The 42199-nt window shown below is 62.8% G+C and carries 37 protein-coding genes and 1 pseudogene; 15 read left to right on the top strand and 23 right to left on the bottom strand.

Annotated features, from left to right (window positions below; all coding sequences use genetic code 11):
• The 9 genes and pseudogenes from AC1DW9_RS32280 to AC1DW9_RS32240 form a co-directional block, all read right to left on the bottom strand.
• Positions 1-142: pseudogene (locus AC1DW9_RS32280) on the bottom strand (IS630 family transposase); the annotation flags it as partial.
• Positions 143-220: 78 nt separating this feature from the next.
• Positions 221-1261 carry a lactonase family protein gene (locus AC1DW9_RS32275; RefSeq protein WP_441492622.1) on the bottom strand — a complete coding sequence of 347 codons (1041 nt, stop codon included), beginning with the start codon at positions 1259-1261 and terminating at the stop codon, positions 221-223.
• A 224-nt stretch (positions 1262-1485) separates the two neighbouring features.
• Positions 1486-2688: a mandelate racemase/muconate lactonizing enzyme family protein gene (locus AC1DW9_RS32270; RefSeq protein WP_441492623.1), complete on the bottom strand. Its 1203-nt coding sequence runs from the start codon at positions 2686-2688 to the stop codon at positions 1486-1488.
• Between the two features lie 4 nt (positions 2689-2692).
• Entirely contained in the window at positions 2693-3913 is a 1221-nt protein-coding gene (locus AC1DW9_RS32265; RefSeq protein ID WP_476855304.1) for a mandelate racemase/muconate lactonizing enzyme family protein, read from the bottom strand.
• A 20-nt stretch (positions 3914-3933) separates the two neighbouring features.
• On the bottom strand, positions 3934-5661 hold the full coding sequence (locus AC1DW9_RS32260; protein ID WP_441508530.1) for an ABC transporter ATP-binding protein: 1728 nt from the start codon (positions 5659-5661) through the stop codon (positions 3934-3936).
• A complete protein-coding gene (locus tag AC1DW9_RS32255; RefSeq protein WP_441508531.1) occupies positions 5658-6785 on the bottom strand; it encodes an ABC transporter permease in 1128 nt (375 codons plus the stop codon). The genes AC1DW9_RS32260 and AC1DW9_RS32255 overlap by 4 nt, the downstream gene beginning before the upstream one ends.
• 3 nt (positions 6786-6788) lie before the next feature.
• Complete coding sequence (locus tag AC1DW9_RS32250; RefSeq protein ID WP_476777167.1) at positions 6789-7775, bottom strand: ABC transporter permease; 987 nt, start codon at positions 7773-7775, stop codon at positions 6789-6791.
• Positions 7776-7836: 61 nt separating this feature from the next.
• On the bottom strand, positions 7837-9795 hold the full coding sequence (locus AC1DW9_RS32245) for an ABC transporter substrate-binding protein (RefSeq protein WP_441508532.1): 1959 nt from the start codon (positions 9793-9795) through the stop codon (positions 7837-7839).
• A gap of 84 nt (positions 9796-9879) precedes the next feature.
• Complete coding sequence (locus AC1DW9_RS32240; protein WP_476777166.1) at positions 9880-10734, bottom strand: aldose 1-epimerase; 855 nt, start codon at positions 10732-10734, stop codon at positions 9880-9882.
• Between the two features lie 322 nt (positions 10735-11056).
• On the opposite strand from AC1DW9_RS32240, the gene AC1DW9_RS32235 reads away from it, so the two are divergent.
• Genes AC1DW9_RS32235 through AC1DW9_RS32225 form a run of 3 tightly spaced genes read left to right on the top strand, consistent with a single transcriptional unit; the run spans position 11057 to position 14999 of the window.
• Entirely contained in the window at positions 11057-12784 is a 1728-nt protein-coding gene (locus tag AC1DW9_RS32235) for an IclR family transcriptional regulator domain-containing protein (RefSeq protein WP_441492630.1), read from the top strand.
• Positions 12785-12837: 53 nt separating this feature from the next.
• Positions 12838-13683: an NAD-dependent epimerase/dehydratase family protein gene (locus AC1DW9_RS32230; RefSeq protein ID WP_476777165.1), complete on the top strand. Its 846-nt coding sequence runs from the start codon at positions 12838-12840 to the stop codon at positions 13681-13683.
• 59 nt (positions 13684-13742) lie between these two features.
• Positions 13743-14999, top strand: coding sequence for a glucarate dehydratase family protein (locus AC1DW9_RS32225; protein ID WP_476777164.1), 1257 nt, complete (start codon positions 13743-13745; stop codon positions 14997-14999).
• Between the two features lie 88 nt (positions 15000-15087).
• Here the strand turns inward: AC1DW9_RS32225 and AC1DW9_RS32220 are convergent, their stop codons facing one another.
• The 4 genes from AC1DW9_RS32220 to AC1DW9_RS32205 form a co-directional block, all read right to left on the bottom strand.
• Positions 15088-15291, bottom strand: coding sequence for a cold-shock protein (locus AC1DW9_RS32220; RefSeq protein ID WP_476777163.1), 204 nt, complete (start codon positions 15289-15291; stop codon positions 15088-15090).
• Positions 15292-15434: 143 nt separating this feature from the next.
• Complete coding sequence (locus AC1DW9_RS32215; RefSeq protein ID WP_476777162.1) at positions 15435-15683, bottom strand: hypothetical protein; 249 nt, start codon at positions 15681-15683, stop codon at positions 15435-15437.
• Between the two features lie 155 nt (positions 15684-15838).
• A complete protein-coding gene (locus AC1DW9_RS32210) occupies positions 15839-16537 on the bottom strand; it encodes a response regulator transcription factor (protein WP_441480548.1) in 699 nt (232 codons plus the stop codon).
• Between the two features lie 136 nt (positions 16538-16673).
• Positions 16674-17081, bottom strand: a complete 408-nt coding sequence (locus tag AC1DW9_RS32205; protein ID WP_476777161.1) for a hypothetical protein — start codon at positions 17079-17081, stop codon at positions 16674-16676.
• Between the two features lie 377 nt (positions 17082-17458).
• Between AC1DW9_RS32205 and AC1DW9_RS32200 the strand changes: the two genes are divergently transcribed.
• Entirely contained in the window at positions 17459-17665 is a 207-nt protein-coding gene (locus AC1DW9_RS32200) for a cold-shock protein (RefSeq protein ID WP_476777160.1), read from the top strand.
• An 812-nt stretch (positions 17666-18477) separates the two neighbouring features.
• Here AC1DW9_RS32200 and AC1DW9_RS32195 read toward each other — a convergent pair.
• From AC1DW9_RS32195 to AC1DW9_RS32165, 7 genes are all read right to left on the bottom strand, one after another.
• The gene (locus tag AC1DW9_RS32195) at positions 18478-19464 is read right to left on the bottom strand and encodes an ABC transporter ATP-binding protein (protein WP_476777159.1); all 987 of its coding nucleotides are present in this window, start codon (positions 19462-19464) and stop codon (positions 18478-18480) included.
• Positions 19461-20480 (bottom strand): ABC transporter ATP-binding protein, encoded by a 1020-nt coding sequence (locus AC1DW9_RS32190; RefSeq protein WP_476777158.1) that lies wholly within the window; start codon positions 20478-20480, stop codon positions 19461-19463. Before AC1DW9_RS32190 ends, AC1DW9_RS32195 begins: the two co-directional genes overlap by 4 nt.
• Positions 20477-21292 carry an ABC transporter permease gene (locus AC1DW9_RS32185; protein WP_476777157.1) on the bottom strand — a complete coding sequence of 272 codons (816 nt, stop codon included), beginning with the start codon at positions 21290-21292 and terminating at the stop codon, positions 20477-20479. Before AC1DW9_RS32185 ends, AC1DW9_RS32190 begins: the two co-directional genes overlap by 4 nt.
• A gap of 1 nt (position 21293) precedes the next feature.
• A complete protein-coding gene (locus AC1DW9_RS32180; RefSeq protein WP_476777156.1) occupies positions 21294-22226 on the bottom strand; it encodes an ABC transporter permease in 933 nt (310 codons plus the stop codon).
• Positions 22227-22382: 156 nt separating this feature from the next.
• A complete protein-coding gene (locus AC1DW9_RS32175) occupies positions 22383-23996 on the bottom strand; it encodes an ABC transporter substrate-binding protein (protein ID WP_476777155.1) in 1614 nt (537 codons plus the stop codon).
• 40 nt (positions 23997-24036) lie between these two features.
• Complete coding sequence (locus AC1DW9_RS32170) at positions 24037-25248, bottom strand: enolase C-terminal domain-like protein (protein ID WP_476777154.1); 1212 nt, start codon at positions 25246-25248, stop codon at positions 24037-24039.
• Positions 25249-25255: 7 nt separating this feature from the next.
• Complete coding sequence (locus AC1DW9_RS32165) at positions 25256-26353, bottom strand: enolase C-terminal domain-like protein (RefSeq protein ID WP_441480557.1); 1098 nt, start codon at positions 26351-26353, stop codon at positions 25256-25258.
• Positions 26354-26696: 343 nt separating this feature from the next.
• On the opposite strand from AC1DW9_RS32165, the gene AC1DW9_RS32160 reads away from it, so the two are divergent.
• From AC1DW9_RS32160 to AC1DW9_RS32130, 7 genes are all read left to right on the top strand, one after another.
• Positions 26697-27401 carry a GntR family transcriptional regulator gene (locus AC1DW9_RS32160; RefSeq protein ID WP_441492642.1) on the top strand — a complete coding sequence of 235 codons (705 nt, stop codon included), beginning with the start codon at positions 26697-26699 and terminating at the stop codon, positions 27399-27401.
• A gap of 411 nt (positions 27402-27812) precedes the next feature.
• A complete protein-coding gene (locus AC1DW9_RS32155; RefSeq protein ID WP_476777153.1) occupies positions 27813-28928 on the top strand; it encodes a mandelate racemase/muconate lactonizing enzyme family protein in 1116 nt (371 codons plus the stop codon).
• Between the two features lie 33 nt (positions 28929-28961).
• Entirely contained in the window at positions 28962-30560 is a 1599-nt protein-coding gene (locus tag AC1DW9_RS32150; protein ID WP_441480560.1) for an ABC transporter substrate-binding protein, read from the top strand.
• 11 nt (positions 30561-30571) lie between these two features.
• The gene (locus AC1DW9_RS32145; RefSeq protein WP_476777152.1) at positions 30572-31507 is read left to right on the top strand and encodes an ABC transporter permease; all 936 of its coding nucleotides are present in this window, start codon (positions 30572-30574) and stop codon (positions 31505-31507) included.
• Positions 31507-32388 (top strand): ABC transporter permease, encoded by an 882-nt coding sequence (locus AC1DW9_RS32140; protein WP_476770662.1) that lies wholly within the window; start codon positions 31507-31509, stop codon positions 32386-32388. The genes AC1DW9_RS32145 and AC1DW9_RS32140 overlap by 1 nt, the downstream gene beginning before the upstream one ends.
• Entirely contained in the window at positions 32385-33371 is a 987-nt protein-coding gene (locus AC1DW9_RS32135; RefSeq protein ID WP_441492646.1) for an ABC transporter ATP-binding protein, read from the top strand. Before AC1DW9_RS32140 ends, AC1DW9_RS32135 begins: the two co-directional genes overlap by 4 nt.
• The gene (locus AC1DW9_RS32130) at positions 33368-34360 is read left to right on the top strand and encodes an ABC transporter ATP-binding protein (RefSeq protein WP_441508541.1); all 993 of its coding nucleotides are present in this window, start codon (positions 33368-33370) and stop codon (positions 34358-34360) included. The genes AC1DW9_RS32135 and AC1DW9_RS32130 overlap by 4 nt, the downstream gene beginning before the upstream one ends.
• A gap of 379 nt (positions 34361-34739) precedes the next feature.
• On the opposite strand, the gene AC1DW9_RS32125 is transcribed toward AC1DW9_RS32130, so the two are convergent.
• Entirely contained in the window at positions 34740-35951 is a 1212-nt protein-coding gene (locus AC1DW9_RS32125) for a carboxymuconolactone decarboxylase family protein (protein WP_476777470.1), read from the bottom strand.
• A gap of 155 nt (positions 35952-36106) precedes the next feature.
• On the opposite strand from AC1DW9_RS32125, the gene AC1DW9_RS32120 reads away from it, so the two are divergent.
• The 3 genes from AC1DW9_RS32120 (at position 36107) to AC1DW9_RS32110 (ending at position 38594) form a co-directional block, all read left to right on the top strand.
• The gene (locus AC1DW9_RS32120) at positions 36107-37021 is read left to right on the top strand and encodes a LysR family transcriptional regulator (protein ID WP_441480566.1); all 915 of its coding nucleotides are present in this window, start codon (positions 36107-36109) and stop codon (positions 37019-37021) included.
• A 776-nt stretch (positions 37022-37797) separates the two neighbouring features.
• Positions 37798-38148: a calcium-binding protein gene (locus tag AC1DW9_RS32115; protein WP_476777471.1), complete on the top strand. Its 351-nt coding sequence runs from the start codon at positions 37798-37800 to the stop codon at positions 38146-38148.
• Positions 38145-38594 carry a hypothetical protein gene (locus tag AC1DW9_RS32110; protein WP_476777469.1) on the top strand — a complete coding sequence of 150 codons (450 nt, stop codon included), beginning with the start codon at positions 38145-38147 and terminating at the stop codon, positions 38592-38594. Before AC1DW9_RS32115 ends, AC1DW9_RS32110 begins: the two co-directional genes overlap by 4 nt.
• Positions 38595-39174: 580 nt before the next feature.
• Here the strand turns inward: AC1DW9_RS32110 and AC1DW9_RS32105 are convergent.
• Positions 39175-41091: a diguanylate cyclase gene (locus tag AC1DW9_RS32105; protein ID WP_476777468.1), complete on the bottom strand. Its 1917-nt coding sequence runs from the start codon at positions 41089-41091 to the stop codon at positions 39175-39177.
• 366 nt (positions 41092-41457) lie between these two features.
• Positions 41458-41697, bottom strand: a complete 240-nt coding sequence (locus tag AC1DW9_RS32100) for a hypothetical protein (RefSeq protein WP_476777467.1) — start codon at positions 41695-41697, stop codon at positions 41458-41460.
• Between the two features lie 171 nt (positions 41698-41868).
• On the opposite strand from AC1DW9_RS32100, the gene AC1DW9_RS32095 reads away from it, so the two are divergent.
• A complete protein-coding gene (locus AC1DW9_RS32095; RefSeq protein WP_476777466.1) occupies positions 41869-42057 on the top strand; it encodes an SDR family NAD(P)-dependent oxidoreductase in 189 nt (62 codons plus the stop codon).
• Positions 42058-42199: the final 142 nt, after the last annotated feature.

The raw sequence follows: 42199 nt of genomic DNA, 5'->3' as shown, positions 1-42199 counted from the left end.
CGTTGGTGCCGATGCCGTCCGCGCTCAGCAGCACGATCAGCGCCCGCCACGCATGCTTCTGGGCGGCGTTGCGGTCCCTGGCCACCGCCTCAAGGCGGTGGCGATCAGACGGCGTGATGGTGATCGAAACCCCGGTGCGCATGCGCCAGACTCGCATACGCGCCGACCGAGGGGAATCCCAAGCAGGACTCTTCCGTCAGGCAGAGACCACTAGCTGACCTCAAGCCAACTCAACCATCTCCACCCAATCCGGGCTGTTCCCCACGATGGCTCGGTCGGTAACAGTGAGCCCGCCGCTCTCGTCGATCACATAAACTGTAGCGTGGTCGGTCGACTGTCCCAATGCGACCAGGTAGCGCCCGGTGGGGTCGATGCCGAAGCCGCGCGGCTGCGTCTCGGTCGGGATGTGCTGCATCAGTCGCAATTTGCCATCTCCCTCGACTGCGAAGCTCGCCAATATCGAGCTGTTCCGCTCGGATGCGTAGAGAAAGCGGCCGTCCGGCGTAATCTGGATATCAGCGCCCCAGGGCTTTCCTCCGAAGCCGACGGGCAGCATGGTGACGACCTGCTTGGTGTTGAGTGCGCCGTGTTCCGAATCGTAGTCGAAGACCGTGACCGAAGCGTCGAGCTCGCCAAGTAAGTACACACTCTTGCCGGCGGGATCGAAGATGAAATGGCGCGGCCCGGTGCCTTTCGGCAGGGCGGTCGTCCGTGGTGGCGTCAGCGTCCCGGCAACCTGGTCAAAATCGAAGCTGTAGACCACGTCTCCGCCCAGACTTGTCGCCAAAACATGCCGGTTGGATCGGTCGCCCATGATGCCATGGGCGTTCGGTGCAGTTGGAACACGCTGCGCTACTTGCTGCGCAACGCCGTTGGTCCCGATCGGACTCACCGTGACGACATTTCCGTCATAGGAGGCGCCGAACAGGAAGCGTCCGCTGAGATCGGTGCGAATATAGGCGACGCTCTCCGCCATAGCCGCAAAGCCGAGTTCAGACAGCGCACCGGTGGAACGGTCGATTCGGAAGGTTGCGACGCCACGTGGCGCCCCACGCATGGCGGCGTATAGGAACTCTCGTCCCGGTGACAGTGCTAGTGGCAGCGAGCGGCCGGGTTCAGTCACGCCGGGAAAGCGCATGCGCTGGATGGGGCTCAGCGTGCCCCCTTTGCCAGAGAGCCGTAGAACACTGATATCGCCGCCTGATCCATTGCCAATGTAAACGGCGAGATCGGCTTTTCCACTAGCGTGATGAGGCGACATGCACGGCTCCACAAGCTTACTTGATGATTATGTGGCTGATCCGATCCTCAGGGCATCTCAGCCTGAGCAGATCCGACGTTGATCAACGTAAAGTAGCGGCCAGCGCCTGGGCGCGACGGCGAATGGCGCGGTCTCTTCAAATGCGCCGACCATCGCCGAGTTCATTGGGCGCGAAACCAGATGCCGGCCTGAGACGGTCTACTCGCCGAGATTCGCTGTCGGAATCAGGCATAAGCCGTCGAGCCATCAGGGCGGCGTGGGACCTTCCGTTCCCAATGAACGTAGTCCTCCTTGGCCAGGACATCCATGTCCATCTCGACCCCCCAGCCTGGCCGATCGGGCCGCAACAGCAGATAGCCATCTTTTGGCAGATAGGGGTCCTTGACGTACCAGGCCCCCTGCGAGCGATCAGGTTGGACTATGGGGCCGCCGCTGCCGTCGCCAAAGGCGTAATTGGGGCCGTGAGGCAGCCGGTATTCGAGAATCCGGAAATTGGGCTGCGCAGCCGAGAAATGCAGGTTCACGGCGGTGGCCAGCGGCCCCATCGGGTTGTGGGGCGCGATGGTCACGTAGTGTGCCTCGGCTATCGCCGCGATCTTGCGCATCTCCAGCAGACCGCCAACGACGCAAATATCGGGTTGGATTATGTCGCAGCCCTTGACCGAGAGCAGCCGCAGGAACTCGAAACGGCTGTACAAGGACTCCCCCGTCGCCAGCGTGCAGGCGAGGCCGCGCTTCAACTCGCCCCAGGCTTCGAAGTTTTCGGGCCGGAGCGGCTCTTCAAAGAAGAGCGGATCGTAGGGGGCAAGCGCGTTACCGAGCTGCATTGCCTGCCCGACTTCGAAGATCTTGGCGTGAGCGTCAAAGGCGATCTCATAGTCCGAACGCACGGTCTCGCGCAGATTGCGAAAATACTCGGCGCTGGTTCGCACCACCTCGCCCCAGCGATGCGCGTGCATGTCGATCCGATAGGGACTGAGCTTGAACGCCGTCAGCCCCCACTGCTCGTTCAGCGCGTTGAGTTCGTCGCGCGCGATGGCCGGGTCTGGGGCAGTGTAGACACCGGCATAGACTCGCACCTTGTCGCGCACATTGCCGCCAAGCAGCATGTAGACCGGCACGCCGAGAGCCTTGGCCGAGATGTCCCAGAGGCAATGGTCGATGGCCGATATCGCCGCCAGCCCGAGTGCGCCGGGCGGAAAGCGGCTCTGCTGGAGCAGGTAGAGGATCAGGTACTCGATCCGTCGCGGGTCTTGCCCGCGGATAAACTCGAACAGGTAGTCGAGCAGAGGCAATAGCGCCCGGTCAGGCCCGTGATTGTAGCACTCGCCCCAGCCGGTCAATCCGTCATCGGTGTCGATGGCGACAACTACACGGGGACGATCCTTGTCGCGCGACATATAAGCCCGCAAGCGCTCGATCTTCATAGGCTCAGTCCTTGAAATAGACGCCGCGCTTCCAGCGCGACTGCACGTAGACATGCTCGCGGAAAGTTCCCTCGGCATAGGAGCCGGCCCCCTCCGTCACGGGGATCGAGACATTCATCTCGCTGGGCCATTGCGCGACGAAATCCTCGTCGATCTCGACACCGAGACCGGGGCGGTCGGGGACGTCGAGATAGCCGTCGCGCGAGACTGGGTGCGGGATCACCGTCTTGGCGCGGCCGTCCCAGTCATCCTCGATGCGCTCGAGGATGAGGCCATTCGGGCAGCTTGCGAGGAGATGCAGGGCAGCATATTCCGCGACCGGCCCGAGCGAGCCGGAATGTGGCGCAAGCATGATGTGATGCGCCTCTGCCATTGCCGCGATCTTCTTCATCTGGGTTATCCCGCCGGCTCGGCCGGTGTCCGGCTGGACCACGTCGATCAGGTCGCGCTCGATCAGCTCGCGTTCACCGAAGATCGTCGCCATCCGCTCACCGGCCGCCAGCGTCACCGAGGAATGGTTGCGTATGCGGGCGTAGCCGTCGAGATTATCGGGCGCGATCGGGTCCTCGACCCACATCATCTTGTAGGGCTCAAGCGCCCGGCAGACCTGCGTCGCATCGGCCGGTGTCAGCCATGGTGGGCCATGCAGGTCGATGGCGATGTCCATCTCCGCGCCGACCGCCTCACGCAGCGCCGCGACCTTCCTGACGGGATCGGAGACGCCGCCGCATTTCAACGCGGTAACGCCGCGCTGCTTCAGCGACAACGCCGCCTCCGGAGTGTTGGCATGGCCGTAGATACGGATCCTGTCGCGTAGTTTGCCGCCGAGTAGGTTCCAGACCGGCGTATCCAGCGCCTTGCCCTTGATGTCCCACAACGCCATGTCGATACCGGTCATGGCGCCTGCGCCGACCACGCCGGTCATGCCGTGGCCCATGATCGCGATCTGCATCTTCTGCCAAAGCCGCTCGATATGGGTCGGATCCTCGCCGACGAGCAGCGCTTTCAGGTCCTCGACCGCCGTCCTGATGACGCGCGGCCAGCCGGAGCATTCGCCGATGCCGGTGATGCCTTCGTCGGTGACGACCTTGACGAAGAGCCAGTTGCGGCTGCCGGTGAGGTTCTTCGAGAATTGCTGGGATCCGAACGAGCCGTCCGCGGCCCAGTTCCTCAGGCTGGGGGCGCCCGCATGCATCAGGAAGGTCTTGATGTCGACGATCTTCATGGGGCTGATCCGTAGGCTCGTTAACCGGAGTAGCGGTGGCGGCGGTGGATGCTGCGCGCCCGAGGGTCGGGTCGCGGAATGGCGGAGAGCAAGGCCTGGGTATAGGCGTGCGTGGGCGCGTTGCAGACCTGCTCGGCCGCACCGGTCTCGACCACCTTGCCGCGGTACATCACAGCCACCCGGTCGCACATGTAGCGGATGACGCCGATGTCGTGGCTGATGAAGACGTAGGACAAGCCGAGCTTGTCCTGCAGGTTCATCATCAGGTCGAGCATCTGCGAGCGCAGCGAGACGTCGAGCGCCGAGGTCGCCTCATCGGCGACGATGACGCGGGGGTTAAGGGAGATGGCACGGGCGATGCCGATGCGCTGGCGCTGGCCGCCGGAGAAGGCATGCGGATAGCGCTCCCGCCAGGAGGGCTCCAGGCCGACCTGGCGCAACAGTTCAGCGACCCGGTCGTCGAGTTCCTTGCCGGCGGCAATCTTGTTGACGAGCAGGGGCTCGCCGATGATCTGGGCCACCGTCATGCGCGGGTTGAGCGAACCGACCGGATCCTGGAAGATCATGCGGATCTCGCGCCGGCAGGCCTTCAGCGTCTCCTTGTCAGCCTTGAGCAGGTCGACGACCTCGCCGTCGGCGCGTCGATAGTCGATCGCTCCGGCATTGGGCTCGTAGACGCGCAGCAAGCAGCGCCCCATCGTGGTCTTGCCCGAACCGGATTCGCCGACGATGCCGAGCGTCTCCCCAGCTCTGACCTCCAGCGAGACGTCGTCGACGGCCCTGAGCGGGGCCTTAGGCGAGCCGAAATGCATTTCTAGGTTGCGGACCTGCAGGACGGGCGGAGCCTCTTGCGCGATCGGCGCGCGCCTGAGCCTGATCTCGGCCTTCTGCTCGAGCTTTAGCACGGAGCTGATCAGCATTCGGGTGTAGTCGTCCTGCGGCGCGTGGAATATGGCGTCGACCGGGCCGCTCTCCATCACCTTGCCGTGGTGCATCACCAGCACCTCATCGGCAACCTCGGCGACCACGCCCATATCGTGCGTAATGAACATCACGGCCATGCCGTGCTGCCGCTGCAGCCTCCTGATCAGATCAAGGATCTCGGCCTGCGTGGTGACGTCCAGCGCGGTCGTCGGCTCGTCGGCGATGAGCAGGGAGGGATTGCAGGCGAGCGCCATCGCGATCATTACGCGCTGGCGCATGCCGCCTGAAAACTCGAACGTATAGCGGTCGACGGCGGCTTCGGGTTTGGGAATCTCGACCTGCGTCAGGAGCTCGACGCAGCGCGCGCGAGCCTCCTTCTTGCCCATGTTCAGGTGGAGCTGCAGCACCTCCATGATCTGGTCGCCTACGGTATGGACCGGCGACAGCGACGACATCGGCTCCTGGAAGATCATCGCGATCTCGCGGCCGCGGACCGCGCGGATCTCACGCCCGCGCGGGTTGAGCTTCGCGAGATCGACGGAGGTTCCATCGGGCCGGCGCAAGACCATCGCGCCCGAGACGATACGCCCAGGTGCATCGACGATTTGCAGGATCGAGCGCGCGGTCACGCTCTTGCCCGAGCCGCTCTCGCCGACGATGCAGAGCGTCCTGCCACGCTGGAGCGTGAACGAGACACCGTCGACAGCTTTGACGACGCCGTTGCGCACCGGGAAGTGCGTCACGAGATCCCTGACTTCGAGGATCGTCGGCGCCGGCGCGGCGGGGCGCAGCTCCTGGCCGATGGCGAGATCGATGACGCTCATTTGTTGTACGGATCGGCGGCATCGCGCAATCCGTCTCCAAGGAAGTTGAGGGCGATCACGGCGATCACCACGGCGAGGCCGGGCGCGAACAGCCAGGGCGCGGTCGCGATCGAGCGGATGTTCTGTGCCTCGCGCAGCAATACGCCCCAGGAAATGGTAGGCGGCTGCAGGCCCAGGCCGAGAAAGCTGAGCGCGGTCTCTGCGAGGATCATGGCCGGGATCGCCAGCGAGATCGACGCGATGATGTGGCTGGCGAAGCTCGGCAGCATGTGGCGGAAGATGACCCGTCCTTCAGAGGCACCGTCGAGCCGCGCCGCGGTGACGAATTCTTCGGTACGCAGGCTCAGGAAGCGGCCCCGCACGACCCTGGCGAGCTGGGCCCAGCCGGTCAGCGACAGGATCAGCGTGATCATGAAATAGTTGAGGGTCGCGGGCCAATCCTGCGGCAGGGCTGCCGACAGCGCGAGCCAGATCGGGATGCTAGGTAGCGACAGCACGAACTCGATGACGCGCTGTACCGCAAAGTCGATGCGACCGCCGTAATATCCGGAGATGCCGCCGAGCAGGATGCCGATAGTCAGCGAAAGCAGGACGCCGACCAGGCCGACCGACAGGGAAATCTGGGCGCCCTGGATGATACGGCTGTAAACGCAGCGGCCGAGCCGATCCGTCCCGAGCAGAAAGATCGGCTGGGCCTTGTTTTCCGAGGCGATCAGGTGGGTCGTAGTGCTGAACAGCCCGAACAGCCTGTACTCGAAACCTTGGCCGAAGAACGTAACATAGGTTTTGCGGGCCTTGTCTTCGCTATAGACCGCTGAGAGCGTCTGCGGATCGCGCTTAAACACCGAAGGATGGATAAAGGGCCGGAAAGACCAGCTCCCATCCGCCCCCCTGTCGATGAAATGGATAGCCTGCGGTGGATGGAATGCCGCCCGTGCGTTCTGCTGCGACGGATCATTGATGGCGAAGAAACCCGGGGCAATGGCGATGATGTAAAGAAACACCGTGACGATCAGCCCCGCCATGGCAAGATGGTGGCGCTTGAACGCCCACCAGACGAGCTGCCATTGCGAGGCAACGGCCAGCCGGGTGCTGTCGACGGATGAAAGGGCGGTGTCGGTCATTACCTATTCCAGCCTGATGCGGGGGTCGACGAGGGCGAGCAGGATATCGCTGATGAGAGAGCCGATGAGCGTGAGCGTGCAGATCAGCAGCACGAACGCGCCGGCCAGATACATGTCCTGGCTCATCAGCGACTGGAGCAGGAGAGGCCCCGCCGTCGGCAGGCTCAGCACGATGGCGACGATGATCGAACCGGAGACGAGGTTCGGCAACAGCCAGGAAATCGTCGAGATGAACGGATTGAGGGCCAGGCGAACCGGGTACTTCACCAGCAGATGGAATTCCGAGAGGCCCTTGGCGCGCGCCGTCGTGACATAGGGCTTGTGCAGCTCGTCCAGCATGTTGGCGCGCATGACGCGGATCAGGCTGGCGGTGCCGGAGACAGCGAGAATGATGACGGGAATCCAGAGATGGTGCAGCAGGTCGATGACCTTGCCGATGCTCCAGGGGGCCGTGAGATACTGCTCGGAGAAGAGCCCGCCGACCTCCTGCCCGAATTCGACGGCTGCGACATACATCAGCACGAGCGCGAGCAGGAAGCTCGGAATGGCGAGGCCGAGGAAGCTGAAGAAGGTGACGATATAGTCGCCGATCGAATACTTCTTGACGGCCGAGAACACGCCGATCGGCAGTGCGATGCCCCAGGTCGCGAGTAGCGTCGAGAAAGTCAGCACCAGGGTCAGCGCCATCCGCTCCCAGATCAGGTCACTGACCGGCTGTTGCCATTCGAAGCTGAGGCCAAAATCACCTCTGAGCACGATGCCGCTGATCCATTTGAAATATTGGACGATCATCGGCTGATCGAGCCCGAAGCGGATTCTCAGATCGGCCGCCGTGTTCTGATCGACCACTTCGTTCGAGGCTGCGAGCGTCGCGATATAGGTCGTGACGAAGTCGCCCGGAGGAAGCTGGATCAGCACGAAGGACAGAAAAGTGACGACGATCAGCGAGGGCACCATCCAGAGGAGGCGCTTGGCGATGAAGCGGAGCATGGCACTGCCTGTTGGGTGAGACGGCCCGGCCACGCTCGCGGCGCGGCCGGGCTGTCGTCGCTCACGTCGCGAAGAAGAACTGCTGAGGCAGGGCCGGGCCGGGATTGGGCCAGGTCCAGGCGTTGGGATATTTCGCCGGCACGTTCTGTAGGTTGTTCTTGCAGATGCCGAAGGCGTTCACCGCGAGGCAGATGCCGATGGTCTCAAAGGCGTCGGCGGTGATGTCGAAGACCTGCTTCATCAGCGCGGTGCGCTTCTCCAGGTCGGCCGTGGCGCGCGCCTGGTCGAACAGCTTCATGCGCTGCTTCTGGCCCTCCGGCGGTTCCTGGCCGTCCTTGCCGCCCGAGACGTACCATTGCGCCCACGGAATCGCGTAGCGCGAGCCCTGAGTGTGCTGGGCGAAGTAGTCACGCGGGTCGAGCATCGGGTCGAGTCCGCCGGGGCCCGGCCAGACGGCGGCATCATGGTCGTTGTTGTCGCCGCGCGTGTAGTAAAGGGCGCGCTCGATCGTGTTGACCTTGATGTCGACGCCGATTTCGGCCCAGTGGCGCTTCACCAGTTCGAGCGCATCGACCTCATCGGGATACAGCGTTGGAATCACGTCGATGGCGAAGAAGACCCTCTGCCCGTCCGGTCGCAGCCTGATGCCGTTGGCATCCTTCTTGGCGTAGCCGAGCTTGTCGAGAATGGCGTTGGCCTGGGCTGGGTCGTGGCTGGTGAACTGCTCGGACAAGCCGGCGTGATACCAGGGATGGCCGGGGCGGGGCCCAGTCTGATGCGGCTGCGACTGGCCGAGATAGACGAGGTCGATGATCTCCTTGCGGTCCATGCCCAACGAGAGCGCCTTGCGGAACTCCTTGTTGGCGAACATCTCGCGCATCTTGGCGTCCTTGTGCGTCATGTTCAGATAGATCTGAACCTGCTGCGACGAGGAGCTGATCAACTCGATCAGGCGGTAGCCGCCCTTCTGCATGTTCTGCGACAGGGTCGGCTTGTTCTGGAGCGTGTCGAGATGGCGCTCCTGGATGTCGAGGCGCCCGGAAATCGCATCCAGCATCAGCGACTCGACGTCCTGCGAGATGCTGAAGCTGAGCCTGTCGATATAGGGCAGCTGGTTACCGGCAGTGTCGACCTGCCAGAAATAGGGATTGCGTTCCATCACGACGCGCGTGGCGCCGCCGGTATAGGGCTCCTTGATGACCCAGGGGTCGAGCGTCGGCTTGTCGGCATTGCCCCAGCGCGATGGAATCTCGATATCGCCGCACTTGTTGCGGAACAGCGTTCCCCAGTCGGACAGGTTCGCCGCCTTGACCAACTCCGCCACGCCGGAATTGTATTTCGGGTGGAACTGGCTGCAGTAATGCTTGGCGAACAGCGTCGGGTGTTGTCCTAGCGGGGTCGCCATCATCTCGAGAAACAGCGCGTAGGGGCTGGCGAAGGTGAACTTGACCGTCGTCTCGTCGACCTTGGTCGCCGTGCCCGGCTTGTTGTCGATGACGATCGGCGAGGGGGCGGACTTATAGAGTTCGGTGTTCTTGGCGCAGTCCTCGATCGAGAAGACGATGTCATCTGCGGTGAAGGGCTTGCCGTCAGACCATTTCATGCCCTTGCGCAGGTAGAAGGTGAACTCGGTCGAGTCCGCGTTGACCTCCCATTTGTCGGCGACGTTCGGCAGGACCTCGGTGAAAGCAAGGTTCCAGCGCACCAAGCCCTGGTTGCCGACCATGCGCAGAATTCCGTTATGGTCGGAGGAGCCGCGCAGGCCGCGCCGGAGCGAGCCGCCGTAGCGGCCGACCTTGTCGACCTTGATTACCAGCGGGTTGGCAGAGACGCGCTCGGCCAGCGGCGGCAGCTTGCCCTCCGAGGCCAGCTTTGCGAGGGCCGGCGCCTCCTTGGCGGTTTGGGCGAAGGCGGCGTGGGGCAGCGTCGAGAGCGCGGTGGCGCCGGCAAGCCCTTTCAGCATATCGCGGCGGTCCAGTCCGCGGCGCCGGTGTGGTCCTCTTTGCGTATCCCTGCTCATGCCATCCTCCCGGATTGAGATGTTGCCGGCCTGTTGGCCGTGTAGCTGAGGGTCGAGGCGTGGTGGCGCGGCCACCTGTTCACGTCATGCGAGTCCGATCCTCACTTTCGCCGAGATGGTTGCGCCGGGGTCGAGCACGCGCATCCCAGTTCCAGAATGTCCCGCTGCCGCGAGATTGAAGGCATCAGCGACATGGCTGACCGGCTCCAGGCAGAGATAGCTGCCGCCGGCCGGGACATGGAAGACGAGGTGGTCGAGAGGAGCGCTGGCCTGGATGAGGATCCGTGTGCCGTCCCGGCGATGTATTGAGGCGCCCCCGTCCCAGCCAGAATAATAGGCCGTGGTGGCCTCGCCGCCATGAGGCGAATCGTAGTGCCGGTCGCGGCCAGTGAGCGAGTGGAGCTGCTGGCCGCAGCCATCGGCGTCCTGATCCCAAAGGGCTTCGCAGTTGAACGTGATGCGGTCGCCCTGGGACACGGCGAAAAAGGGGTGAATGCCCAAGCCGACCGGCATCGGCGAGACCGCATGGCTCTCGACGTAGATCTCGTGGGTCAGGCCCGAGGGATCGAGCGCCATGCGCTGGACGGCCTCGAACGCCCAGGGCCATCCCGCCAGATCATCTTGAGGCTCGAAGCGATAGTGCAGCTCGATCTCCGCGCTCGCGTGCCGCATCACGGTCCAGGGCCGCGTCTGGCTGAAGCCGTGCAGTGCGTGCGGAGCCGCGGCCGGGTGCGGCACGAGCGCGACCCGGGTTTCGCCGAAGCGGAAGGCGGCATCGCGGACGCGATTGGAAAAGGGTACGAGCGGGTAGCTGCCCGCCTTCGGCCAATATGCGGGATCGAATCCCGCAGCGGGCATTGGCACCAGAACGTCGCTGCGCAGGCCGTTGGGTCCCTCGCGCCAGAGGGACGCTATGCGCCCGCCGTCCAACGGCCGCACCGCCGCTCTCATCGGTCCCGCCGCGAGAGGGCAGACAGACGGCGAGGTCTCCGCAGAACGGAACTGTGCCGCCGTTGCGTCCGCCATTGTCACGTTTCGTCCCCAATACCTGTCGGGATGTCCCCGATCTTGAAGGGAAGGCTAGGATTGGTGCGACGCACTGTCAACGAGCATTCTTACTATGTATAAAAGTATCGGCCATTTCGCAGTTGCAGCATGGAAGTTTCTTACATCGTGATACTGAGCCATTGCAGGCGCTTGTACGTCTGCGTAAGCTGAGCCCCGCCGCATCAGCCCGGTTCGACAGGCCCGCCTCCGTTTCATGCGCAATCATGCCACCAGCCTCGAGCAGGATATCGTGCCGGACGAAGAGGGGCGGCGCGGCGAATCTCTCATCGAGGTGCGAGGCACCAGGCTCGTCGGCAAGGCGCTGAACCTGCTCGACCTGATCGCCTCTGCGCCTGGCGAGCACCGCGCGCAGACTCTGGCCGATGAGTTGGGCCTTCCGCGCAGCACTGTCTATCGCATCATCAATACGCTGCAGCAGCGTGGGCTGGTGCGCATCGACGCCAGCGGGCAGGGATATTTCCCGGGCTTCAAGTTTCTCGAATACGCTCAGGCTGTCTGGCCGATCCCGGATCTGCCGATGCTCGCCATGACGGAACTCCGCTGGCTTCACGAGCTCAGCGGTGAAACCGTTTATTTCGCCGCGCCCGGCGGCGCAGACATGATCATCATCCAGAAGATCCTAAGCCTTTATCCGATCAGCACGGGCGCGCCATTGGGGAGCCTGCGGCCGCTTTACTGCTCGGGAATGGGCAAGGCGCACCTGGCGGCGCTGGCGCCGGACGAGCGGGAGGCCCTGATTGGCCGCATGAGCTTCGAGCGCGTCACGGATCGGACGATCACGGACCCGGCCCAGCTTCGCTCGCAGCTCGATGTGTTCCAACTGCGCGGCTATGCCATCGACGACGAAGAGTTCATGGAGGGTATTCGCTGCGTCAGTGCCTCCGTGCCCGGCGAGAGCGGCGTGCCGCTCGGTGCATTCACCGTGTCGGGCCCCTGTTATCGGATGACGCTGGAGCGGGTTAATCAGCTCGGACCTGAGGTCGCGGCCGCGGCCAGGCGCCTTGGCGAGGTCGTGAAGCGGCACGGAGGTATGCGCCCACGAGCCCGGCCCGATATCGCGCAGGTGCCACTGGCCTACAACGGGCGCTCATTCCTGGGAAAGTCGCCGAGTTGGGACGGGGCGACGAACTCGCTGCTTTGGTTGGACGCACTGGCGCCCGCCATCATGCGCTCTCGCGTCGAGGAACCTGCGGCGCCACCCCGGTCCGAGGTGATGGCCCAATTCACCTCGCCGGTGCTGGCCCTGAGCTCGATCGGCGAGGGGCGTTGGTTCGTGGCGACGGAAAAGGGCGCGATGGCCGTCGACCGGGACGCGCGCCTGACCGATCTGAGCCCGGCGCTTTCGCTGGAATTGCTTCCCCGCATCACCTGCGCTTGCCACGGGCCGGACGGACAAATCTGGCTCGGGGTTGGAGAAACGCCGAGTCCGCAAAGCCGCCCCGGGCTCTATCGCCTGATTGACGGGACCCCCGTACTTGAAGTGGAACTGCCGGCCACACCCACCGACATGCTGATCGACGCGCCTGGGCGCCATCTCTACGTCGCGCTCAGGGAGGCCGGCGATATCATCCGCTTCCCGATCAGGACGGGCAACAGACTCGGGAGCCTGGGGCTGGTCGCACGCGTCGATGCCCTGCACGGGCGCCCCATGGCCCTGACCCTGGAAGAGCCGGATTACCTGTGGGTCGCGCTATGGGACGGCTGGAGCCTGGCACGCCTGCAGCGCGACGGTTCCGACATGCGCCTTTTATCCTTGCCTGTGCCGCGTCCGACCGGGCTGACCTTCGGTGGGAGGGGCGGGGACCTGCTTTACGTTACAAGCGGCCGGATCGGATTGACACCGCAGCAGATTGCCGAGGCTCCGGCATCCGGGAGCGTCTTTGCCCTCGACGGGCGGCTTCGAGCCGCCTTGCTGCGCTGAGCCGGAGAAGCATCGGAGCACCCACCTACAAAAGAAGAGCCGGGAGAAGACGCATGGAACAGCAAGAGCCGACCGTCACTCGCAACCTGCTGATCACGGGCGGCGCCGGCAATATTGGGCGAAAACTGCGCCAGGAACTCGGCAGCCGCTTCGCCCGCATCCGCATTCTGGACACTGTCGCCCCGGCCAGCCTCGCGGCCAACGAGGAAGCCGTGCAGGTCGATATCGCCGACATCGGCGCCGTCGAGCGGGCGATGATGGGCATGGACGGGGTGATCCACATGGCGGGCGTCGTGCGCGAAGCGCCGTTCGAGTCCATTTTGCAGACAAATGTCGTCGGCACCTGGAACGTCTATGAAGCGGCACGACGTCAAGGCGTAGGCCGCGTCGTATTCGGCTCGAGCAACCACGCCGTCGGCTTCTATCCCAGGCATCAGCGCATCGACGAGAGGGTCCTGCCGCGACCAGACGGACGCTACGGGCTCAGCAAGTGCTGGGGGGAGGCAGTGGGCGCCCTCTATGCCGACAAGTACGGTATCCGCAGCATGCATGTGCGGATCGGCAATGCCGCCGACATTCCCGCCAGCGCCCGTACGCTCAAGATCTGGATCAGTGGGCGCGATCTTGCCCAGCTCTGCCTGATCGGGCTGGAGCATCCCGACATCCACAACACTATTGTCTACGGTGTCTCCGACAATGCCGGCGGATGGTACGACAATGCGGTCGCATATGGGCTGGGCTACCGGCCCAAGGACCGTGCCGACGACTATGCCGAGGAGGCCATGGCTGGGGAAGCCGAGCTGACCCATGAGCCGCCTGCGCTGTATTTTCAAGGTGGCGGCTTCTGCTCGCTTGAATATGCCGGTGCCCCGGTTCCCCCACCCGCAGCGGGTGTCTGAGACGCCGCGCCCGTTTGACCGCGATCATTCCAACTCCCCCCGTGCAGCCGAGGCCCCCGATGCGCATCACCGATGTCCGTGTCACTCCGATCGCCTTCCGCGACCCGCCGCTCCTCAACGTCAACGGCGTGCACGAACCCTGGGCCCTGCGCAGCATCATCGAGGTCGAAACCGCGGAGGGCCATGTCGGGCTCGGGGAGAGCTATGGCGATCTGGAGACGCTGGCCAATCTCGACAAGGCGAAGGCGGGGCTAATCGGTCTCGACCCGTTCGACCTGAATGGCTTGACGCAGGTCGTCTATGCTGCGGTGGGCGATAATCCGGCCCCCGGCCAAACCTTTGCACCCGCAGGCGACAAGGCCCGCGCCTCGGCGCTCTCCGCCTTCGAAGTCGCCTTCCTCGATCTGCAGGGCCAACTCACCGGCCGGCCGCTCTACGACCTGCTCGGCGGCAAGCTGCGTGACCGCGTGCCCTACAGCGCCTATCTGTTCTACAAGTTCGAACGGCACAAGGATGATCCAGGCTATCCTGCCGATGATTGGGGCGAGGCGCTCAGCCATGAACAAATGGTCGAGCAGGCGCGCCGGATGGTGGCGGAATTCGGCTTCGGCTCAATCAAGCTCAAGGCCGGCGTGTTCGAACCCGATTTCGAGATCGAGACGCTCCGGCACCTGCGCAAGGCGTTTCCGGACCACCCGCTGCGGATCGACCCCAATGGCGGCTGGTCGGTCGAGACGACGCGGCGGGTGATGCCGCAGTTGGTCGGGCTGCTCGAATATCTCGAAGACCCGACAAGGACGCTCACTGAGATGGGGCAGGTCGCGACATTCGCGCCGATGCCGCTCGCCACCAACATGGTCACGATCGCCTTCGGGCATATTCCCGAAACGATACGCCTGAATGCCGTTCAGGTCGTTCTGTCCGACCACCATTATTGGGGTGGCCTGCGCGCCACCCAGCATCTGGCCCATCTCGGCCGTGTCTTCGGCTTCGGGATCTCGATGCACTCGAATTCTCATATGGGCATCAGCCTGGCAGCGATGACTCATGTCGGCGCAACGATCCCCAACCTCGCCTATGCTTGCGACACACACTACCCGTGGCAGGTCGAGGAGGTGATTGAGGGCGGCAAGCTCCAGATCGAGAACGGCTCGCTTGCGCCGCCGGATGGACCCGGGCTCGGCGTGCGGCTGGACCGTACGGCGTTGAAGCGCCTACACCAGCAGTATCTCGATTGCGGCATTCGAGTGCGCGACGACACCAAGGAGATGCGCAAATACCAGCTGGACTTCAATTCGGCGCGCCCGCGTTTTTGAAGTGGCTCTCGGGTTCCCACGGGCGCTGAAGCCCGCAAGAGGCTTTGAATTACTACCCGCTCGCCCCTTACTGCGAGGCTTGGAGTGATCAGAGGAGTTGGAGCGAGCCTGCGGCTGTTTTACCGCGCTCGGTCTTCAAATCGAACGCTACCTTCTGCCCTTCTGTCAGAGTCATCATGCCAGCCTCTTTCACGGCCGCGATATGTACAAACACGTCCTTGCCGCCATCCGAAGGCTGAATGAACCCGAGCCCCTTCTCAGTATTGAACCATTTCACGTTTCCGGCCGCCATAGTCGCATCCCCCGAAGATTGCATCTTTTGAGCCGCCGGATGCGCGTATCCGAAGACCCGCCGGGAAGGAATTGCCCGAAAACACAAGGTTGTCGAGGCCAAACATGAAGCATGACGGCTGGCGATTACCGTCGGTCCAACAACTAAACCGTGAGTTGCTGTCGAATGACGATGTAACGCCAATATAAATCTCCGCCAATCGCGTATCGATAACACGCTGCCTCGCCGCGACCTTTCGCAAAGGCAATTGACATGCCGGAGCCCGAGAAAGTGTTGAGGCCGAGCTTGTCGTGCTGCGTGGCGTCGCGCACGGCATCGGCGATCTTCTGCGCCCCGGCCGCAACCAACCGCTGGCCTGCCACTGACTCAGATTCAGTTTCGCCAATCTGCAACCGATCACTGGCAGAGAACTCGGCAAGGTGGTTGGCATGGAGGTGAGCCGCGACACCGATGCGAGTCGCTGAAGCGCGCCCGGCGTCAGCTCAGCCGGGCCAAGCTGCCCGCGCGACCGAGACAAGCTATCCGCGTAGACAGCAGAGAATCGGCCTTAGGAAACCATTTGGAGGGATGGCTCGGCATTGTTCAACATGTAGCCGCGTCCCCAAACCGTCTCGATGTAGTTCGCTCCGCCCGATGCATCTGCGATTTTCCGTCTCACCTTGCAGATGAAGACGTCCACGATCTTGAGCTCGGGCTCGTCCATCCCACCGTAAAGGTGATTGAGGATCATTTCCTTTGACAGGGTGAACCCACGGCGGCTCGCCAAGAACGCAACGATCTCATATTCCTTGCCAGTCAAACGAACGGGCTTCCCGGCGACGTCAACCGTTTTTGAATCCAGATCGATGCAGAGGTCTCCGACCCGGACCGTGCGGTTTTCGGTCCCGTTGCAGCGACGCTCCAAAGTCCGCAGGCGTGCAAGAAATTCGTCTCGGTGGAATGGCTTTGTCAGGTAGTCGTCCGCCCCTGCAATCAGCGAACGGACCTTCTGTTGAACCTCATTGATACCCGAGAGGATCATCAGAGGAGTGTTGATGGATGATGCTCGGAGTTTCGTGAGCACCTGAATTCCTGGCATGTCTGGTAAACCGAGATCCAGAATTATCAGGTCAAACGGCGCCGCCTGAGCGAGGGCGAAGCCATCGGCTCCATAGGCTGTCTTGGTGACTTCGATGTTCTCCAGCTTGAGAAACATCTCGATGCTCTGCGCGATCGATGCGTCGTCCTCAATTAATAAAACGCGCATGGTAAACTCCGATTCGCAGCGGATAATTTGGCGAGGATGGCCGAAGTATGGTTAATAATTCAAGATTTTTTCGAGGGTATTTTCAAAATCCGTGGCGTATTCGCGAAAATCTGCAGGTATTCGTGGAGGGCTTGGATCAGTTGGCGCGCTGAGGGCACGCTTTGAAATCGGCGATTAGCTCCGCCAGCTCCGTCAAGCGACGCAGTTCCAGGCCGTTATCTGAAGCCTCGGCGCGGATTGCAAAGATCGCTTCGCCAGTAGCCCGAACCAACGGAGCGAATTCGGGCAGCATAAAACTCATTAGCATCGTCTTGAGCGTCTCTTCTGCGTCGCCGTAGCGACTGAGATACAGCTGAACACCCTCAGTGGTCTCTTCTATTGAGGCACCGAGCAGTTGCCCATAGGCATCCGCAGCTGCCCAAATAGCAGCGTGGAATGCCAATTTGTTCTCGACCATGCGGTCAGCGCCGCCACCAAGTTTGGCGCTAATCGAAGCTGCCGTGGTGATCATGTCGAGGAAGTCTTCCAGGCGAGTAGCGACCATGCCTGGCTTCGAAGTTCGCAGCTTTCGGGAGAACATGTTGAACACAGGTACTTCTGTCGCAGACGGCTACGAAACGCATAGATTCTGCAGCTTCGCTAACACACCGCCGCGAATTGCCGCTTGTTCTTTGTAGTCATTGATTTGTTATTGCGAGCCAATTGCTACAAAAAGGCGATATTGGCACACCAAAACCCGCTGAGCGAAGCAATAATTCAGAGGGCAAACCACAGGTTAAAGCAACCTTAGAGGTGTCGGTTAAAATCCGCTCACAACGCACAGATAAACGTCAGAAAAAGTGATTGAAACTGACGCTTTGCAAAAGGTGAGGGGTACTTTACGCTTTGTTGGGTTGTCACAATAAAGCGATAGGGACAAAAATGGCGAATGGAACGGTCAAGTGGTACAACGAAACCAAAGGTTATGGATTCATCGCTCCGGACACAGGTGGTAAGGATGTTTTCGTCCATGCGACTGCCTTGGAGCGCGCTGGTCTTCGGGGTTTAGCTGAAGGTCAGAAGGTCACCTATGATTTGGAGCCCGACCGTCGCAGTGGCAAAGAGTCTGCGGCTAACCTTAAAGTTTGAAAATTAAAAGCCGCCCGATGTTTTCCGCCGAGCGGCTTTTGATTGATGGCACATTCCGATTTCGACGGCTGTTAGGCAGCCCGTGAGCGCTTCCGCCTTTGCTGACCAAGCCCCATCTTCTTGGCAAGGTGCGATCGAGCCTCGGCGTACCTGCGAAGCATCTGGACCGGCGACAGGGATAACCGTAGACATCGGTAATCCCTGCAAGCCCAATTCGGGCAATGAAAGTATCGAGCGACATCTAAAGCAATGAAGCCGCCCAAGAAGCCTTTCACCGTTGAATTTAAACAAGCGCGCCGCGTCCAAAGAAAGCCGCACCCATCTATTTGGGGTACCCTAGATCTGAAGGTCTCCGCGAACGAACAAGAGCCCGGATCGCAGCAGACCGATCCGCAGCGATTACCCAAGTCGGTCACCCCGGACTCGCCTGAACCTGCGAAGGCTCAGCGGATTCTGCCCGCGCTCGCAAAAGCTCCCGCCCCGGAACTGATAGAAATGCCGTCGATCGAGAGATCGACACCGAAGCGTGACGATCCAGAAGATTTCGTTCAGGCACCTGAGGCATCGAACGCGCTCACCGCGGACCCGGGGGGAGTATCGTCCGAAGTTCCAAAAGTGCGCCGGCGCTACGGGAATAGCGGGGCTCTGCCTGCGGGTGAGCGTTGGAAGCGGCGGCTACCGCCTATCTTGCGACAGACTAAGTCTGTCACTTGAATGGATCTTGGTCAGCGTCACGGGCAACTCCGAGGCATCCTAGGCAGTTCACAGCCAACGTCGCCGTTTTCTTACAGGCAAATTCCAACTCAACGATCTTATTGTGGGCGTCCGCCACCGCCGCCGAGCGGCCAAGGAGACGCGAAGTGGCAGGCCACCAGATGCCCTTCGCCGACCGGTCGCGCCTCTGGCACCTCCGTCCTGCAGCGGGGTTGCACAATCGGGCAGCGCGGATGGAAGCGACATCCCTTGGGGATCGCGGCGGGACTCGGTGGATCGCCCGGCAGCAGGATCCGGTCCCGGACTTTTGCTGGGTGCGAAATCGGCACTGCCGAGAGCAGTGCATGACTGTAGGGGTGTTGAGGGGCCGAAAAGAAGGTGGTCTTCGGTGCGATTTCGACGACCTGGCCGAGATACATCACGGCCACGCGGCTCGCCATATGTTTCACGCTCGCCATGTCATGCGAGATGAAGAGATAGGCGGTGCCTTGCTCGTCCTGGAGATCCTGCAGCAGGTTGATGACCTGGGAGCGCACGGATACGTCGAGAGCCGAGACTGGTTCGTCGGCGACGATGAGTTTGGGCCGCATCGCGAAGGCACGGATGATGCCGAGGCGCTGGCGCTGCCCGCCTGAAAACTGGCGCGGCCATTGGCTGACATGGCGGGCACTGAGCCCGACCGCCTCCAGCAGGCGCACCGCCGCGCTGGTCCGTTCGCCCCGCTGCGAGACGAGGCCATGCACTGCGAGCGGCTCCGTCACGATCGATCCGGCTCGCATGCGCGGGTCCAGCGACGAGAATGGATCCTGGAAAATGAACTGCAGATCGCGGCGGATGGCCTTCATGCGCGGTTGCGACAGGCCGGCGATGTCCTGCCCCTCGAACAGGATACGCCCCGCGGTCGGATCGGCCAGGCGCAGCACGAGCCGCGCCAGGGTGGATTTGCCGCAGCCGGATTCGCCGACCAGGGCGAGCGTCTCGCCGGCATGGAGATCGATCGACACGCCGTCGACAGCCCGAATGCCGCCAGCGGCCCTGCCAAAGATCTTCTGCAAGCCCTCGAGGCGCAGGAGTGGTTCGCTCATGTGTTTGCGTCCGCGCTCATCGCTGCCGCTCGGTGGGCTGCCAGCCGGGTGCTCTGCCGCGCCCAGCATGCGGCCCTGTGGCCGTCTTCCACCGGTTCGAGCGGCGGTGCCTGTCCGGCACAGGGGGCAAAGCGCTCGGGGCAGCGGGGGTGGAAGGCGCAACCCGTCGGCATCTCCGTCAGATGCGGCACGGCGCCGCCGACCGTCGGCAACCGCCGCACGGACGGTGTCTCCAGCGAGGGCGTCGCAGCCAACAGACCGACCGAATAGGGGTGGCTCGGCGCGTCGAACAGGCGAAGGGCCGTCGCCTCCTCGACGACCCGGCCGCCATACATCACCGCGACACGGTCGGTCAGTTCGGCCACCACGCCGAAATCATGGGTGATGATGACCACGGCAAGATTCAGTTCCTGGCGCAGCCGTCGCAGCAGGTCGAGCACTTGCGCCTGGATGGTGACGTCCAGCGCGGTCGTCGGCTCGTCGGCGATCAGGACCTGCGGATCGCAGGAGAGTGCCATCGCGATCATGACGCGCTGGCGCATGCCACCGGACAATTCGTGCGGATAGGCGGCGGCGCGCTTGTCGGGCGCAGGAATGCCGACGAGGCTCAGAAGCTCGATGCTGCGGGCGCGTGCAACTGCGCGGGAGAGACCGAGATGCCGCCGCAGCGGCCCGCCGATCTGCTCGCCCACGGTCATGATCGGGTTGAGCGCCGTCATCGGCTCCTGGAAGATCATGCCGATGCGGCGACCGCGGATCGCATCGAGTGACTGGCGCGGCAGGGTCAGGAGATCCTGCCCATCGAACATGACGCGGCCGGCCGTGACGGTGGCGGCTTCCGGCAGCAGGCCAAGCGCTGCCAGCGCGGTCAGGCTTTTGCCGGAGCCGGATTCACCGACGAGGCCGAGGCACTCGCCAGCGTGCAGATCGAGATCGACGCCGCGGAGCGCCTGAACCGGGCCGTTTTTCGCGCCGAAGGAGACCTGGAGGTCGCGGATGGAGAGCAGCGGCGTCATCGCCCGGTCACCCGGTCGGGATCGAGGCGGTCGCGCAAGCGGTCTCCGAGGATGTTGAAGGCCAGGACCGTCAGCGTGATCGCGAGCCCCGCAAATAGGGCCGGTAGTGGCGAGCCGAAGATGTCGGCAACACCCTCGCGCACCATGTTCCCCCATGACGGGGCCGGAGCCTGGGCACCGAGCCCGATAAAGCTGAGCGATGCCTCGAGGCGGATCGCCGAGCCGATCCAGATCGTCAGCATGACGATGAGGGGGCCAGCGATGTTGGGCAGGACATGCATTCCAATGGTGCCGAACTTGCCGCGCCCCATGGCGATCGATGCGTCGACATAGGCCTCCCGCTTGACCGACAGCGCCGAGGCCCGCGAGAGGCGGATGAATGACGGTACGAGCGCTGCCGCGATGGCGATCGACAGATTCTGCACGCCGGGTCCGAGCAAGGCGACGATCAGCACGCCGAGCAGAAGCGGATCGAACGACATCATCATGTCGGTGAGGCGGGTGACGATCGCCTCGGCCCAGCCGCCGAAGAAGGCCGACGCCGTGCCCAGGCTGATGCCGACAAGGGCGGCCAGCATCGGCGCGGCCACCCCGATCGTAATCGACAGGCGCGCTCCCTCGATCAGGCGAGAGAAGATATCGCGGCCATATTCGTCGGCACCCAGCCAATGCGCGGCGGAGAGACCCTGATCGGCCGCGGCGAAGTCCTGCAGCAGCGGGTCATGCGTCTGGAGCCAGGGGGCGAACACGACGACGACCAGGAGCAGGAGCAGGATGGCGGCGGCGATGGCCAGGAAGACGCGATCGAGCATGTCAGGCTCCCTTCACGCGGGGGTCGATGACCACGTAGAGCAGGTCGGTTCCAAGGTTCACCAGCACGACGAGGACCGAGAGAAGCACGAGGCCTCCCTGGATCAGGCTGTAGTCGCGGGCGGTCACCGCGCCGACGAGCAGTTGCCCGACGCCCGGCCGGTTGAAGACGAGTTCGATCGCAATGGTGCCGCCGAGCGTGGCGACGATCATGAGTGAGAGCTGCGTCGTGATCGGGATCAGCGCGTTGCGCACGATGTGCTTCCAGACCACGACCCGCTCCGGCGTGCCGAGCGCGCGAGCCGTGCGGACATAGTCGCGGCCCGAGACGTCGAGGACGGCCGTGCGGGTGAGGCGCATCAGGCCGCAGCCCTTCAGCAGTCCGAGCGTCATCGCGGGAAGGACGAGGTAGCGCAGGTCGAAGGGCGTGTCGCCACCGCCGAGCAGCGGAAACCAGCCGAGCTTCAGCCCGAACACGATGAGCAGGATGAGGCCGAGATAGAAATCCGGAAGGGCCGAGCCGAACAGCGAGACGAGCCGGCTCGAATGATCGACGCCGCCACTCGGGCGCATCGCCGAGGCGACGCCCACGGGCACGCCGATCAGGATGCCGACCACGGTCGAGGCGAGCGTCAGCATGATCGTATAGGGCAGGTGCCGCAGCATCGTCGCGGTGACGTCGACCCCGTTGACGAGCGAGCGGCCGAGATCTAGATGCAGGAGCCCCCAGAGGAAGCGGCCGTATTGGACGAGGAGCGGCTGGTCGAGCCCGAGTGTCCTGCGGACATTCTCGATCGTCTGGGCATTGGCGCGGTCGCCGAGCATGGCGATGACGGGATCGCCCGGCAGGAGCCGCATGGCGAAGAAGACGAAGGAGAAGACCAGGAAGGCGGTCAGAATTGCATCGGCCAGTCGCTTGAGAACGAACCGCCCCATCGTCTCGCAAACCTTTCAGGGCATGCCCGGCGGCATGAAGCCACCGGCGCCTGGCGCTCGATCATCTGTCCGGATGTCGTATCCGCCCAGTGATCCAACCTCGTGTGTTTGCATCGGCTGTCCCGAAAACCGCTCTCCAGGTTTCAGGCCGATGCCCTAGCGGGCTACGCGCCGCGCCGTGGCGTATTCGTATTGGCCAAAGCCGCTGAGCGGCTTGTAGCCGAGGTCGACATGGCCCTGGATCGCGCTGACCAGGGGTTGGGTCTGCAGCGGCAGCACCGGCATGTCGCGCAGGATCTGGAGTTGGGCCTCCTTGAGCAGCGCCAGCTGCCGGTCGACATCGGTCGACCCGACGGCCTCGTCGACGAGCTTGTCGACGCTGCCGCCGATCTCGCCGTAATGCGAGAAATTGCGCAACGATGCCGGCTTGCCGACCGCCGCGGCCGAATGCAGGAACTCGTTGATCACGGCGGGCGCCGTCGGCGCGATCGCCGTCGACAGCATGTCGATCGTGCCTTCGTCCTTTCGGATGGCGGCGTGATAGCTCGCATGGTCCATGATCTTGAGCTTCACGTCGATGCCGACCTTACGCAGCATGTCCTGCACCATCAGCATGTTCTGCTTGTAGTCGGAGCGCTCGCTCGACAAGGCCTCGATGCTGAAGCCGTTGGGGTGGCCGGCCTCCGCCAGCAGGGCCTTGGCCTTGATCGGATCGTAATCGTAGCGAAGCTCGGCGGGGATATCGGCTGTCTTCAGGGCGCCGTAGAACTCTTCCGGGACGATCGTGGGCAGCGGGCCGTGGACCACGCCGAACACGGATTTCCAGACCTTGCGATCGACTGCATAGGCGATGGCCTGGCGCACGCGCACGTCGTCGAGCGGCTTGATCTTCATGTTGAAGTGGAGGAATTGCAGGCTCCCGGGCTGCATGATGCTGATCTGGGCATCGCTCCGGGCCTTCTGGATCTGATCAACCCAACGCGGTTCGCGCGGGCCGCTGGTCTGGTCGATCTCCTTGCCGATGAAAGCGATTGTCGCGGCATTGTCGGCCGGGATGTAGCGGAAGCGCAGGGTCGCGGTCGGCGGTGCGCCGCGGAAATAATCCTTGTTCGACTTGAGGACGATCGATTCCTGCGGCCGGTACTCGGCGAATTCGAACGGCCCGCTGCCGATCGGCGCGCGGCCGAATTCGGCTCCAAGCTTTTCGACGGCTTTGCGCGGCACGATGTAGCGGCCGAAACCGGGCGTCAGGGCCGAGGCGTGAAAGAACGCGTTCGGTGCCTTGAGGACGAAACGGACCGTCAGCGGATCGACGACCTCGATTGTGTCGATGTCCTTGAAGCTGGCGCCGTGCACGCCGCCGAGCTTGGGGTCGAGTTGGCGTTCATAGGAGAACTTCACGTCATCGGCAGAGACCTCGCCATAGCCCTGGTGCCATTTCACGCCGGGCTTGAGATAGAAGGTCCAGACCTTCTTGTCGGAAGAGACCTCCCATCGTTCCGCGAGCTCCGGCTGAAGCGCCGCCAGCTCGATGTCCATGGTGCCGCGCTTGGTATTGACCAGCGAGTTGAAGACCTGGAGCACGATCGTCTCGTCGTCGCCCGTCTTGGTCAGGGCTGGATCGATCGAACCGAGGTCGCGGGCCTGGAGCCGCAGCGTCAGCGTGTCGGTCGCGCCCTGCGCGAAGGCTGCGCCGTTGTGCGACACGGCACTGAGGCCGGCCATGCTCAGGGCGCTCGCGACGACTGAGCGTCGTGTGATGCGTGTCATGATTTCCTCCTGTGGGAATGGCGGGCTCTTTCGGCCGCGCTCATTCGAAGACGCTGTGGCTGACCTTGTGCTTCTCGATGAAATCCCAGTCATAGGTGACGCCGAGGCCTGGACCGTCGGGCACGACGAAGCAGCCGTCTGAGGCGACCGCGTCGAGCTTGTCGGAATATCCGTCGGTATAGAACGTGCCGACAGCCTGGCCGCGCGACGGCCCGACCATGGCCAATTCATAGAAGTTCGTGTTTCGGATGGCGGCCATGGCGTGGCGATGTGCCGGACCATTGCCGTGGAGCTCGACATCGAGGCCCAGCGCCTCGGCGAAATGGGCGACCTTCATCGTGCCGGTGATGCCGATATCGAGATCGGGATCGGCCCGCACGAAGTCGGTGCCGTCGGCGAGAGTGAGTGTCGCCATGGCTTCCAGCCCGCGCACGTGCTCGCCAAGCAGGATCGGCGTCTTGATCAGTTCGCGCAGGCGACGATGGGCGTGGGCAGCAAGCCCGCCGTCACTATAGGGATCCTCGTACCAGAAGAAGCCGGCCTCATCGCAGGCACGGCCACAGGCGAGGGCGTCGGCGAAGGTCTTCAGGTGACAGGCTGAATCGTGCATCAGCTTCATGCGCCCGCCGACACGCCGACCGAGAAGCCGGATCGCGGCGGCATCACGCCGCCAACCGCCATCGGTCCAGCCGTGCATCTTGAAGGCGCGATACCCCAGGCCGTGGCATTCCTCGGCGAATTCGGCGAAGGCCTCGGGCGTGGCCAGACCACCGCCATCGCCACCAAACCAGGTCGATGCGTAAGCCGGCAGGCGCTTGCCGCGATGGCCGCCGAGCAGATCGCTGACCGAATGGCCGGTGCGCTTGCCGGCGAGGTCCCAGAGGGCGTTGTCGATCTGGCAGCCGCCGATCCGGTCTTCCTTGCGCAACCAGCGGCGAATGTCTTCGTAGATCGTCTCACGGGCATAGCAGTCCCGCCCGATGATCCATTTGGCGATGAAATGGGTCTGCGGGGCGGTGTCCGTACGCCCGCCGACATATTCGCCGCGCGCGCCGTCCTGGGTTTCGATGCGGACCGCGATGCGTTTGCGTGTCGTTCGCACGCCTGGCATGTCGATGCCGCTCGGGCTGACATCGAAGGCGACGTTCTCCATGTCCTGCGCGAACAGAATGACGTCGATCCGGCGGATCCGCGTGGCCGCCGAACCGAGGACGTCGCGGGCGGCGCTTGCCGTGTCTTCTACGCTCAGCATGGCGCCCTCACTCGATCACGACATGCGATTTGGCATTGCGGGTGATGTAGTCCCAGTCGTAGCTCACCCCCAGACCGGGCCCTCCGGGCACCGGAAAGCATCCATCAGCACCGACGCTGTCGAGATCGTCGGAATAGCCGCAGGTGTAGACCGGCGCATTGAAATTGCCTCGGGACGGCCCGACCATCGACAGTTCGTAGAAATTGGTGTTGCGGATCGCCGCCATGCAGTGCCGGTGGGCGGGTCCTGGCGCATGCAACTCGACATCGAGGCCGAGCGCCTCGGCAAAATGCGCGATCTTCATCGTTCCGGTGATACCGATGTCGAAATCGGGGTCGGCGCGCACGAAATCGGTGCCGTCGGCGATTGTCAGCGTCGCCATGGATTCCAACCCCCGCACATGCTCTCCGAGCAGGAGAGGCGTCTTCAGCATCTCGCGCAGCCGCCGGTGGGCGTGGGCGGCAAGACCACCGTCGCTATAGGGATCCTCGTACCAGAAGAAATTGGCGTCATCGCAGGCCCGGCCGACTTCGAGCGCGTCGGCAAAGCTGCGCAGATGGCAGGCAGCGTCATGCATCAGCGCCATCCTGTCGCCGATGCGCTGGCCAAGCAGACGCACGGCCGCGGCATCGCGCGTCGGGCTGCCGTCGGTCCAGCCATGCATTTTGAATCCGCGGTAGCCGAGCTCGTAACATTCCTCGGCGAAGTCGGCGAAGGCTTCGGGCGTCGTGAGGCCGCCACCCTCGCCGCCGAACCAGGTCGAGGCGTAGGCGGGGAGGCGGGTCTTGCCGCCGCCGAGCATTTGGCTGACCGACAGGCCCAGTCGATGGCCCGCCAGATCCCACATCGCGATGTCGATCACGCCAGCGCCCATGCGGTCTTCCTTGCGGAGCTGGCGGCGGACACGCTCATAGGCCCGTTCGCGGGCGAAGACGTCGAGGCCGAGCACAGCGCGGGCGCAGGCCGCGGCCTGGGCCAGCGAGTTCGCCTGGCCGCCGACATAGGCGCCCCGCGCGCCGTCCCGCGTTTCCATTCGCACTGCGAGGCGAGTGCGCGCGGACTTCGCGCCGGTCACGTCGATGCCGCCGGGTCCGACTCCGACCATCGGATAACTGAATATCCAAATTTCGACACGGACGATTTCGCTCGCGCGAGGACCTGGTTCGGCTCCGTCTTGCGTCTTGTCCAGTAGCCGCACGTCCATGGTGCTCGCTTCCAATCCCTTGGCACGGCCGGTTGTGACCCAGGGTCCGGGTCGCGAGGCCCAGGCTGGCTGGACATCTTCGGCTTCGTCAGATTATATAATATCTATAACTTCGCAGAAGGCGGCGAATGTCAAGACGTCCGAATGAGGCTGATTGCGTCGCACGGGTTGCATCAACCCGCATTGCGTTTCACGAACGGGCGGCGATCAGGCGGGCGGTGGAATCGACGATGAGAGCGCCGAGATGACGGACGCACCGGCCCCCGCCAGCCGAATCGTGCCCTTCATGCAGGCGACGACGTATCAGCGGCTGCGCGAGGCCATCCGCGCCGACATAGTTGCCGGGACCTTCGCGCCGTCTGAACATTTGAAAATGGCGGCGCTGGTGCAGCGCTACGGGACGAGCCCCGCGCCGATCCGCGAGGCGCTTGGGCAGCTCGAAGGCGAGGGCTGGATTGAAATTCTACCGAACCGGGGCGCGCGGGTTCGTTCGATCGAACGGGCCTTCATCCGCGAATTATTCGAGATCCGCCTTGCTCTTGAACCGCCTCTGGCCGGCTACAGCGCGGCGGTTGCAACCGTTAGCGACATCAACGCACTCTGGGCTATCCATAAGGATTATGCCGCCGCGATCGGCCAGGGCAATTCGGCGGCGATCTCTTCGACCAACGGCGCTTTCCACACCAGCATCCTGTCGATCCGCCCGAACCGATCCGCGCTGGTTCTGCTCGATCAGCACAATGCATTCGTTGGAGCGACGCGACGCCGCTTCGGCTTCCCCGACCACCGCCTTGCCGCAATGGTGCCCGAGCACGAGGCGATCATCGAGGCCTGCGCGCGCAACGATGCGACTGCCGTGCGTCGGCTGATGCGTGCGCATATTCAACGCTCGATCGACGAGTTGATCCCGCGGCTGCCGGGCAACGACCCGGATCATCTCGAGAGTTGAACAGTTCTGACAGGTGCGAGCGGTGGCTTTTACTATCAACCGACCGTGCTGAGTGGGGTTCCGGTGGATGCAGCCATTTGAAACGACGGTTCTTCGGTCGCACTGCGCCGATCTCTACGTTCCCAGCCAAGTAGGAGGCGACCCGCCTGGCCAACGACACCGAGAACGGGCCGATTTTAATGTCTGAACACGCGACCTCTCCAACGGGTTGCGGGGCGCGGGCAAACTGGAAAGCGTCATGGGCGGCACCGATCGACGGCCTAGGGTGGATCTATCGGCTCCGTTCGACGCTACCAAGCAGAGTGGGTTCGCGCGACGCCATCCTCGTATTCAGTGAGACTAAATAGGTCGCAGTGAGCTGATGAGCGCCCTGCGATAATCAGGTGGGTCTAACGTACCAAGGGGGGCATAATGAAGATTGCCAAGGTAGAGACGTTCCAGGTTGATTGGGGTGCGTCTGCAAAGGGGGCGCGAAGCGCGTTCGTCCGGATCGAGACTGAGGATGGTCAATACGGCCTGGGTGAAGCCTCGCCCATGCAAGGCGGCCTGGCTTCGCTAGTCATCATCGCCAACGACATGGCGCCGGCCCTGATCGGGAAGGATGCTCTCGATCATGCCGTCCTGCTGGACACTTTGTTCCACAAGTGCATCAAACTTGGGCCGGAAGGGGCCACAACGGGCGCGCTCGCAGCGCTCGACATCGCGCTCTGGGATCTCAAAGGAAAGCTGCTCGGCCAGCCTGTCTACAAGCTACTCGGCGGGGCCTGGCGCACGGCTCTACCCTGCTATGCCTCCGTTGGGGGCAATGCCTGGCGCACGGTTGATCAGGTTGTCGAAGTCGTCATGCGGCGGGTGGAGAAGGAGCGGCCCGCGGCGGTGAAGATCCGCTGGGACGGCGACCGGACCAGGCAGGACGTCGATATTCCCGGCGACATTGCCAAGGCCAAGGCTGTCCGCAAGGCGCTGGGCGATCAGTTCGTGCTCGGGTTCGACGCTAATAACGGCTATTCGGTCGGCGGCGCGATGCGGGTCGGCCGGGCGCTCGAAGACCTTGGCTACACGTGGTTCGAAGAGCCCGTGCAGCACTACCATGTCGCTGCCATGGGCGAGGTCGCCCAGCGCCTCGACATCACCGTTTCCGCCGGCGAGCAGACCTATACGCTTCAGGGGCTCAAGGACCTGATCAATGCCGGCGTGCGCATGGTGCAGCCTGACATCGTCAAGATGGGAGGCATCACCGGGCTGATGCAATGCGCCGCCGTCGCCTATGCTCACGGCGTCGAGCTCGTCCCGCACCAGACCCAGCCTTCCGTCGGCCACCTCGCCAATATTCATGTGCTGTCGACCATCATGCATCTCAGCAAACCGGTCGAATTGGCGGATAACTGGGAGCGGGCCGGATCGCTCTTCAAGAAGAACCCGTCCGAGCCCATCGATGGCCGCTTCGAATTGCCGACGGCCCCGGGGCTCGGAATGGAATTCGACGAGGCCGAGATGAAAAAGCGGAGCATTCCCATCAGCGCCTGACGTCAGAACAAGACAAAAAGGGAGGAAAAAATAATGAAACTAACCAGAAGAACGTTTCTCGGTCACGCCTCGACGATTGCAGCGGCTGCGGCGCTGGGGGCTCCCATCGCTCATGCAAAGGACGAGGCGATCTCGATCGCCCTGGCGGCGCGTTCGCCCACGAGCATCAATCCGCAGCAGCCCGGGATGACCGGGGGCGACAACTGGGCGATTCACCAGGTGTTCGATACCCTCGTGAAATCAGACGAAGGGACGTTTGCAATCCGGCCCGAGGACTTCCGCCCCAGTCTCGCCGAGAGCTGGGAAAGCTCGGAGGATGCCAAGACGTGGACATACAAGCTGCGCCGAGGGGTGAAGTTCCACAAGGGCTACGGTGAAATGACGGCTGACGATGTCGTCTTCACCTTCGCCCGGCATCTTGATCCGAAGATCGTGACCAACCAGAAGCCGCTCTACTCCAATGTCGAGGCGGTCAAGGCGCTCGATCCCCACACCGTCCAGTTTACCCTCAAACGGCCCGATCCGCTGTTCAACGGCAGCGTCGTGACCACCCTCGCGGCCTCGATCCTCTGCCGGAAGGCCTTCGAGGAGAAGGGCAAGGACTTCGCCATGAGTCCGGTCGGGACGGGCCCATACCAGGTGGAAAGCGTCAGCCCCAGCGACGGGATCCAACTGGCTGCCTTCCCAGATCACTTCGCTGGACCGGCGGTTACCAAGACGATCCATGTCCGCTTCATTGCCGACACGACGGCGCGAACCCTCGCCTTCGCCTCAGGCCAGGTCGACATGATCGAAGGCGTCCGCTCTCCCGGCTGGCTCCCATCGATGCGCCAGCGCTCGGCCAGCACGATCTTCGACGCCACGGCGCCCGGCAGCTTCAACCTGCTCCACCTGAACCTGACGCGGCCGCCGCTGAACGATATCCGCGTGCGGCAGGCGATCCGCTACGCCATCAACAGCGACCAGATCGCAACGGCATTTGCCGGTCTTGCGGTCCCGATGGTCGGGGTCATCGCTCCGCAATTCGCCGGAGCGGTCAAGAAAGCGGATTTGCCGCCCGAGCTGCAATACAACTACGATCCCAAGAAAGCCAAGGCGCTGCTGGCAGAGGCGGGGCACCCGAACGGCGTGACCATTCCCTGCTTCACCAGCCAGCGTGAGGATTATGCGGCGATCATGCTGATGCTCCAGGAGCAGCTGCGCGCCGTCGGCATCAACCTCGATCTCAAGATCATCGACCATGCGACCATGCATTCCGAGAACCGCAAGGACCGGAATTCGATCGCCCTGTACTCGTCCAGCTACCCGCCGGTGCCGACGCAGCCCTTCCTGCAGCTGCTGTCGGCCGAAGCGGACGTCAAGGCCGATGGCACCGGAGCGGAAAACTACAGCCACTACGGCGTCGCCATTCCCGGCATCGACGCACTCATCGAAAAGGCTCAGGACGAGCCCGATTTCAACAAGCGTATCGCGCTCATCCAGGACATCGAGAAGCAGGTTCTGCGTGATCTGCCGCTCCTTGGGATTGTCACGCTCTCCTATGTCATAGCGCGCAATCCGCGTGTGAACATCGGATTCCCGGTCAAGTCTGGCTACGCCTATTGGCGTTTGAACAAGGCCACGCGCGTCTAAAGGGGCAGACCATGCTGCGTGTCATCGGAGCGAGACTGCTCGATGCCGTGCCGACGGTCCTGCTGGTGCTGACGCTCGTGTTCATCGCGCTGCGCCTGCTCCCTGGGGACCCGGCACTCGTCGCCCTCGGCGACTATGCGACCGCGGAACAGCTTGCGCTGTTTCGCGAGCAAATGGGGCTGAATGCGCCTCTCTGGCAGCAGTACCTCACCTTCATCTGGGACATGCTGACGCTCGATTTCGGGCAGTCCCTGATCGATCGAACGCCGGTCCTCCGGCTGCTGGCCGATAATCTGCCCTACACGATCGAGCTGACGCTTGTCGCGACGGGGATGGGGCTGCTCGTCGGGATTCCGCTCGGGGTGGTCGCGGCCGTCAACCGCAACAAGCTCCCCGACGCCGGCGTTCGCGTGTTCTCCCTCATCGGCTACGCGATCCCCGACTTCTATCTCGGGGCGCTCCTGCTGATCGTGTTTGCCCTGACCCTCGGCTGGTTCCCGATCAATGGCGGGGGCACCGGATTTTTCGACCGCATGTACCACGTGTTTCTGCCGGCGGTGACACTCGCCATGGTCAAGATGGCCTTCCTCGGCCGGTTGACACGGACCTCACTGCTCGAGGTCCTTGGCAAGGACTATATCCGCACGGCACGGGCGAAAGGCGCACGAGAGAACCGCGTCATCTATCGGCACGGGCTGCGCAACGCCTTGCTGCCGATCACGACCGGGCTGGGGCTCAGTCTTCTGGCGACGCTGTCTGGGTCGGTCGCGATCGAGCTGGTCTTCAACCGGCCAGGCATCGGGGAAGTCCTGATCAGCGCAATCGCCAAGCGGGACTATCCAGTCATCCAGGCGGGCGTCGTGGTGTTCGCCTTCTTTGTTGTTCTGATCAACCTGCTGGTCGACCTCGCCTACATCGTGGTCGATCCCAGAATTCGGGTGAAGTGATGACGCTTGCCACGGAACAGACCCATGTTCTCGCGCCGGAAGAGCCACGCTTCGGATTGCTGCGCAGCATCATCCTGGGCCAGCCCTCCACGATCCTGGCGACGATCATCATCGCGGTCTTCCTTGCCATCGCCGTTCTGGCGCCCGCGATTGCACCTTATGACCCGCTGGCGCAGAGCTATCTCGCGATCAACTCATACCCGTCGGCGGAACACTGGCTCGGCACGGATCAGTTCGGACGAGACGTGCTGTCGCGCCTGATCTTCGGATCACGCAATTCGCTGATCTTCGGTCTGATCTCTCCGACGCTGGCTGCGCTCGTTGGTACCGCACTTGGCGTCGCCGCCGGGTATTTCGGCGGGATGATCGATCGTCTGGTGACCCGGATCATCGACCTCCTGCTGGCATTCCCGGAGCTGCTGCTCGCTATCATGATCGCAGCCGTGCTCGGCGGCGGCTTCTGGAACGTCGTGGCGGTGATAACCATCGCGTTCGTGCCGGGCTTTGCCCGCGTGGCGCGGGCCTCGACGCTCGCGGTCAAGCAGGAACCCTATGTTGAAGCGGCCATCGCCGCGGGGGTCACCACGCCCATGATCATCGTCCGGCATGTGCTCCCGAATATCTCGGCGCCCATCGTGGTGCTGATGACGCTGTGGGTCGCATCGGCCATTCGGCTCGAGGCCTCCCTCAGCTTCCTCGGGATCGGCACCCAGCCGCCCAATCCGAGCTGGGGCAACATCATCCGCGACGGCTTGGGGAACATCTTTGGCTCCCCCTGGCCGATCATCGGAGCGGGCTTCGCCATCACGATGGTCGTCCTGGCCTTCAACCTGATCGGCGATGCGGCCCGCGACGTGCTCGATCCGGAGACCGCGCAATGACGCCACCTCTTCTGAAAGTAGAGAATCTGGCGGTCGAGTTCGGTCCCAAGACCAATCCCATCCGTGCCGTCAATGGCGTGAGTTTCGAGATCGAGGCCGGCGGCGCCGTTGGCATCGTCGGCGAGTCCGGGTCGGGGAAGTCGATCACGTCGCTGTCGATCCTGCGGCTGATCCCCGAGCCGCCGGGCCGGATTGTGCAGGGCCGGGTCGAGCTGAACGGGGTCAATCTTCTCGATCTGCCCCGAGCGAAAATGCCCGATATCCGCGGGCGCGAAATCGCGATGATCTTTCAGGAGCCGATGAGTTCGCTCAACCCCCTGATGACCATTGGCGATCAAATCGGCGAAGCCATCATGCTCCATTCCGCGCTCGATCGCGAAGCGCGGCGGCGCCGGGTGATCGAGGTGCTGAACCTTGTGGGGATTCCCGATGCCGCGGGCCGGGTCGACGCCTATCCTCACCAGTTCTCGGGCGGGATGCGCCAACGCGTGATGATCGCGATGGCGCTCGCATGTAGCCCCAAGCTGTTGATCGCCGACGAGCCGACAACCGCGCTCGACGTCACGATCCAGGCCCAGGTGCTCGAACTGATGAAGCGGGTTCGGTCCGCGACGAACACGGCAATCCTCCTGATCTCGCACGATCTGGGCGTCATTGCCGATGTCTGCGAACGGGTGATCGTCATGTATGCCGGTCGTGTCGTGGAAGACGGTGACGTGCGATCGATTTTCCGCAGGCCAAGTCATCCCTATACGCGCGGTCTGCTGGAATCGATCCCCCACCTCAGGGATCAGCGCCGACGCCTGTTCCAGATTCCCGGCTCGGTGCCATTGCCCGGCACCGTCAAGCAGGGCTGCCCGTTCTATTCCCGATGTTCGCTGCGGGTTGACGAATGCGCCAGGGAAATGCCGCCGATGTTCCGCTTCGGCGAGAGCCATACAGCGGCCTGCTGGGTCACAGCAAAGGCGGAGGCCGTCCAATGATCGAGCCGCTTATCCGGACCGAGAATCTCAGCAAGACCTTTGGCGAGGCCGGCGGCCTTTTCCGCAGATCGAAGGGCAGCAGCGTCCGTGCCGTGGACGGCGTGTCCTTTTCGATCAATCGCGGCGAGACCGTCGCGGTCGTCGGGGAGTCCGGCTGCGGCAAGTCCACCATGGGACGGCTGCTGCTGCGCTTGATCGATGCGACGGAAGGCAGCGTCTTCTTCGAGGGAACGGACATCAACACGCTCTCGCGAAGCGAGATGCGGCAGATGCGCCAAAGAGCACAAATGGTGTTTCAGGATCCCTACGGGTCCCTGAGCCCGCGCAGGAGCATTGCCGACATCGTCGCCGAACCGCTCGAGGCTTTCGGCCTTGTTCGCAACCGACGGGAGAAACGGGAGCGGGTCGCGGAACTTCTGAACCAGGTCGGACTATCGCCCAGCTTCATGGACCGGAAGCCGCGCCAGTTCTCGGGCGGCCAACGTCAGCGGATCGGCATTGCCCGGGCCATTTCGGTTGATCCGAGTTTCGTCGTGGCGGATGAGCCGGTCTCCGCCTTGGACGTCTCCGTGCAGGCACAGATCGTCAATCTTCTGCAGGACCTGCAGGAGCAGAAGCGCTTCACATATCTCTTCATTGCCCATGACCTTGCCGTGGTCCGGCACATCGCTGACCGGGTCATGGTGATGTATCTAGGACGCGTCGTTGAGATCGGGCACAAGGAGCAGATCTATTCGGCCCCGCAACACCCCTACACCCAGGCCCTCCTGTCGGCGGCCCCTGAGCCGGACCCGGATTTCAAGGCCAGGCGCATCATTCTCGAGGGCGACGTCCCCAGCCCGACACGCGTTCCTACGGGGTGCAGTTTTCACACCCGCTGCCCGCTGGTGCAGGACATTTGCAAGGCAGAACGCCCAGCATTGCGCGAAGTGATGCCTGGGCAAAGCGCAGCTTGCCACTTTGCGAGTCCGAATCCCATACCGGCCTGAACAGCGCACGGCTGCTCGATCGCGTTTCCACGGCGACTTCGGAGCGACAATCCATGCCGCTCTCCCAAGACAATCCTGAAGCCTCGCCGTCCCTTATTACGGAGGGCATTTCTCCGTCAGCCGGACGATTTCCGGCTCGAGCTCGTGGGCGGGCGCCATCGCTCCGAGTCAGTCAGCTGCGGAAGGTTCTCGTCGCATTTGCGGCCGGCGCTGGCCGGCTAATCGACGGTGGAAGGTGATCTGCTTCCGGCTGAGCGGCGTGCGACGAGATGGCGCCGACAATTGTGGCGAGGTGCGATCCGGGCGATGGCCGGGCGGCCTGGCCGATAGTCAGCACGATCCCTGAGCAAGTTGCCGTATGCGGCGGCAACCAAGCACTTCATTCGGGGCGCTTGGCGAATTCCTCGCCGGCAATCCGCACCGCCTGTTGCACGACGGGATAGCCGCTGTAGGGCACGAGGTTGAGGAGGGTTTCGAGCACCTCCTTTCGGCTCGCGCCGGCATTGAGTGCCGCGTTGATGTGGACACGCAGCGGGGCTTCCGTAGTCGTGGTCGCGACCGCCGCCAAGGCCGCGCAGGCCGTCAGCTCGCGGATTATAGGATCGATGCCTGGTCGTGAGAAAACGTCGCCGTACGAGTGCTCGACGATCATCCGACCGATATCCGGTGCAATGTCGTCGAAGCTGCGGATGACCGTTTCACCGGATGCTCCGGAGGTCTGTGCAAGTGTCGCGAGCCCGCGCTTCCGACGCAACTCCCGGCTCTCGGACAGTTGTGCCGCCGCGGATGGCGCCGTGATCGCTGTAGCGCCGCGGTCTGCCGAGAAGGCCCGTTGGGCGAGACCGAAGGCGTTGAGTGCGGCGGGAAATCCGGCATAGACGCTAAGCTGCATTAGCGCCTCGGCAATCTCTGCAGGCGACAGGCCCTGCTTGAGGGCGACTTTGAGATGGAAATCGAGAGCGTCGTCGCGGTTGCCGGTCGCCGCCAGCATCGAAATGATGGCGAGGTGCTTGGCCTTCGGTTCCAACCCCTCGCGCGCCAGCGACTCGCCGAAGGCGAATTCAATCGTCCAGCGTGCAAGGTCCGGCGAGATCGCTTCAAGAGGCCGCAGATGGCCTTCGCCGTTGACCGCTAGTAGGGCTTCCAGTCCGCGCCGGTATCGCTGCGTTCCGTCGTCGCTTGCCGGTGGCGGGGCCTCGAAGGTGATGCCTCGCTCCTGGAAGATCTCGCGCGCCAGGGCGATCGAAACGACGGCGGAGGGGAAGCCGAGAACCGCCACGGATACGAACAGCAACTCGACCAAATCCTGCGGTCTCCCGCCGGCGTTGAGGAAGCCTGTCATATGAAACTTGAGCTGCGGTTTGACGCTGCCCAGCGCCATCAAACAAGAGACGGTGCAAATCTGCCGTAGCGGCAAACTCAGTCCCGGGCGGGAGAGAATATCGCCATAAGAATATTCGACCGTAAAACGCGCCAAGTCCGGCGACGCCTCTGCAAGGCGTTTGATCGGCAAGTCAAAACCCTCGCCGCCGATCCGCTGGAGAACCTTCATGCCGCGTTCGAAACGCTCGCCGTTTGCGTCTTGAGCCATGGTCTGCTGGGCTCCCATCAAGCCGCTTCATGAAGAGGGTTTCGGGGGGCATGACTTCGGCCATGCGGCGCGATAGAGCCGCCGCCCCGTGCCCCTATCAGAGATTCATCGCTGAACGATTGCGATAAATCCAATTCATTAATAATATCATCGTCATGAATGCGGTTCATCTTGCCAATATCGATCTGAATCTGCTGGTGGTGTTCGATGCCGTGTTTGCAGAAGGTCATGCCACGCGCGCAGCCGAACGGATCGGGCTGACCCAGCCGGCCGTGAGCCACGCGCTCAACCGGCTGCGTGCTTTGTTCGGCGATCCACTCTTCGTCCGCTCGCCGCGTGGCATGGTGCCGACTTCGCTGGCCCAAGATATCGCGCCGAACGTGCGATCTATCCTCGAGCAGGTGCAAGGCGTACTGCGTGGCGGGCGTGCTTTCGACCCGACCGCGAGCACACGGCAGTTCGTCCTCGGTCTCTCGGACTATGCCGCCTTCGTGCTTCTGCCTCGCCTGACCGCACGCCTCGACCAAGAGGCGCCGGGCCTGTCTCTCGTCGCCCGCAATACGAGCCGGAGCGTCGGCCTGCCGATGCTGGAGGATGGAACGGTCGAACTGATCGCGGGCAACTTTCCGGAGCCGCCGACACACATGCGGGAGGAACTGCTCTACGAAGAAGACTTCATCTGCGCCGGCCGCGGCGACCACCCCAATCTCGGCGAACCGCTCGATCTCGACCGATATTTGGCCCTTCGCCACATTCAGGTCTCGATGAGGGGCAATCCGAGCGGCTATGTCGACGCCGTGCTGGCGGAAAGAGGGCTCAAGCGAAATGTGGCCGTAACCGTCGGACACTTCCTGATGGCCCCAATGCTGGTGGACGCCTCCGATCTCGTGGCGACGGAACCACGCCGCCTCTTTACGCCGCTTGCCGGCCGCCTACCCCTCAGGCTCTTCCCGCCGCCGATCGACATTCCCCAGTTCCGGGTGGTGCAGACATGGCACTCAAGGCACGATGCTGATCCGGGCCATCAGTGGCTGCGGCGCATTCTCCGGGAAGTCGGTCAACAGGCATAAGTCACTAATCTACGGGCGACCCCCTGAACGGTCCCGCTCACTCGGCGCTTCATCGTCGGCCCATACTACTAGGTAGTTCGATGGCGTCGGACATTTTCGCGGCAGACGGCCAAAGGCGTCGCACGTTAAATTCGATTCCTGAGCGCGAAGCCGAGCTGAACCGGGCCAATCACTCTGCGGCAATTTGGAGGGCTAGCGTAGACATGGTGCCCATCATCGTGGAGCGTAGCCCGCCAGCCCCGCCGATTCCCACTCGAGCGGTTCGGCCCCGAGTTGATCTTCATTGAAAACGTGCCTGGCATAGCGGTCGGCAAGAGCGACGAGAGCGCTCCGCTCGATCGCCTTATCGAATGGCTCGGCCGCAACGGCTACCTGCCCGATATCTTGGCACACTTCGTTGAGTGTGGTCTCCTGTCCCTTGTGGAAGTATGCTCTTGGGGAGGCGTGGGCGAGTTCTCATTCACGAGGCATATCAGGTTTCCATGTCAGGCCATGCGATCCACATCAAGATCGACGGAAGAACCTACTCGGGGACCTTCAAAGTTGACCGAAAGATGCTGATCGTCACAACAACCTACGGCAGCAAATCCGCCGAAACGAACCCGCGGGTGGCCCATGAGACCCTTGCTCACCAACTCCTTCAGGAACTTGTCCAGCAGGAAAAGTCGCGCAAGGGCTCGACGCTCTGACGAAAGGCGTGCGCTCGGCATTGTCACGGGAATGATGTGATCTGAGCCTGCCACGGTAGGGTAGGAGCATACAGCACCGATTTCGTCATCGCGGGCACGAATGGCGATGATGTCATCACCGGCACGCCGGGCGACGACCGGATCTTCGCGGCCGGCGGCAATGACCAAGTCACTGCGCTTGCTGGCGATGACGAGGACCATGGCGGCGCCGGCGACGATATCCTCGATGGCGGTCCGGGCGGCTTCGACAATCTGTTTGGCGACGCGGGCAATGACCGACTGACGCTGGCGACGAGCGACGGCGGCGGCACGGCGTTTGGCGGCGAGGGCGACGATGTCATGTTCGGCAGCGACACCTCCTTCAACAACTTCGACAACACGCTGCGGGCGAGGCCGGCAACGACGAGCTGCATGCCGGCGCGGTCGGCACATCCATGAACGGGGAAGGCGGCTCGGATTGGCTGATCAGCGGTGCGGCCGACGACCAGATGGAGGCCGGACGCGACGAGTTCGGTTTCGAGCTGGACAATGCGCAGGATCTGTTCGTCTACAGCGGAACCGGGCGCTGGAGCGAGGAAGGCAGCTTCTTCGGCGACACGGTGTCCGGCTTCCAGGATGGTTCGGACCTGTTCGACCTGCGCGGCAGCGGCCTGCAATTCTCCGACCTGTCGATCGTCAACGAGGAATTCGAAACGACGATCACCTCGGTGCGCGGGAATATCTCGGTCTTCGTGAATGCCGGGCAGGAGGTTTTCCTCGACCAAGATGATTTCCTGTTCGACCCGGCGCCCGCGCCGTTCTATGCGGCCGCGCAGCCAACGCGGCTGAGTTCGGACAGGATCCGTGACCGCCCCTCGCTTCACGAAGTGGCGTTTGTCGGCTAGGCGTGGTCGGGCGGGCCGCTGCTCAGGTTCCGTTTGGCCCGCCACCTCTGGCTTCCCATGTCAGAATGGCGAGAGCCAAATTCTCGAGTTCGACCTCAGCCATCGGATGACGAGCAGCAGCATGGAGGTCGCAAGCTCGGGCACAGGCGCGAATATAGTCCGCCTCCGAACTCAACATTACGGAGCGGCGACTTGGGTAGGCTGGGGCCCGGTTTCGCCTGCGGTCTGGTCGTTCTTGACGCATGCCAGGCTCCCCTGCGTTGTGCCTCCGCGGGTCTGCGCGATGGAATGCGCAGTGAGAATCGCCAAAGAAAGCCGACGACGAAAACCTGTGATGGAGCCGCTCCGAGGAGCAATCCCACCATTTCGGATCCGCTAAAAGCGGAGAACATAATGCTGCTCGCTGTTCACATCTTGGAATAGCGGCAAACGTCTCGGATCGCGCCCCCTCCTTAGTATAGGTCGCAGTAGTCTCACCGAACGGTATCGGCCAAGACGGAGCGGCACGGCTGGCCATAGGCATGGGCTCGGCGGAGCGCGCTTAATCGCTGGCGTCCGACAACCGGTGCTTCAAAATGCGTTATGCAGTTTTGGCCCCGGGCCAGCGGATCACTTTTCCTGCCATCATCAGGCGATCGCGACCGCCATTCTTAGCCGCGTATAGTGCTCGATCGGCTGCTTCCACCAATGAAGCATGGTTGGTCGTGGTCGCGGCATTGGGCCAGATCGTAGCGCCGCCAATACTTGCCGTTGTGCGCCATGCGGCGACACTACCGTCTTCAATCTGGATTTCGTGGAGCGCCTCTAGAACCCTGGTCCCGACCTGCTCGCACCCGTCGGAATCCGTATTCGGGAGAAGAAGAGCGAACTCTTCTCCGCCATAACGGGCGGCAAGATCGGCCGACCTCAGAGCCTGGTTAGCCAGTACGCTAGCGATCGTCCGCAGGCAGCTATCTCCCGCTTGATGTCCGAACTGGTCGTTGAACATCTTGAAGTGGTCGATATCGATCATCAGCAGGGAAATAGGAGTGCCTTCCCTGCGCGCTCTCGCCCATTCCTGCTCTAGACGTTCGTCGAAGCAGCGACGGTTGCCAAGGCCTGTGAGCCCGTCGGAGGCGGCCAGAACGGCGAGCTTCGCCTCAAGGTCTTTGTGTTGCGTCATATCGCGGGAGAGAGCAACGAAACCATTGATAAGACCAGTGTCCGAATTCCTGGTTGCGCGCATTGTCGTCTCGACCCAGATCTCGGACTTCTCGCGATGGCGAATGCGATAGAGCATTCGCGCTTCGTCCATCTCACCTCGCTTCAGCGCTTCAATCGTTTGCTCGACTCGTGGTCGGTCCTCGTGATTGACGCCCGCCAAAGCCGAGGTTCCGACAAGTTGCGCGGGGGCCCAACCCAAAACGCGCGCTGAGGCTGGAGACGCATAAAGAATGCGTTCGTCGAAATCGATACGTGTCACCAGGTCGCTGGACTCTTCAGCCAGGAGCCGAAAGTCAGCCTCCTTTGCCGCGATTGCAGCGGCAAGACGCTGACGTGCGACGAGCTGCCGGACGAGATGGATACCGACAAGAGCAATGAACAGGGCGAGCCCAACGACGAAGGCTACCCGTGTGATCACACCCTGGCGCCAGCGCGCAAGCACGTCGTGCTCCGCTTGTGTCGCGAGCAAGACGAACGGGAAGCGATCACTCACTTTGTAGAAGCTCAACCGCTGCAATCCGTCCAAGGGTGAGCGGAAGTAGTATGTTCCCGATGAAGCGCGAGGGATCTGTTCGCGAATAAGACGGGTCGTCGACAGATCCCTGCCTACAAAACTGCCGTCACCGACGCTTCGGGCAAGCAGAATTCCGTCCTTGTTGAGCAATGTGACGGTGCCGCGTGGCCCAATATCAAATCTCCTATAAAATTCTGCGAAATAGGCGACGTCGATTGTCGCAGCAACCACGCCGGCAAACCTGCCATCCCTGTGATTGAAGCGGCGCGATATCGTGATGATCCATTGACCGCCCGATCGGCTTTGCACAGGGGGGCCTAAGAAAGTTTGGCGGTCGTCGATATCGCGATGATGTTGAAAATAGGCGCGGTCACTATTGTTCAGCCCGGCGAGGTTTACGCTTTCCGTCGTCGCGACCCACTCGCCGATCTCGTCATAAACAAAGAGGCCGCGGATACGGCCTAGTGTGGTTCGACGATCGTTTAGGAAGCTCTGAAGGCCCGCTAGGGCCTCGGACTCAATGCCAGTTGATTCCAGGCGATTGGCAAGCCCAAGGAGCGTCGCGTCGGCGAGCTCCACCGAATCTTCGGCGTGCTGCGTAAGCGAGCGGGCGAGATTGGCCATGTCTATCTCGGCATTCTCCAGCACCGCTTCGCGCGCTGACCATTCTCGCCAGCCGCTAAGGATGAGAATCGCAAGACAGGCAATTGTCACGAACACGCCGGCCCAGAACGGAAGGCAAGAACGGTTCGCAATTTGCGTGTCGACGCCGGCCCTCATTGTGACGGGCCTCCTCTTAGTTGGCACCCGCTCGCTCGCGATGAAGCATCGGCGACGCGCTCGGCTGTAGTCTAAGTGTACATCATCGACATAATGAACCCCAGCTCACGCTTTCAACGATCGCCATCGCACTTGTTTCAACCCCAGCAGCCGCAGAACGATCAAGGCAAGGCCAACACGTGCAATGAGTTACCGCCGCTCAGGACCGGTCTCACTGACGCCTTCGAGCCCGAAGCGGCGAGGACACGGAACGTTCGCTCGGCCGCCAGCTAACGCGATTGGCGAGGGCTGAAAGCCCCGGGAACGCATTATGTCATTAAGACCATGAGGCGTGGCGGAGCCTCATTCAATCCATAATTCACGAATTTATCTCTGTATCGGCGTGCGGACCTTGCCGATCAACTGATTGGGTGTCGCGAAGGCGTGCTCCGTCTGGCGCAGCGCATAGCCGGGCATCGGACTGAGGATCACGTCGGACCCACTGCGTGCTCCTGCAGTCGGATGCAGCAGCGCGACACGCTGCCCCTTCGTGACCGCGTCACCCAGCGCGACGAGATGTTCGACGAGGCCCGCTCGCGACGCCTCCGGCCCGGCCGTGAAATGCACGCCGGGGCTCCAACATAGCTGGAACCGCCACAAAGCGGCCGGCAGTGAAGCGCTTGATTGCCTAAGTTGATAGTAAGTGTAATAGCCCTGCGGCCTCTTATTGAGTAAGGCTCGCGTTTCGGCTCCGGGTTGTGGGCCTTTCCATCACTCCAATAGTCCCCCGGTCAAATCATGACGAGCCAGCAACGCGTTCTCATCACGGGTTCAGCAGCCGGAATAGGGCGCGCGATCGCCGATCGCTGCCGGCAAGACGGGTACGAGGTGGTCGGGATCGATCGGGATGAATCCGACATTCGTGCGGATTTGTCTGATCCACAGGCAACTACCCTAGATGCCGTAATGGGCCGGCGCTTCGAATAGCCATTTTGGGTGGCTGTCCCTCAGAATGATGGTGTTGAAAACGAGGTCCGAGCGATCGGCCTCAAGCATCATGAGAGGAACAGCCGTGGAGCATTATGCTGGAATCGATGTCTCTCTGACAGAGAGCAGCGTGTGCGTGGTC

It is taken from the genome of Allobosea sp. P4_E12, assembly GCF_056401655.1.
This window is presented reverse-complemented; position numbering and strand designations above follow the sequence as displayed.

Coding starts and splice junctions, on each gene's coding strand:
- AC1DW9_RS32200 (WP_476777160.1), top strand. CDS start 17,459: ATGGCGAATGGAACGGTCAAGTGGTACAACGAAACCAAAGGTTATGGA.
- AC1DW9_RS32180 (WP_476777156.1), bottom strand. CDS start 22,226: ATGGGGCGGTTCGTTCTCAAGCGACTGGCCGATGCAATTCTGACCGCC.
- AC1DW9_RS32140 (WP_476770662.1), top strand. CDS start 31,507: ATGACGCTTGCCACGGAACAGACCCATGTTCTCGCGCCGGAAGAGCCA.
- AC1DW9_RS32275 (WP_441492622.1), bottom strand. CDS start 1,261: ATGTCGCCTCATCACGCTAGTGGAAAAGCCGATCTCGCCGTTTACATT.
- AC1DW9_RS32235 (WP_441492630.1), top strand. CDS start 11,057: ATGCGCAATCATGCCACCAGCCTCGAGCAGGATATCGTGCCGGACGAA.
- AC1DW9_RS32255 (WP_441508531.1), bottom strand. CDS start 6,785: ATGACCGACACCGCCCTTTCATCCGTCGACAGCACCCGGCTGGCCGTT.
- AC1DW9_RS32175 (WP_476777155.1), bottom strand. CDS start 23,996: ATGACACGCATCACACGACGCTCAGTCGTCGCGAGCGCCCTGAGCATG.
- AC1DW9_RS32120 (WP_441480566.1), top strand. CDS start 36,107: ATGAATGCGGTTCATCTTGCCAATATCGATCTGAATCTGCTGGTGGTG.
- AC1DW9_RS32165 (WP_441480557.1), bottom strand. CDS start 26,353: ATGGTCGGAGTCGGACCCGGCGGCATCGACGTGACCGGCGCGAAGTCC.
- AC1DW9_RS32145 (WP_476777152.1), top strand. CDS start 30,572: ATGCTGCGTGTCATCGGAGCGAGACTGCTCGATGCCGTGCCGACGGTC.
- AC1DW9_RS32205 (WP_476777161.1), bottom strand. CDS start 17,081: ATGGTCGCTACTCGCCTGGAAGACTTCCTCGACATGATCACCACGGCA.
- AC1DW9_RS32265 (WP_476855304.1), bottom strand. CDS start 3,913: ATGAAGATCGTCGACATCAAGACCTTCCTGATGCATGCGGGCGCCCCC.
- AC1DW9_RS32125 (WP_476777470.1), bottom strand. CDS start 35,951: ATGGCTCAAGACGCAAACGGCGAGCGTTTCGAACGCGGCATGAAGGTT.
- AC1DW9_RS32095 (WP_476777466.1), top strand. CDS start 41,869: ATGACGAGCCAGCAACGCGTTCTCATCACGGGTTCAGCAGCCGGAATA.
- AC1DW9_RS32160 (WP_441492642.1), top strand. CDS start 26,697: ATGACGGACGCACCGGCCCCCGCCAGCCGAATCGTGCCCTTCATGCAG.
- AC1DW9_RS32250 (WP_476777167.1), bottom strand. CDS start 7,775: ATGCTCCGCTTCATCGCCAAGCGCCTCCTCTGGATGGTGCCCTCGCTG.
- AC1DW9_RS32105 (WP_476777468.1), bottom strand. CDS start 41,091: ATGAGGGCCGGCGTCGACACGCAAATTGCGAACCGTTCTTGCCTTCCG.
- AC1DW9_RS32260 (WP_441508530.1), bottom strand. CDS start 5,661: ATGAGCGTCATCGATCTCGCCATCGGCCAGGAGCTGCGCCCCGCCGCG.
- AC1DW9_RS32170 (WP_476777154.1), bottom strand. CDS start 25,248: ATGCTGAGCGTAGAAGACACGGCAAGCGCCGCCCGCGACGTCCTCGGT.
- AC1DW9_RS32185 (WP_476777157.1), bottom strand. CDS start 21,292: ATGCTCGATCGCGTCTTCCTGGCCATCGCCGCCGCCATCCTGCTCCTG.
- AC1DW9_RS32230 (WP_476777165.1), top strand. CDS start 12,838: ATGGAACAGCAAGAGCCGACCGTCACTCGCAACCTGCTGATCACGGGC.
- AC1DW9_RS32225 (WP_476777164.1), top strand. CDS start 13,743: ATGCGCATCACCGATGTCCGTGTCACTCCGATCGCCTTCCGCGACCCG.
- AC1DW9_RS32220 (WP_476777163.1), bottom strand. CDS start 15,291: ATGGCGGCCGGAAACGTGAAATGGTTCAATACTGAGAAGGGGCTCGGG.
- AC1DW9_RS32135 (WP_441492646.1), top strand. CDS start 32,385: ATGACGCCACCTCTTCTGAAAGTAGAGAATCTGGCGGTCGAGTTCGGT.
- AC1DW9_RS32190 (WP_476777158.1), bottom strand. CDS start 20,480: ATGACGCCGCTGCTCTCCATCCGCGACCTCCAGGTCTCCTTCGGCGCG.
- AC1DW9_RS32130 (WP_441508541.1), top strand. CDS start 33,368: ATGATCGAGCCGCTTATCCGGACCGAGAATCTCAGCAAGACCTTTGGC.
- AC1DW9_RS32110 (WP_476777469.1), top strand. CDS start 38,145: ATGAACGGGGAAGGCGGCTCGGATTGGCTGATCAGCGGTGCGGCCGAC.
- AC1DW9_RS32195 (WP_476777159.1), bottom strand. CDS start 19,464: ATGAGCGAACCACTCCTGCGCCTCGAGGGCTTGCAGAAGATCTTTGGC.
- AC1DW9_RS32210 (WP_441480548.1), bottom strand. CDS start 16,537: ATGCGCGTTTTATTAATTGAGGACGACGCATCGATCGCGCAGAGCATC.
- AC1DW9_RS32270 (WP_441492623.1), bottom strand. CDS start 2,688: ATGAAGATCGAGCGCTTGCGGGCTTATATGTCGCGCGACAAGGATCGT.
- AC1DW9_RS32150 (WP_441480560.1), top strand. CDS start 28,962: ATGAAACTAACCAGAAGAACGTTTCTCGGTCACGCCTCGACGATTGCA.
- AC1DW9_RS32155 (WP_476777153.1), top strand. CDS start 27,813: ATGAAGATTGCCAAGGTAGAGACGTTCCAGGTTGATTGGGGTGCGTCT.
- AC1DW9_RS32245 (WP_441508532.1), bottom strand. CDS start 9,795: ATGAGCAGGGATACGCAAAGAGGACCACACCGGCGCCGCGGACTGGAC.